Origin of the sequence: Streptomyces sp. NPDC059787 (assembly GCF_042732315.1) — a bacterium.
GTDB lineage: Bacteria > Actinomycetota > Actinomycetes > Streptomycetales > Streptomycetaceae > Streptomyces > Streptomyces atrovirens.
The window spans coordinates 1-57,671 of sequence record NZ_JBHWHX010000020.1 but is presented as its reverse complement, the minus strand read 5'-3'; the positions used below and the strand labels follow the sequence as shown (position 1 = coordinate 57,671).

General features: G+C 72.0%; 46 protein-coding genes and 1 pseudogene (1 of these 47 running past the window's edge). 29 read left to right on the top strand and 18 right to left on the bottom strand.

Annotated features, from left to right (window positions below):
- The 4 genes from ACFV5H_RS20365 to ACFV5H_RS20350 all read left to right on the top strand — a co-directional run.
- Nucleotides 1-313 carry the 3' portion of a discoidin domain-containing protein gene (locus tag ACFV5H_RS20365; RefSeq protein ID WP_385196407.1) on the top strand. 1,883 nt of this gene lie to the left of the window's left edge, so 313 of the gene's 2,196 nt are visible here — the last part of the coding sequence; its start codon lies off the left edge, out of view; it ends in the stop codon at nt 311-313.
- A gap of 138 nt (nt 314-451) precedes the next feature.
- Nucleotides 452-2,617: a discoidin domain-containing protein gene (locus ACFV5H_RS20360; RefSeq protein ID WP_385196405.1), complete on the top strand. Its 2,166-nt coding sequence runs from the start codon at nt 452-454 to the stop codon at nt 2,615-2,617.
- A 72-nt stretch (nt 2,618-2,689) separates the two neighbouring features.
- Nucleotides 2,690-3,772, top strand: a complete 1,083-nt coding sequence (locus tag ACFV5H_RS20355; protein ID WP_385196402.1) for a DUF1996 domain-containing protein — start codon at nt 2,690-2,692, stop codon at nt 3,770-3,772.
- A gap of 179 nt (nt 3,773-3,951) precedes the next feature.
- Nucleotides 3,952-6,384: a glycoside hydrolase family 3 C-terminal domain-containing protein gene (locus ACFV5H_RS20350; RefSeq protein WP_385196399.1), complete on the top strand. Its 2,433-nt coding sequence runs from the start codon at nt 3,952-3,954 to the stop codon at nt 6,382-6,384.
- Between the two features lie 48 nt (nt 6,385-6,432).
- Here ACFV5H_RS20350 and ACFV5H_RS20345 read toward each other — a convergent pair.
- Nucleotides 6,433-6,883: pseudogene (locus ACFV5H_RS20345) on the bottom strand (sugar kinase); the annotation flags it as partial.
- Nucleotides 6,884-7,064: 181 nt separating this feature from the next.
- On the opposite strand from ACFV5H_RS20345, the gene ACFV5H_RS20340 reads away from it, so the two are divergent.
- From ACFV5H_RS20340 to ACFV5H_RS20325, 4 genes are read left to right on the top strand one after another with little or no spacing between them, the layout of a single operon-like run.
- On the top strand, nt 7,065-8,381 hold the full coding sequence (locus ACFV5H_RS20340; protein ID WP_385196397.1) for an extracellular solute-binding protein: 1,317 nt from the start codon (nt 7,065-7,067) through the stop codon (nt 8,379-8,381).
- A gap of 14 nt (nt 8,382-8,395) precedes the next feature.
- Complete coding sequence (locus tag ACFV5H_RS20335) at nt 8,396-9,391, top strand: carbohydrate ABC transporter permease (RefSeq protein WP_385196395.1); 996 nt, start codon at nt 8,396-8,398, stop codon at nt 9,389-9,391.
- A 28-nt stretch (nt 9,392-9,419) separates the two neighbouring features.
- Nucleotides 9,420-10,259: a carbohydrate ABC transporter permease gene (locus ACFV5H_RS20330; protein WP_385196546.1), complete on the top strand. Its 840-nt coding sequence runs from the start codon at nt 9,420-9,422 to the stop codon at nt 10,257-10,259.
- Nucleotides 10,260-10,309: 50 nt separating this feature from the next.
- Nucleotides 10,310-11,665, top strand: coding sequence for a GH1 family beta-glucosidase (locus tag ACFV5H_RS20325; protein WP_385196393.1), 1,356 nt, complete (start codon nt 10,310-10,312; stop codon nt 11,663-11,665).
- Between the two features lie 7 nt (nt 11,666-11,672).
- Here the strand turns inward: ACFV5H_RS20325 and ACFV5H_RS20320 are convergent, their stop codons facing one another.
- The 3 genes from ACFV5H_RS20320 to ACFV5H_RS20310 all read right to left on the bottom strand — a co-directional run bounded on the left by ACFV5H_RS20320 (nt 11,673) and on the right by ACFV5H_RS20310 (nt 15,362).
- Nucleotides 11,673-12,692, bottom strand: coding sequence for a LacI family DNA-binding transcriptional regulator (locus ACFV5H_RS20320; RefSeq protein WP_385059613.1), 1,020 nt, complete (start codon nt 12,690-12,692; stop codon nt 11,673-11,675).
- An 82-nt stretch (nt 12,693-12,774) separates the two neighbouring features.
- Nucleotides 12,775-13,593 (bottom strand): IclR family transcriptional regulator, encoded by an 819-nt coding sequence (locus tag ACFV5H_RS20315; RefSeq protein ID WP_385059616.1) that lies wholly within the window; start codon nt 13,591-13,593, stop codon nt 12,775-12,777.
- A 149-nt stretch (nt 13,594-13,742) separates the two neighbouring features.
- On the bottom strand, nt 13,743-15,362 hold the full coding sequence (locus ACFV5H_RS20310; protein ID WP_385196390.1) for a bifunctional 3-(3-hydroxy-phenyl)propionate/3-hydroxycinnamic acid hydroxylase: 1,620 nt from the start codon (nt 15,360-15,362) through the stop codon (nt 13,743-13,745).
- Between the two features lie 106 nt (nt 15,363-15,468).
- Here ACFV5H_RS20310 and ACFV5H_RS20305 point away from each other — a divergent pair, with 106 nt between their 5' ends.
- From ACFV5H_RS20305 to ACFV5H_RS20280, 6 genes are all read left to right on the top strand, one after another.
- A complete protein-coding gene (locus tag ACFV5H_RS20305; RefSeq protein WP_385196388.1) occupies nt 15,469-16,428 on the top strand; it encodes an amidohydrolase family protein in 960 nt (319 codons plus the stop codon).
- Between the two features lie 31 nt (nt 16,429-16,459).
- Complete coding sequence (locus tag ACFV5H_RS20300; RefSeq protein WP_385059599.1) at nt 16,460-17,920, top strand: aldehyde dehydrogenase family protein; 1,461 nt, start codon at nt 16,460-16,462, stop codon at nt 17,918-17,920.
- A 317-nt stretch (nt 17,921-18,237) separates the two neighbouring features.
- A complete protein-coding gene (locus tag ACFV5H_RS20295) occupies nt 18,238-19,146 on the top strand; it encodes an alpha/beta fold hydrolase (RefSeq protein ID WP_385059624.1) in 909 nt (302 codons plus the stop codon).
- Entirely contained in the window at nt 19,146-20,780 is a 1,635-nt protein-coding gene (locus tag ACFV5H_RS20290) for an FAD-dependent monooxygenase (RefSeq protein WP_385196385.1), read from the top strand. The genes ACFV5H_RS20295 and ACFV5H_RS20290 overlap by 1 nt, the downstream gene beginning before the upstream one ends.
- A gap of 334 nt (nt 20,781-21,114) precedes the next feature.
- Nucleotides 21,115-22,212: an amidohydrolase family protein gene (locus ACFV5H_RS20285; RefSeq protein WP_385196382.1), complete on the top strand. Its 1,098-nt coding sequence runs from the start codon at nt 21,115-21,117 to the stop codon at nt 22,210-22,212.
- A gap of 164 nt (nt 22,213-22,376) precedes the next feature.
- The gene (locus ACFV5H_RS20280; protein ID WP_385059642.1) at nt 22,377-23,051 is read left to right on the top strand and encodes a GntR family transcriptional regulator; all 675 of its coding nucleotides are present in this window, start codon (nt 22,377-22,379) and stop codon (nt 23,049-23,051) included.
- Between the two features lie 84 nt (nt 23,052-23,135).
- Here the strand turns inward: ACFV5H_RS20280 and ACFV5H_RS20275 are convergent, their stop codons facing one another.
- Nucleotides 23,136-24,425, bottom strand: a complete 1,290-nt coding sequence (locus ACFV5H_RS20275; protein ID WP_385196380.1) for an MFS transporter — start codon at nt 24,423-24,425, stop codon at nt 23,136-23,138.
- A 656-nt stretch (nt 24,426-25,081) separates the two neighbouring features.
- On the opposite strand from ACFV5H_RS20275, the gene ACFV5H_RS20270 reads away from it, so the two are divergent.
- Complete coding sequence (locus tag ACFV5H_RS20270) at nt 25,082-25,657, top strand: NADPH-dependent FMN reductase (protein ID WP_385059575.1); 576 nt, start codon at nt 25,082-25,084, stop codon at nt 25,655-25,657.
- Between the two features lie 3 nt (nt 25,658-25,660).
- Here the strand turns inward: ACFV5H_RS20270 and ACFV5H_RS20265 are convergent, their stop codons facing one another.
- Nucleotides 25,661-28,027 carry a SpoIIE family protein phosphatase gene (locus tag ACFV5H_RS20265; protein ID WP_385196377.1) on the bottom strand — a complete coding sequence of 789 codons (2,367 nt, stop codon included), beginning with the start codon at nt 28,025-28,027 and terminating at the stop codon, nt 25,661-25,663.
- 391 nt (nt 28,028-28,418) lie between these two features.
- Here ACFV5H_RS20265 and ACFV5H_RS20260 point away from each other — a divergent pair, with 391 nt between their 5' ends.
- A complete protein-coding gene (locus ACFV5H_RS20260; protein WP_385196374.1) occupies nt 28,419-29,609 on the top strand; it encodes an amidohydrolase family protein in 1,191 nt (396 codons plus the stop codon).
- Between the two features lie 203 nt (nt 29,610-29,812).
- Nucleotides 29,813-30,817 carry an ABC transporter substrate-binding protein gene (locus ACFV5H_RS20255; RefSeq protein ID WP_385196371.1) on the top strand — a complete coding sequence of 335 codons (1,005 nt, stop codon included), beginning with the start codon at nt 29,813-29,815 and terminating at the stop codon, nt 30,815-30,817.
- A gap of 53 nt (nt 30,818-30,870) precedes the next feature.
- Here ACFV5H_RS20255 and ACFV5H_RS20250 read toward each other — a convergent pair whose 3' ends face one another.
- Nucleotides 30,871-33,198: a pyruvate dehydrogenase gene (locus ACFV5H_RS20250; RefSeq protein ID WP_385196368.1), complete on the bottom strand. Its 2,328-nt coding sequence runs from the start codon at nt 33,196-33,198 to the stop codon at nt 30,871-30,873.
- Nucleotides 33,199-33,472: 274 nt separating this feature from the next.
- On the opposite strand from ACFV5H_RS20250, the gene ACFV5H_RS20245 reads away from it, so the two are divergent.
- From ACFV5H_RS20245 to ACFV5H_RS20230, 4 genes are all read left to right on the top strand, one after another.
- Entirely contained in the window at nt 33,473-33,952 is a 480-nt protein-coding gene (locus ACFV5H_RS20245) for an Lrp/AsnC family transcriptional regulator (RefSeq protein ID WP_385059528.1), read from the top strand.
- Between the two features lie 332 nt (nt 33,953-34,284).
- The gene (locus ACFV5H_RS20240; RefSeq protein WP_385196365.1) at nt 34,285-35,133 is read left to right on the top strand and encodes a fumarylacetoacetate hydrolase family protein; all 849 of its coding nucleotides are present in this window, start codon (nt 34,285-34,287) and stop codon (nt 35,131-35,133) included.
- A gap of 145 nt (nt 35,134-35,278) precedes the next feature.
- The gene (locus ACFV5H_RS20235; protein WP_385059700.1) at nt 35,279-35,851 is read left to right on the top strand and encodes a VOC family protein; all 573 of its coding nucleotides are present in this window, start codon (nt 35,279-35,281) and stop codon (nt 35,849-35,851) included.
- 238 nt (nt 35,852-36,089) lie between these two features.
- Nucleotides 36,090-36,455, top strand: coding sequence for a hypothetical protein (locus ACFV5H_RS20230; protein WP_385196363.1), 366 nt, complete (start codon nt 36,090-36,092; stop codon nt 36,453-36,455).
- Nucleotides 36,456-36,888: 433 nt separating this feature from the next.
- Here the strand turns inward: ACFV5H_RS20230 and ACFV5H_RS20225 are convergent, their stop codons facing one another.
- The 5 genes from ACFV5H_RS20225 to ACFV5H_RS20205 form a co-directional block, all read right to left on the bottom strand.
- Nucleotides 36,889-37,539 (bottom strand): CoA transferase subunit B, encoded by a 651-nt coding sequence (locus ACFV5H_RS20225; protein WP_385196360.1) that lies wholly within the window; start codon nt 37,537-37,539, stop codon nt 36,889-36,891.
- Complete coding sequence (locus ACFV5H_RS20220) at nt 37,539-38,321, bottom strand: CoA transferase subunit A (protein WP_385196358.1); 783 nt, start codon at nt 38,319-38,321, stop codon at nt 37,539-37,541. The genes ACFV5H_RS20225 and ACFV5H_RS20220 overlap by 1 nt, the downstream gene beginning before the upstream one ends.
- A gap of 210 nt (nt 38,322-38,531) precedes the next feature.
- Nucleotides 38,532-40,166 carry a bifunctional 3-(3-hydroxy-phenyl)propionate/3-hydroxycinnamic acid hydroxylase gene (locus ACFV5H_RS20215; protein WP_385196355.1) on the bottom strand — a complete coding sequence of 545 codons (1,635 nt, stop codon included), beginning with the start codon at nt 40,164-40,166 and terminating at the stop codon, nt 38,532-38,534.
- Nucleotides 40,167-40,170: 4 nt separating this feature from the next.
- Entirely contained in the window at nt 40,171-41,097 is a 927-nt protein-coding gene (locus ACFV5H_RS20210) for a VOC family protein (RefSeq protein ID WP_385196353.1), read from the bottom strand.
- Nucleotides 41,098-41,137: 40 nt separating this feature from the next.
- Nucleotides 41,138-41,980, bottom strand: a complete 843-nt coding sequence (locus ACFV5H_RS20205; RefSeq protein ID WP_385196350.1) for a fumarylacetoacetate hydrolase family protein — start codon at nt 41,978-41,980, stop codon at nt 41,138-41,140.
- Between the two features lie 196 nt (nt 41,981-42,176).
- On the opposite strand from ACFV5H_RS20205, the gene ACFV5H_RS20200 reads away from it, so the two are divergent.
- The gene (locus tag ACFV5H_RS20200; RefSeq protein WP_385059556.1) at nt 42,177-43,070 is read left to right on the top strand and encodes a FadR/GntR family transcriptional regulator; all 894 of its coding nucleotides are present in this window, start codon (nt 42,177-42,179) and stop codon (nt 43,068-43,070) included.
- Between the two features lie 48 nt (nt 43,071-43,118).
- On the opposite strand, the gene ACFV5H_RS20195 is transcribed toward ACFV5H_RS20200, so the two are convergent.
- Genes ACFV5H_RS20195 through ACFV5H_RS20185 form a run of 3 tightly spaced genes read right to left on the bottom strand, consistent with a single transcriptional unit; the run spans nt 43,119 to nt 46,197 of the window.
- A complete protein-coding gene (locus ACFV5H_RS20195) occupies nt 43,119-43,700 on the bottom strand; it encodes a nuclear transport factor 2 family protein (protein WP_385059553.1) in 582 nt (193 codons plus the stop codon).
- 33 nt (nt 43,701-43,733) lie between these two features.
- Nucleotides 43,734-45,179 (bottom strand): amidohydrolase family protein, encoded by a 1,446-nt coding sequence (locus ACFV5H_RS20190; protein ID WP_385196347.1) that lies wholly within the window; start codon nt 45,177-45,179, stop codon nt 43,734-43,736.
- A gap of 58 nt (nt 45,180-45,237) precedes the next feature.
- Complete coding sequence (locus ACFV5H_RS20185; protein ID WP_385196345.1) at nt 45,238-46,197, bottom strand: amidohydrolase family protein; 960 nt, start codon at nt 46,195-46,197, stop codon at nt 45,238-45,240.
- A gap of 76 nt (nt 46,198-46,273) precedes the next feature.
- On the opposite strand from ACFV5H_RS20185, the gene ACFV5H_RS20180 reads away from it, so the two are divergent.
- Complete coding sequence (locus ACFV5H_RS20180; protein WP_385196342.1) at nt 46,274-47,110, top strand: IclR family transcriptional regulator; 837 nt, start codon at nt 46,274-46,276, stop codon at nt 47,108-47,110.
- A gap of 97 nt (nt 47,111-47,207) precedes the next feature.
- Here ACFV5H_RS20180 and ACFV5H_RS20175 read toward each other — a convergent pair whose 3' ends face one another.
- Entirely contained in the window at nt 47,208-47,780 is a 573-nt protein-coding gene (locus tag ACFV5H_RS20175) for a flavin reductase family protein (RefSeq protein WP_385196339.1), read from the bottom strand.
- Between the two features lie 308 nt (nt 47,781-48,088).
- Between ACFV5H_RS20175 and ACFV5H_RS20170 the strand changes: the two genes are divergently transcribed.
- Entirely contained in the window at nt 48,089-49,297 is a 1,209-nt protein-coding gene (locus tag ACFV5H_RS20170) for an acyl-CoA dehydrogenase family protein (RefSeq protein WP_385059563.1), read from the top strand.
- An 8-nt stretch (nt 49,298-49,305) separates the two neighbouring features.
- On the opposite strand, the gene ACFV5H_RS20165 is transcribed toward ACFV5H_RS20170, so the two are convergent.
- Nucleotides 49,306-50,673 carry a PucR family transcriptional regulator gene (locus ACFV5H_RS20165; protein WP_385196336.1) on the bottom strand — a complete coding sequence of 456 codons (1,368 nt, stop codon included), beginning with the start codon at nt 50,671-50,673 and terminating at the stop codon, nt 49,306-49,308.
- Between the two features lie 177 nt (nt 50,674-50,850).
- Nucleotides 50,851-51,531, bottom strand: a complete 681-nt coding sequence (locus ACFV5H_RS20160; RefSeq protein WP_385196333.1) for a GntR family transcriptional regulator — start codon at nt 51,529-51,531, stop codon at nt 50,851-50,853.
- A 117-nt stretch (nt 51,532-51,648) separates the two neighbouring features.
- Between ACFV5H_RS20160 and ACFV5H_RS20155 the strand changes: the two genes are divergently transcribed.
- From ACFV5H_RS20155 to ACFV5H_RS20135, 5 genes are all read left to right on the top strand, one after another.
- Nucleotides 51,649-52,512, top strand: a complete 864-nt coding sequence (locus ACFV5H_RS20155) for a fumarylacetoacetate hydrolase family protein (RefSeq protein WP_385196330.1) — start codon at nt 51,649-51,651, stop codon at nt 52,510-52,512.
- 81 nt (nt 52,513-52,593) lie between these two features.
- The gene (locus ACFV5H_RS20150; protein WP_385196327.1) at nt 52,594-53,550 is read left to right on the top strand and encodes a VOC family protein; all 957 of its coding nucleotides are present in this window, start codon (nt 52,594-52,596) and stop codon (nt 53,548-53,550) included.
- Between the two features lie 11 nt (nt 53,551-53,561).
- Entirely contained in the window at nt 53,562-55,184 is a 1,623-nt protein-coding gene (locus tag ACFV5H_RS20145) for a bifunctional 3-(3-hydroxy-phenyl)propionate/3-hydroxycinnamic acid hydroxylase (RefSeq protein ID WP_385196325.1), read from the top strand.
- A complete protein-coding gene (locus ACFV5H_RS20140; RefSeq protein WP_385196322.1) occupies nt 55,181-57,199 on the top strand; it encodes an acetoacetate--CoA ligase in 2,019 nt (672 codons plus the stop codon). The genes ACFV5H_RS20145 and ACFV5H_RS20140 overlap by 4 nt, the downstream gene beginning before the upstream one ends.
- A gap of 228 nt (nt 57,200-57,427) precedes the next feature.
- Nucleotides 57,428-57,671, top strand: a 244-nt coding sequence (locus ACFV5H_RS20135) for an acyl-CoA dehydrogenase family protein (RefSeq protein ID WP_385196320.1), incomplete at its 3' end; no start/stop codon positions are given.

Sequence of the window (57,671 nt, the reverse complement as noted above, 5' to 3'; positions counted from 1 at the left end):
GTACGACGCCCCGAACCAGGCCGCCATCCAGAACGGCGACAGCAAGGGTTACGCCGCCTACCGGGTCGACGACTCGGTGGACACCCATGAGGCATGGGGCCTGGGCAGCTACTGCAACTACAACGTCGACCCGAACATCCGCCAGGACCGCGGCTTCAAAGCCCCGGTCAAGCCGGGGGTGAAGTTCCACAGCCTCCTCGTGGTCTCCCTCGGCGGCATGGGCCACTACAACCACGTCATCAACGACACCGGCGCCTCCACGGTGCCCGCCGGCACCTCGACCGTGCCGTCCACCGTCGTGTCCTACCCCTGATCGAACCGCCCGTCGGTCACGGCTCCCCTCCGGGCCGGATGACATCCCCGCACCCCGGCCCGGAGGGGCCACCACGCCACCACGCGGTGCTCCCGCAGCCCCGTCCCGTCGGCTCTCCCCAACCCGTTTGGAGCAGATGTGTCCGCAGTCCTCTCCTACCGCAGACCACCCGGCCGCCGCGCCGTGCCTCTGCTCGCGCTCGGCGCACTGGTGGCGTCGTCGCTCGTCCTCGCCGCTCCGCCCGCCCAGGCCGCGGAGACCCTGCTCTCCCAGGGCAGGCCCGCCACCGCCTCGTCCCAGGAAGGCGACGGATACGCCCCCTCCGCGGCCGTCGACGGCAACCTCACCGGTACCCGTTGGGCCAGCCGGTGGAGCGACCCGCAGTGGTTCCAGGTCGACCTCGGACAGCGGTCCGACCTCAGCCGTGTCGTGCTCACCTGGGAGGGCGCGTACGGCAAGAGCTACCAGATCCAGGCGTCCGACAACGGCACGGACTGGCGGACCCTGAAGACCGTGACCGGCGGTGACGGCGGCACGGACGAGGTCGCCGTCACCGGCTCCGGCCGCTACGTCCGCATGCTGGGCACCGAGCGCTCCGGCGGCTACGGCTACTCCCTCTGGGAGTTCCAGGTGTACGGGACCGCGGACGGCACGCCGCCCGCCCAAGGAACGGTCAAGGTCACCGGTTCACAGGGGAACTGGCAACTGACCGTCGGCGGGCAGCCGTACACCGTCAAGGGTCTGACCTGGGGCCCCGCCATCGCGGACGCCCCGAAGTACATGTCCGACGTGAAGTCCATGGGCGTCAACACCATCCGCACCTGGGGCACCGACGGCGGCACCGAGCCGCTGCTGGACAGCGCCGCCGCGCACGGCATCAAGGTCGTCAACGGCTTCTGGCTGCAGCCCGGCGGCGGTCCCGGCTCCGGAGGCTGCGTCAACTACGTCACCGACACCACGTACAAGAACACCATGCTCACCGAGTTCGCCAGGTGGGTCGAGGCGTACAAGAGCCACCCCGCGACCCTCATGTGGAACGTCGGCAACGAATCGGTCCTCGGCCTGCAGAACTGCTACAGCGGAACGGAGCTGGAGGCGCAGCGCAACGCCTACACCGGCTTCGTCAACGACGTCGCCAAGAAGATCCACGGCATCGACCCCGATCACCCCGTCACCTCCACCGACGCCTGGACGGGCGCCTGGCCCTACTACAAGCGCAACGCGCCCGACCTCGACCTGTACTCGATGAACTCCTACGGCGACATCTGCGGCGTCCAGGAGGACTGGGAGGAGGGCGGCTACACCAAGCCGTACATCATCACCGAGGGCGGGCCGGCCGGTGAGTGGGAGGTGCCGGACGACGCCAACGGCGTCCCCGACGAGCCGACCGACGTGCGGAAGGCCGAGGGCTACACCGAGGCCTGGGACTGCGTCACCGGCCACCGGGGCGTCGCCCTCGGCGCCACCCTCTTCCACTACGGCGTCGAGCACGACTTCGGCGGCATCTGGTTCAACCTCGTGCCCGACGGGCTGAAGAGGCTGTCCTACTACGCCGTCAAGAAGGCGTACAGCGGATCGACCGCCGGCGACAACACCCCGCCGGTCATCACGAACATGGCCGTCAGCCCCGCCTCGTCGGCCCCGGCGGGCGGCGAGTTCACGATCCGCGCCGACGTGCGTGATCCCGATGGCGATCCGGTCACCTACAAGATCTTCCTCAGCGGCAACTACGCCAACGGCGACAAGCGGCTGGTCGAGGCCAAGTGGCGGTCCACCGGCAACGGCACCTTCGCCGTGACCGCCCCGGAGAAGCTCGGCGTGTGGAAGGTGTACATCCAGGCCGAGGACGGCCGCGGCAACGCCGGCATCGAGACGAAGTCGGTCAAGGTCGTCGCCCCGCCGGTCACCGGCACGAACGTGGCGCTGAACAAGCCCACCACCGCGTCCTCCTTCCAGCAGTCGTACGGCGACTGCCCGTGCGAGCCCGCCAAGGCGACGGACGGCCGGAGCGACACGCGCTGGGCCAGCGACTGGAGCGACCCGCAGTGGATCCAGGTCGACCTCGGCGCCGCCACCGCCATCCGCAAGCTCCAGCTCGTGTGGGACCCCGCCTACGCCAAGTCCTACGACGTACAGGTCTCGGACAACGGCACCACCTGGCGCACGGTCCACACCACGACCGCCGGCAACGGCGACATCGACACCATCGACGTCGCGGCGACCGCGCGGCACGTACGACTGCACCTGACGGCGCGTGGCACCGGCTGGGGCTACTCGCTGCACGAGTTCGGCATCTACGGCTGACGACGGCGCAGGGCGCCCGGCGGCGCCCTACGCACCACCCCCACCAGGCACCTCAGCGGGCAAGGAGGCCCCATGAGACCGCGTTCGAAACTCCCCGCGCTGCTGCTCGGCAGCGCACTGATCGCAAGCGTGCTCGGCGTCGGCACCGTCGCCACGGCGGCCGGTCCCGGCGGCGCCCCGGCGGCCGCCTCGGCCGGCGCTCACACCGGGCACACGATGGCGGTGTCGACCCAGGCGTCCGGCGACGACCCCGACGGCGACGGGTACATACCGGCCGTACCCCCGGTCACCGGCGTCGTCCCGTCCACGGCCACCCCGCCCCCGGCCTACCACCACGAGTTCCAGGCCGGCTGCTCCGTGACCCACACCGCGCCGGACGACCCGATCGTCTACCCGGGCCAGTTCGGCAAGTCCCACGACCACACGTTCATGGGCAACACCTCCACCGACGCCGCCAGCACCACCGGCTCGCTCTACGGAGGCACCACCACCTGCAAGGCGCCCGCGGACGCCTCCGCCTACTGGATGCCCTCGCTGTACAAGGGCGACCAGAAGATCCTGCCCGTCGGCCCGCAGGTCATCTACTACAAGGCAGGCGTGACCGACTACCGGAGCGTGCGGCCCTTCCCCAAGGGCCTGCGGTTCGTCGTCGGCAACCCCATGCAGACCGAACAGCAGTTCCGCGCCCACAAGGGCTTCGTCGAGGGCTGGGAGTGCGGTGACAGCTTCTTCAACACCGACATCCCGGCGAGCTGCCCGAGCCGGCCCGACGTCCAGCTCAACCTGCGCATGCAGGCCCCCAGCTGCTGGAACGGCCTGCACCTCGACACCCCCGACCACCAGAGCCACATGGCCTACCCGGTCGTCAAGCCCGGCACCAACGACAACATGTGCCCGGCCTCCCACCCGGTCGCCCTGCCGATGATCGAGTTCAAGATGGCGTGGCCGGTCAACGGTGACATGAGCCAGGTCCGCCTGGCCAGCGGCCGCGGCTACTCCTTCCACTACGACTTCTTCAACGCGTGGGAGGAACGAACCCTCAAGGCCCTGGTCGACCACTGCATCAACGGCGGCCTGCAGTGCGACACCCGGGGCTTCGACCTGTACCGCCCCGAACGCGGCACCGTGCTGAACGCCGACCACCGGCTGCCCTGACCCGGCCGGTCCCCACGGGCCCGACGGTACCCGCGCGGCACGGGTGCCGTCGGGCTCCTTCCGCTGCCCGCGCGCCTGACGTCCACCGCCGTCCGGAGGGGCTTGACGGGGAGGAGGAGCTCGTCAAATGCTCGGGAGAGCGCTCTCCCGACAGTGGAGAGGCGGAAAGTGGGGCGGGAATGGACGACGAGGCACTCGACCGGCACATCGGCGGGCTGAGTCTCGAGCAGAAGGTGCGCCTGCTCACCGGCGCGACGACCTGGCGCACCGTCGGTGAGCCCGGGATCGGGCTGCGGGAGATGGTGACCTCGGACGGGCCCGCCGGGGTGCGCGGCGAGGCATGGGACGAGCGGCGCACCTCGGTCCTGCTGCCCTCCGCCTCCGCCCTGGGGGCGATGTGGGACGAGGAACTGGTGGAGCGGCTCGGGGGTCTGCTCGCCACCGAGGCCGCCCGCAAGGGCGTCGACGTGGTGCTGGCCCCCACGCTCAACCTCCACCGGAGCCCGCTGGGCGGCCGGCACTTCGAGTGCTTCTCCGAGGACCCGGAACTGACCGGCCGTACCGGGGCCGCGCTGATCCGGGGCGTCCAGGCCCTCGGGGTGGCGGCCACCGCCAAGCACTACGTCGGCAACGACTCCGAGACCGACCGGCTGACCGTCGACGTCCGGGCGTCCGAACGCACTCTGCGGGAGGTGTACCTCGCGCCCTTCGAGGCGGCCGTCGAGGCCGGGGTGTGGCTGGTCATGGCGGGCTACAACGCCGTCGGCGGTACGACCATGACGGCCAGCCCGCTCCTGGCCGAGCCCCTCAAGGGCGAATGGGGGTTCGACGGGGTCGCCGTCTCCGACTGGGCGGCCGTGCGCACCACCGAGGAGACCGGTCGCGCCGCCCTCGACCTGGCGATGCCGGGTCCGGACAGTCCCTGGGGCGCGTCGCTGGTGCGGGCGGTGAAGGACGGCCTGGTCGACGAGGAGGCGGTCGACGAGAAGGTACGACGGCTGCTCCGGCTCGCCGGCCGCGTGGGCGCGCTGGAACCGCGTCGCCCGCGCCGGGTGGCGGCGGGGGCGTCCCGCGGCACCCGGGCTCTGCTGCGCCGCGCCGTCAGTGCCGGCTCGGTCCTGCTGCGCAACAGCGCCGTCCTGCCGCTCGACCCCGCCGGGCTGTCCACCGTCGCGGTCGTCGGCGTCCACGCCGCGTCCCCGCGCGTCCAGGGCGGCGGCAGCGCGGGCGTCTTCTGCTCCGACGTGGTCACCCCGCTGGCCGGCGTCCGGGCCCGGCTGCGGGGAAGGGCCCGGGTGGTGTACGAGCCCGGCCCCGCACCGGGGTCCCCGCCCGTCCCCCTCGGCACCGACCGGTGCAGCGACCCGCGGTCGGGCGCCCCCGGCGTGCTCCTGCGGGTGCTGGACGCGGCGGGGCGGGAGCTGTACGCGCAGCACCGGCTCTCGGGCCGGCAGCTGGAGCCGGACCTGCCCCCGGGCGCGCACACGGTGGAGATCGACGCGGTGCTGCATCCCCGTCGGTCGGGAGAGTGGACGTTCGGTGTCGGGGGCTTCGGACGCATGACGCTCACCGTCGACGACCGCACGCTCCTGGACGGGGAGTTTCCCGGTGACACGGACGACCCGGCCGTCGTCCACGTCACCCCGCCCGTGCACACCGCGCGGACGGTACTGGCCACCAAGCGGCCCGTACGCGTGGTGGCACGGCGCGAACTGGTGCCCGGCCGCGGACGCGCCACCGTCGTCGCCGCGGCGCCCCCGGAACCGGACCCGGCTATCGCGCTGGAGGACGCGGTGCGGGCGGCACGGGACGCCGATGCCGCGATCGTGGTGGTCGGCACCACCGAGCACAGCGAGACCGAAGGGTACGACCGCGCCGGACTGTCGCTCGGGGGGCACCAGGACGAGCTGGTCCACGCGGTGGCCGCCGCGAATCCGCGCACGGTCGTGGTCGTCAACAGCGGCGGCCCGGTCGAGCTGCCCTGGCACCGGGAAGCGGGTGCCGTGCTGCTCGCCTGGTTCCCGGGACAGGAGGCCGGGGCGGGGCTGGCCGACGTCCTGTTCGGCCTCGCCGAGCCCGGCGGCCGGCTCCCCACCACCTGGGCGGCGTCCCTGGCGGACGCACCCGTCACCCGCACCCGGCCGGTCGACGGCCGGCTCGACTACGCCGAGGGCCTGCACATCGGCCACCGGGCGTGGCTGCGAGCCGGACGCGAGCCCGCCTACTGGTTCGGCCACGGACTCGGTTACACGACGTGGGAGTACGCGGCCGTGGAGGTGCCCGCGCACGTCGCGGCGGGCGAGCCGTTCACCGTCCGGGTGACGGTGCGCAACACCGGCGCCCGCGCCGGGCGCGAGGTCGTCCAGGTCTACCTGGCCCGCCCCGATTCGGCGGTGGAGCGCCCGGTGCGCTGGTTCGCCGGATACGCGACTGTCCGGGCGGAAGCGGGCCGAACGGCGGGTGCCGAGGTGGTGGTGGGCCCACGCGCCTTGCGGCACTGGTCGGAGGAGGACCACGGCTGGGCCACGGAGCCCGGCCCCTACCGGCTCATGGTGGGCAGATCGGCGGGAGACACACGGTGGGAGGGGAAGGTCACGGTCGGCGGCCCCTGACGGGCGGGGCGGTCCGGGCACCGTGTGCGCCGGGGCCGCGGCGCCGGGCCGGGGCCCGCGCACCCGCACCGTCGGGTGCCCCCGCTCCACGGCCCGGCCCGGTCCCCTGTCGTCGCCGACGGCGCAGGCGCCGGCACCGGAGCCGAAGAGCACCACCGCCGCGTTCCGCGCGCCCCGGCCGGTGCCGAACCACCTCTCCGCCCGCCCGGGCGTCTTGGCGCCGCTGTCGATGCGGTACGGCACGCTCTCGGGCAGGAGCCGGGACTCGCGCAGCAGCCGCTCCAGGGGACGGCGTCCCAGCCGATGGCCCGGCCGGGCGCGACGGCGCCGTCCCCGGCGGTCCCGGCGACGACGCCCGGAACCCCGATCCCGAACTCGGCCCGGTGGCGGGCCCCGGGGAGAACCGGCTGAGCGGCCCGTCGAAATACAACCGTTGCAATACCGCGGTGCGGTTCTCCCGCCGCAGGTCACGCGCCGTACGGCCGCCGCGCACCGTCACCCTGTCCCCTCGCCCTGAAGTCTTCACCGCGATTTACCTGTGGCCGAGCCCTTGACGCGCCCTTCACTCGAAGCTTAACTCACATCCTAAATTAAGCCGTGGAGGCTTCAGGGAACGCGGGGCGCCACCCCGTCCCGCCTCCGCCGGCGATCCCGTCACTTCCCGGAAGGCCTCTGGAGTCATGCGCAGAATCAGAGCCGCAGCCGTCGGCGCCGTCACCCTCTCGTTCGCCCTCACCGTGGCGGCCTGCGGCGGGGGGTCGTCCGGCACGGAAGGCTCCAACGAACAGCCGAGGACCCTCACCTACTGGGCCTCCAACCAGGGCGCGAACCTGGAGGTGGACAAGAAGGTCCTCCAGCCGGAACTCGACAAGTTCGAGAAGGAGACCGGGATCAAGGTGAAGCTGGAGGTGGTGCCCTGGGGGGACCTCCTCAACCGCATCCTCACCGCCACCACCTCCGGTCAGGGCCCGGACGTCCTCAACATCGGCAACACCTGGAGCGCCTCACTCCAGGCCGGCGGTGCCCTGCTGCCCTGGGACGCGAAGAACTTCGAGGCGATCGGCGGCAGGGACCGCTTCGTGGAGTCCGCGCTCGGCTCCACCGGCGTCCAGGGCCAGGACCCGGCCTCCGTGCCGCTGTACTCCATGGCCTACGCGCTCTACTACAACAAGAAGATGTTCGCCGACGCCGGCATCGAGAAGCCGCCGGCGACCTGGGAGGAGTTGGCCGAGACCGGCAAGAGGCTCTCCGAGGACGGCAAGTGGGGACTCGGCGCCGAGGGCTCCAACCTGTCGAACAACATCCACCAGGTCTTCGTCCTCGCCCAGCAGCACGGCGCGGACTTCTTCACCCCCGACGGCAAGGCCGACTTCACCTCCGACGGCGCCGTGGCGGCGGTCAAGCAGTACGTCGACCTGATGGCCAAGGAAAAGATCATCGCGCCGGGCAACGCCGAGTACGCGCAGAACCAGTCCCTGAGCGACTTCGCCAAGGACAAAACGGCCATGGTGCTGTGGCAGACCGCGTCGGCCACCTTCGCGTCGCAGGGCATGAACGAGGACGAGTGGGGCGTCGCGCCCGCCCCCGTGCAGTCCGGCGAGCCCGGTCCGGGCAAGGCCACCAACTCCATGGTCGCCGGCATCAACATGGCCGTCTTCAGGAACACCAAGAACATCGACGGCGCCAAGAAGTTCGTGAAGTTCATGACCGGCGACGAGGAGCAGGTCATCCTGAACAAGGCCTACGGCTCCATCCCGCCGGTCAAGACCGCCCAGCAGGACCCGGCCTTCAACTCCCCCGCCCTCGCCGTGCTCCGGGACACCCTCGCCACCAGCGCCACCGCACTGCCGCAGGTCCCCGAGGAGTCGCAGTTCGAGACCGTCGTCGGCACCGCCGTCAAGGAACTCTTCGCCGACGCCGCCGCCGGCCGTGCGGTGACCACCGATTCAGTGCGGGCCAAGCTCGAGAAGGCCCAGCAGCAGATGCCCGAGAAGTGAGCCCGGACACCGCCATGACCACCACCGCTGCCCTGAGCACAGGCGAGCGGACGGCACGGAAGAACGACCCCGGAGCGGCGCCGCGCAGACGCCGCCCCGGGCGGCTGCGCCGCATCGGACTGCCGTACCTGCTGCTGTTCCCCGCACTGCTGCTCGAACTACTGGTCCACCTGGTGCCGATGGTGATCGGCATCGTCGTCAGCTTCAAGGAGCTGACCCAGTTCTACGTCCGTGACTGGGGCGCCGCGCCCTGGGCCGGCCTCGACAACTACTCCCTGGCAGTCGACTTCGACGCCCCCGTCGGCGAGGCGCTGCTGAAGTCCTTCCTCACCACCTGCCTGTTCACCGTCCTCTCGGTCGGCCTGTGCTGGCTGCTCGGAGCGGCCGCGGCGATCTTCATGCAGGAGACCTTCCGCGGCCGGGGCGTCCTGCGCACGCTCTTCCTGGTGCCGTACGCACTGCCCGTCTACGCCGCCGTCATCACCTGGGCGTTCATGTTCCAGCGGGACAACGGCCTGGTGAACCACGTGCTGCACGACCAGCTCGGCCTCACCGACAGCCCTCCGTTCTGGCTGATCGGCGACAACAGCTTCATCGCCCTGCTCGTCGTCTCGGTGTGGAAGGGCTGGCCCTTCGCCTTCCTCATCATCATGGCCGGGCTCCAGAACATCCCGAGGGACATCTACGAGGCCGCCGCCCTCGACGGCGCGGGCGTCTGGCAGCAGATCCGCCGCATCACCCTGCCCTCGCTGCGCCCCGTCAACCAGGTCCTGGTCCTGGTGCTGTTCCTGTGGACGTTCAACGACTTCAACACCCCCTTCGTCCTCTTCGGCAAAGCGGCGCCGGAAGCCGCGGACCTGATCTCCATCCACATCTACCAGTCCTCGTTCCAGACCTGGAACTTCGGGACGGGCTCCGCCATGTCGGTCCTGCTCCTGCTGTTCCTGCTCGTGGTGACGGGCATCTACCTCTGGCTCACCTCCCGCGGAAGGAAGGCCGCCGATGTCTAGCCCAGCCGTCCGCCGGCCCCGCTCCCCGATGGCCGCCCCGCGGTCCTTCCTGTGGAGCCGCCGGATCTTCCTCACCCTCCTCACCGTCTTCGTGCTGCTGCCGGTGTACGTGATGATCTCCAGCTCACTGAAGCCGCTGGAGGACGTGTCGGGGAAGTTCGCGTGGATCCCCTCGGGTCTCACCGTCCGTCCGTACTTCGACATCTGGGAAACGGTCCCGCTGGCCGACTACTTCATGAACTCGCTGATCGTGGCCGGCGCGGCGACCGTCTGCTCCGTCACCGTCGCCGTGTTCGCCGCCTACGCGGTCAGCCGCTACTCCTTCCGCGGCAAGCGCGTCTTCACGGTGACGGTGCTGTCGACGCAGATGTTCCCGGGCATCCTGTTCCTGCTGCCGCTGTTCCTCATCTACGTCAACATCGGCAACACCACCGGCATCGCCCTGTTCGGCTCCCGCGTGGGCCTGATCCTCACCTACCTCACCTTCTCGCTGCCCTTCTCCATCTGGATGCTGATCGGCTACTTCGACTCGGTGCCCAGAGACCTCGACGAGGCCGCCAAGGTGGACGGCTGCGGACCGCTCGGAGCCCTCTTCAGGGTCATCGTGCCCGCCGCGGTCCCCGGCATCGTCGCCGTCGCCGTCTACGCGTTCATGACCGCCTGGGGCGAGGTGCTCTTCGCGTCCGTCATGACCAACGACACCACCCGCACCCTCGCCGTCGGCCTCCAGGGCTACTCCACCCAGAACGACGTGTACTGGAACCAGATCATGGCCGCCTCACTCGTCGTCAGTCTGCCCGTCGTCGCCGGCTTCCTGCTCCTCCAGCGCTACCTCGTCACCGGCCTCACCGCCGGCGCCGTCAAGTAGCCGCCGGGGCACCACCGCCGCCCCGCCCGACCATCCCAGAGAGGCTCTCCGTGTCCGAATCGCTCGACCTCGCCGCCTTCCCCGCCGACTTCGCCTGGGGCACGGCCACCTCCGCCTACCAGATCGAGGGAGCCGTCACCGAGGACGGCCGGGCGCCGTCGATCTGGGACACCTTCTCCCACACCCCGGGCAAGGTCGCGGGCGACGACCACGGCGACGTGGCCTGCGACCACTACCACCGGTGGCCCGAGGACATCGCCCTGATGAAGCGGCTCGGCACCGACGCCTACCGCATGTCCGTCGCCTGGCCCCGTGTGGTGCCCGCCGGTGACGGACCGGTCAACGCGGCCGGCCTCGACTTCTACGACCGGCTCGTCGACGCCCTCCTCGAGGCCGGCATCACCCCCAACATCACCCTCTACCACTGGGACCTTCCCCAGGCCCTCCAGGACCGCGGCGGCTGGACCGTGCGCGACACCGCCGAACACCTCGCCGAGTACGCCTCCGTCGTCGCCGCCCGGCTCGGCGACCGCGTCACCCGATGGGCCACCCTCAACGAGCCCCTCTGCTCCGGCTGGATCGGCCACCTGGAGGGCCGTATGGCACCCGGCCTGACCGACCTGACCGCCGCCGTGCACGCCTCGTACCACCTGCTGCTCGCCCACGGCCTCGCCACCCGGGCGATCCGCGCGGCGGCCCCCGGCGCACAGGTCGGCCTGGTCACCAACCACTCCACCGTCGAGGCCGCCTCGACCCGCCCGGAGGACATCGCGGCGGCCACCCGCATGGACGGCCACACCAACCGCTGGTGGCTCGACCCCGTCCACGGCCGCGGCTTCCCCGCCGACATGCGCGAACTGTACGGCGTGGAACTGCCGGAGCGCCCAGGCGACCTGGACACGATCGCAGCGCCCCTGGACTGGCACGGCCTCAACTACTACTTCCCGGCGACCGTCACCGACGACCCCGAGGGCCCCGTCCCGTACGCCCGTGAGGTCCGGCTGCCCGAGGTACCGCGCACCGGCATGGACTGGCAGATCGACGCCGGCGGCCTGGAGGCCCTGCTGCTGCGCCTGACCGACGACTACGGGGTCCGCGAGCTGTACGTCACCGAGAACGGCTCCGCCTTCCCGGACACCGTCTCGCCCGACGGCGCCGTCCACGACCCCGACCGGGCCCGCTACCTGGAGCAGCACGTGAGCGCCTGCGCCCGGGCGGTCCGCAAGGGAGTACCGCTGGCCGGCTACTACGCCTGGTCCCTCCTCGACAACTTCGAGTGGGCCTACGGCTACGACAAGCGCTTCGGCCTCGTCCACGTCGACTACGCGACCCAGGCCCGGACCGTCAAGACAAGTGGTCAGCGCTACGCGGACATCATCCGCGCCCACCGGCAGTCGCACGCCTGACCTCGGGTCAGGCGGACTCGCGTACGACCAGTTCCGGTTCGAAGACGAGGGTGCGCGGCTCGGTAAGGGTGCCCTGGACCTGCTCGTCCAGCATCCTGGCCATGGCCGCCGCCATCTCCTCCACCGGCTGGCGCACGGTGGTCAGCGGCGGCCGGCACGTCACGGCGATGCTCGAGTCGTCGAACCCGACGACGGCGACGTCCTCCGGTATGCGCCTGCCCAGTTCCCGCAGGACCTGGCAGGCGCCCTGGGCCATCAGGTCGTTGGCCGCGAACACGCCGTCCAGCGCGGGGTGGTCCCGCAGCAGCGCGGCCATGGCTGTCGCCCCGCTGTCCAGCGTGAAGACGCCCTCGGCCACGGGAGGGCTGTCGTGCCCGGCGCGGGCCAGGGCGTCGCGGAATCCGGCGAGGCGCTCCCGGCCGGCCCTGAGATCCGGCGGAGCGCCGATCGCCGCGATACGGCGGCAGCCGCGGGCCAGGAGACGCTCTCCGGCCAGGCGTCCCCCCGCGTAGTGGTCCAGGTCGACGCAACCGACCGGTGCCGTCCGGGCGGGACGTGCGAACAGCACCGTGGGGACGCGGGCGGAGAGGAGCATGTCCGGCAGAGGGTCGTCCGGTTGCACGGAGACCACCAAAGCGCCGTCCGCACTGCCCTGCCGTACGTAGTCGACCACCTGTTTCCTGGCCGCCTCCGACTCGGCGAACAGCAGCACCGGTTGCATCGCGCGTGCCCGGAGATACCCCACGACGCCGTTGACGACACGGCCGAAGAACGGGTCGGCGAACACGCGGCCGGCGAAGGCGTCGCCCGCACCGGAGACGATGAGGGCCACCGTTCCGGTGCGTCGGGTGACCAGCGTCCTCGCTGCGCGGTTCGGCGTGTAGCCCGTCCGTTCGATCGCGCTGCGGACCAGGTCCTGGATGCTGGGATCGACGTTGCGCACGCCGTTCACGACCCGCGACACGGTGGCGCGGGAGACCCCCGCCTCCCTCGCGACATCCTCCAGCGTCGGGGCCTGCCTGTTCATGGGGGGAACTCTAACGCCGGGCACTCCCACGGGCACAGGGCGGCAGGGAGCCTTCGAAACGGGGCACCGCGCACCACGGGGTTCACGTGTCGTCTCCGTGCGTCGTGTGACCCAGTTCCTCGGACATGGCCCTGGCCGAGCGCAGCAGTTCCGCGGAGAGACCGGCGAGAGCCTTCTCGGTGATGCCGCGTGCCGGCATGACGAGGGTGACGACCAGCGGGAGCGAGTCACCGGCCGTGAACACCGGGGCCGCGACCGAGGTGACCCCGGGGATCACACCGCCGGAGGTCGTGGCCACGCCGTCGCGCAGGACCTCGGCTCGGATCTCGTCGACACGCTCCCGCGTCGGAGGGTCCAGCGTCGCCGACTCGAGCTGGACGCGCAGCACGGGTTCGGTGAGCTGTTCGGGCAGATGGGCCAGGAAGGCACCGCCCATCGCGCTGTTCAGCAGCGGCATCGTGGCACCGATGCGGACCGTGATGGGGAGGGCATGAGCCCCGTACTCCCAGCGCACGACCACAGGTCCGTGATCGCCCCACACGGCCAGGTTGACCGCGTGGGAGGTCCGGTCCCGCAGTCCGGGCAGGTGTTCGCTCACCAGCGCCACCTCGTCCATTCTGCGCAGCGACTCGACACCGAGCCGCCGCATGGCGGGTCCCATGTCGTAGCGTCCGGAACTGCGGGACTGGGCGACGAGACCGACTCGGGCGAGACTGACGAGGTAGCGGTGTGCCTTGCTCGGCTGCATGCCGCTGGCCGCGGCTATCTGCGTCAGGCTCATCGGGCCGCGCCCCTCTTCGAGGGCCTGCAGCACCGTCATCGCCAGTTCGACGGACTGGATGCCCTGTCGCGCCGGTGAGGCGTCGTTGTTCTCGGGCTCGGGGGGACGCTGGGCTGTCACAGAGGCGATCATAGTGACCGGCTCGTCCGGCCACCGGGGTCCACGCGAAGGGCTCGATCCGTGCTCCGGCCACATGACGACCGCCCGGGGACGGGCGAGTCCGTGGTGAGCCCCGCGCGTGGACACCGTCCGCGAGGACGGTCAGGGCGTCAGGCGTCCACCCGCACGTCCGGTGAGGCGATGCCGCCGTGCACCGTCCTCAGCAGCTCACCGGCGAGACCGACCGCCGCGTCGGGACCGCTCGCGGTGCCGAACACGTAGAAGTCGGGGCGGACCGCGACGGCCGAGCAGCCCAGTTCGGTGAACCAGTCGCGGTAGGTGCCGTCGGTGTCGTGGACGACGGCCGCCTTCGGGTGTGCGGCGGCCCGGTCGCCCGGAACGACGACCCGGACGCCCGCCCGGGCCAGGTCGTCGAGCAGGCGGGAGGTCTCCAGGGCGCTCCGCAGGCCCTCGTCGACGAGCAGGTGGAAGCCGCCGCCCACGATCCGGTCCAGGCGGTCGCGGCGCGTACCGTCGTCCACCACGCCCTGTACCGACAGCTGTCCCCGGCCGGCGTCCGAGGTCCGTGCGAGCAGGCCGTCGTGGAGGCTCGGGAAGCGCATGGCCTCGGGTGTGCCGGATTCCGCGCGGCGGGCCAGCAGGGCCCGGTCGCGCTCGGCGGCACGCTCCGGGTCCCGCAGGGTCTGGAGGCGGCCGAGTTCGATGCCCTTCTCGGTCACCGCGCGCACATGCGGCTCACGCTCGGTCTGATAGGTGTCGAGGATGTCGTCCGGGGCGGTTCCGCGCAGGACGAGGTCCAGCTTGAACGCGAGGTTCTGCGCGTCGCGGAAGCCCGAGCACATGCCCTGCCCGAGGAACGGGGGCATCTGGTGCGCCGCGTCTCCCGCGAGCAGGACGCGGCCCCGGCGCCAGTGGTCCGCGATGAGGGACCGGAAAGTGTACGTGGCGACCCGGATGAGGTCGGCGTCGTCCGGGGTGAGATGGGACGCCACACGCTTCCACACCCGCTGCGGATCCCGTTCGGTCCCGAAGTCGTCCACCGAGTCGAGCATGAAGCTGAACCGGTGGTGCGCGGGACCGAGCGAGATGATCGAAGTGGGACTCAGCGGGTCGCCGAGCTGCAACGCGAGCGGGACCCGCGTCGGGCGGCGGAAGCGGAAGTCGCACACCATCCACGGCTCGGAGAAGCCGTAGTCGTCCAGCCCGACACCGAGCGCCGACCGCACGAAGCTGTTGCCTCCGTCGCAGCCCAGGACATAGCGCGCGCCGACCGTCCGGCGCCCTTCGGGTCCCTCCACGGTGAGCGTGACGTCGTCCGGAGTCTGTTCCAGCGCGACCACGGTGGTGGAGTGCCGTACGTCCACCTGGGGCGTCGACCGGCACACGGCGTCCAGCGCCTCTTCGAGGTCCGGCTGGTACATCATGTTCCATTCCGCCCAGCCGCTGCGTCCGGTTTCGGCGAACCGCTGCTCCCTCAGCAGGTCTCCGCGGCCGTTGCGCCACTCGTAGGTGCGCTGGACGAGCACCTTGGGCAGCAGCTCCTCCGCCACGCCAAGGCGTGCGAGCGTGCGCATGGTCTCGTCGTCGAAGCTGGCCGCCCGCGGCAGGTTGTACAGGCCCGCGTACCGCTCGAGCACCAGGACCCGGTGCCCCGCCTGTCCCAGCAGGCCGGCGACGACCATGCCCACCGGTCCGTAGCCCACCACGGCCACATCCACCGTGGTTCCGTCCGGGACCGGGCCGCCGGCGGCGTCCTCCGTACCCGTCATCGGGCACCTCCATTTTCTCGGGCTTTCCGAAGGGTTGACACCGACGGAACGTACGTTTCACTATCGGTGAAGTCAATGCACATAAGTGAAACAGGTAGAGGTTGCGATGCGGACCATCGGTCTTGAGGAACACTTCGTCACACCGGAGCTGGTGGGTCACGGCGCCTCGGCGGCCGCGATCCTCCAGCCGGAGAAGTGGCGGGAGGCGTCCCGGCGACTGCTCGACATCACCGGCGAGCGGCTGGCCGAGATGGACGCGGTGGGGCTGGACATGCAGGTGCTGTCCCTCAACTCCCCCGGCATCCAGGCCGAGACGGACGCCGCCGCCGCGGTCGCCCAGGCGACGGCCGTGAACGACCTGCTCGCCGGCGTGGTGGCGGACCACCCCGACCGCTTCGCCGGTTTCGCCGCCCTGCCGCTGCAGGACCCGAAGGCGGCCGCCGGGGAGCTGGAGCGCGCCGTCTCCGAGCTGGGCATGCGCGGCGCCCTGGTGAACGCGCACACCCAGGGCCGCTACCTCGACGACCCAGAGCTGCGCGTCGTGTGGGAGCGCGCCGCGGGCCTGGACGTCCCGCTCTACCTGCACCCCGCCAACGGCGTCGGCGTCCCGCACGTCATCGAGGGGCACCCGGAGCTGATCGGACCGATGTGGAGCTGGGGAACGGACACCGCCACCCACTTCCTGCGGTGCGTGTTCGGCGGCGTCTTCGACGACTTCCCCGACGCCAAGCTGCTGCTGGGCCACATGGGCGAGGGCCTGCCCTACGCGCTGTGGCGGATGGACTCCCGCTGGGACTACCACAACCACCACGGCGTCGAGCTGGCCCGGGGCAACCCGTCGGAGTACGTCCGCCACAACCTGTACATCACGACCAGCGGCGTCTGCTCGGCCCCTCCGCTGCTGTGCGCACTGCTCGCCCTGGGCTCGGACCACATCCTCTTCGGCACCGACTACCCCTTCGAGGAGATGGCGGCGGCCACCGAGTTCCTGAGGACGGCCCCGATCAGCGAGGCCGACCGGGCGAAGATCGCCCACGGCAACGCCGAGCGGCTGCTCGGTCTCTGATCCCCTCTCTCCCAAGCAAGGAGTCGCCGGCATGACCCGAGAGAACACGGCACGACACTGGATCGACGGTGAGTGGGTCGGTTCCGCCCGGACCTGCGACAGTGTCGACCCGGCCACGGGCGAAGTGATCGGTACGTACGCGGATGCCGACGCCGGGGTGGGGCGGAGTGCCGTCGACGCGGCGGTCCGCGCCTTCAAGGAGGGCACGTGGCGGCTGGACCCGATGGCGCGGTCCACCGCTCTGAGCCACCTGGCCGACGCGTACGCGGAACGCATGGACGAGGTGATCGGCACTCTGTGCCTGGAGAACGGCAAGCTCCGGCACGAGGCGGGCTTCGAGTCGCACTTCATCCTGCGCGCGCTGCGTTTCGCGGCAGGGCTGGCCGTGCAGCCGCACGGCCGGGTCACCGACACCCAGCCGGGCCGTCAGGCCATGTCGATCCGGCAGCCTGTCGGCGTCGCCGGGATCGTGGTGCCGTGGAACTCCCCCGCCTACCTCTGCATCCGCGCGCTGGCCCCGGCCCTCGCGGCGGGCTGCACGACCGTGGTGAAGATGCCGGGGCAGGCGGCACAGACAGCCGCGCTCATGAGCGAGATCCTCGCCTCCGTCCCCGAGCTGCCGAAGGGAGTGGTGAACGTCGTCGTCGAGTCCGGCTCCGATGTCGCGCGCCTGCTGGTCGAGTCCCCCCGGGTGCCCGCCATCAGCTTCACCGGCAGCACCGCCACCGGGCGGCTCATCGCCCAGGAGGCGGCCGGCCGATTCAAGCGGGTGGGACTCGAGCTGGGCGGCAAGACTCCTCACCTGGTCTTCGCCGACGCCGACATGGAGGCCGCGCTCGCCACCGCCGTCGCGTCGTGCACCGTCTTCGCCGGACAGTTCTGCATGACGGGCAGCAGGGTCCTCGTCCAGCGGGAGATCGCCGACGGGTTCACCGCCGCCCTGGCCCAGCGCCTGGAGAGCGTACGTCCCGGCCCGGCCGCGGATCCGGCCAGCCAGATCGGCCCCCTGATCGACAAGGCGTCCGTCGCCCGGGTCGACGCCGCCGTGGAGGCGGCGATCGCGGCCGGCGCCAAGCCGATCGTCCGCGGCGGCCCGAGCACCCGCCCCGAGCTGGCGGGCGGCGCCTTCTACCACCCCACGCTCCTCGCGGTCTCCGACTCCTCGCTCCCGATCGTCCAGGAGGAGACCTTCGGCCCGGTGCAGACCGTCCAGGTCTTCGACACCGAGGAGGAGGCCGTCGCTCTGGCCAACGACACCGAGTACGGCCTGAGCGCCTGCGTCTGGTCGCGGGACGCGGACCGGCCGGTGCGCGTGGCGCGCGAGCTGGACGCGGGTCTCATCTCCATCAACAGCTGGGCGAACCTGACCATCGAGTTCGAGGAGGGCGGCTACAAGTCCAGCGGCGTGGGCCGGCTCGGGGGCCTGGCGTCCGTGGAGGACTTCCTGGAGTACAAGCAGATCACCCAGGACTACGCGCCGCGGCACCACTGACGGACGCCCCGGCGAGAACGGGACCGCGTCAGCGCGGTCTCCCGGGGGCCGGCCCGCCGGGGCGCCGACATCGTCGGTCCCGCGGGCCGCGCCGTTCCGGACGGTCCGGCGTCATTGCCCGCGCGGACCGCCCAAGGCCCTTGCTGTTATCACATATAACGCCTAGGCTCGCAGAACCCGGTGGCACCCGGATCGGGGCTTCGGTCCCACGGATTCCGGGGCAGCCGACTCCCCCGCGAGCCGCGCGTCGTCGTTCACCGTGTAGTTCCCCTCCTCCGTGCGGCACGCCGGAACCCACCCCTGGCAGGAGGCCACAGATGGCCAAGGAGCACGACCTTCTGACCTTCGAGGTCGACGGACACAAGATCACGGCGCTCACCGCCGGTCCCGCCGAACCGTCCGGCAAACCCCTGATCGCCGCTCTCCACGGCGGTACGTACACGGCGCGGTACTTCGACGTCGCGGGCGCGCCCGAGGGGTCGTTCCTCGATGTCGCCACCGCCCACGGCCACCCGGTGGTGGCCTTCGACCGCCCCGGCTACGGCGGCAGCACCCCGCTGGAGCCGGACGCCAACACGTTCACCCGGCACGCGGAGCTGCTCACCGGCGCCCTGACGCAGGCGATCACGCGCCACGCGGCCGACCGCGTCCTCCTCGTCGGGCACTCGATCGGCGGCATGATCGCCCTGATGATGGCCGCCTCAGCTCCCGGCCTCCCCCTGATCGGTGTCTCGGCGACCGGGATGGGGGCCGTCATCCCGAGCGGCGGAGCGGCCGAGGCCCTCGGTTCCCTTCCTCCGGACGAGACCGTGGACCTGCCGTACGAGGAGCGGGACAAGGTGATGTTCGGACCGGCGCACACCTACAGGGCCGAGGGGATGCGCCAGGCGCACGACTCCTACGCGCCCGTACCGGTGAGGGAGTTGGTCCAGGCTCCGGCGTGGCCGAAGGAGCATCTGCCCACCGTCGCCCCACGGGTCCGCGTCCCCGTGCACAACGCGCTCGCCGAGTTCGACGCCCTGTGGAGCAGCAGCCCGCAGGACGTGGCCCGGTTCGCCGCGATGTTCACCGCGGCCCCCTTCGTCGACGCGAGTGTCGCCCGCGGCACGGGCCACTGCATCGATCACCACACGCTCGGCCACGCGCTGCACCTGCGGCAGCTCGCGTTCGCCGAGGAGTGTGCGCACTGGGCCGCGACGCGGCAGAGAGCCGAGAACGGGAACTGATGTCCTCCGCAGACAACGAGCGCCTCCCGCGGCACGTGCAGGTCCTCATCGCCGGTGGCGGGCCGGTCGGCCTGGCGGCCGCCGTCGAGCTGGGCCGGCGCGGGGTCGACTGCCTGGTCGTCGAGCCGCGCGCCACCGTCTCCAGGGCGCGCCCCCGCTGCAAGACGCTCAACGTGCGCACGATGGAGCATCTGCGCCGCTGGGGTCTGGCCGAGCGGCTGCGGGCGCGCGCGCCGCTGTCCGTGTCCTGGTCCCAGGACGTCGTGTTCTGCACCTCGCTGACCGGCAGGGAGCTGTCCCGTTTCTCCGGCGTCCTGGGGCTCGCGCCGGAGGGTGACCGCTTCCCGGAAACCGGCCAGCAGGCACCGCAGTACGTCCTGGAGGAGGTGCTCCGCGAGGCGGTCGAGGAACTCGCCACGTGCCGGCTCGTCCTCGGCTCGAAGGTCGTCGGCGTGAGCCAGGACGACGACCTGGTGTCCGTGACCGTCGAGGAGGGCGCCGGGAACCCGGGCGTCGTCACCGCCGACTACGTGATCGGCTGCGACGGCCCGCGCAGCGTCGTTCGGGACCGGATCGGCTCCCGCTACCTGGGCGGGGAGGCCTTGCGCCCGAACTTCGGCATGGTCTTCGAGAGCCCCGGCCTGTGGGACCACGTGCGGCACGGGCCGGCCGTGCAGTACTGGGTCGTCAACCCGGCCGCCCCGGCGCTGGTCGGGCCGCTGGACCGGACGAACACCTGGTGGGCGATCGCCTTCGGTGTCGACCGGGCGACCGGGGAGCGCGAGGCACGGCACATCATCGACGCCGTGGCGGGCAGGCCGGTGCGGGCCGAGGTGCTGTCCACCGACCCGTGGACCGCCCGGATGCAGATCGTCGACCGCATGCGCCACGGCAGGGTCTTCCTCGCCGGTGACGCGGCGCACCTCAACCCGCCGTTCGGCGGCCACGGGCTCAACACCGGCATCGGCGACGCCGTCGACCTGGGCTGGAAACTCGCGGCCGTGCTCGCCGGCTGGGGCGGGACGGACGTCCTCGACAGTTACGAGAAGGAGCGCCGCCCCGTCCAGGAACGCGTCATCCACGAGGCGACCGCCAACATGCGCGTGCTCTCCACCGAGTTGCTCGCCGACGACCTCGACGCGGAGGACCGGGCGGGTGCCGAGGCCCGTCGGGCCGCGGGCGCGCGTATCCAGGAGACCAAGAAGGCGGAGTTCCACTCCCTCGACCTGGTCCTCGGACTCCGTATCGCCGCCTCACCGATCGTCCCCGCGGACCGGGACGGACGGGAGGGCGCCGGGTGGACGGGTGCCCGGCTGCCCCACGTGTTCCTCGAGGACGGCCGTTCCCTGTACGACGTGCTCGGTGACCATCTGACCCTGCTCGTCCTCGGACGCGGTGCGCCGGTGACGGCCGTCGAGGAGGCCGCACGCCTGCGGGACGTGCCGCTCACCGTGGTGCGCCTGCCGGAGTCCGTGTCCGCCGGCTACGCCGAGGTGCTGGGCGCCCGCCTCGCCCTGGTCCGCCCGGACCAGGTGGTCGGCTGGCTGGGGGACGAGGCCCCCGAGGACGCCCTCGCCCTCGTCGACACGCTGAGAGGCTGTGCGCGCCGGGGCGGGACCCCGGCACCTCACTGATCCTGACCGTCTCCGGACCACCTCTCCGGAGCCGGCCTCCGGCACGTCGACGCGGGTACCCCGCCGCCCCGTCGTCCGGCGCCCGCGCGCGCCGACCACCAGACCCCGCCCCGGCCGCGTCCTGTCCGAGGTACCTGCCTCGCGGCCGGGGCGGACCAGTGTCCGCCGCCCGGTTCTTCCCCCCGCTTCGCCCGAGCGCGGCGCACCCGCACGAAGACGACCGCACGCCCTCCGGCCGCCCCACACCCCCGCCGGTGCGGGACGGGGCACCTCCTTCCCCGCACCAGGAACACCTCTGCCGAGGAACCCCCTCTCCCGAAAGGAAGCAGCACACATGAGCGCCAACCGATGGACGAGACGACAGGTCCTGAACACCACGGCGGGTACGGCCGCGGTCGCCGGCACGTCCGCACTGATGACGCCCGGCGTCTCCGAGGCGCACGGCGGCAGGCCCGACCCGCACGGCCGGCTGCGGATCATCGCCATCGAGGAAGCCATCGTCCTGCCGGGTCTCATCACCCAGGGCACGGCACTGAACGGCGCGATCCCCTTCAAGCCCGAGGTCACCGCCGAGTGGTTCAAGCGGCTTCCGGACGTCACCGAGTACCGGCTCGCCGACATGGACGCGAACGGCGTCACCATGCAGGTGCTCTCCCTCACCCCGCCCGGGGTGCAGACGCAGCCCGACGCGGCCATCGCCGTACGCGACGCGCAGGTCGCCAACGACGCGCTGGCCGGCGTCGTCGACGCGCACCCCACCCGGTTCGGCGGGCTCGCCGCGCTGCCCCTCCAGGATCCGCAGGCGGCCGTGCGGGAGGCCCGGCGCGCCATGCACGACCTCAAGATGGCCGGGTTCCTGGTCAACGGCCACACCAACGGCCACTACCTGGACGAGCCGCAGTTCCGGCCCGTGTGGGCCGCGCTGGAGGAACTGGGCGCCGCGATCTACCTGCACCCGACGCCGGCCCCGACCGGTGAGTGGGGTCTGCTGAAGGGCCGTCCCGAGCTGGTCGGTCCCCTCTACAGCTGGGCGGCGGAGACCGGTGGGCACGCCCTGCGGGTCATCCTCGGCGGCGTCTTCGACGACTTCCCGGGCGCCAGGCTCATCGTGGGCCACATGGGCGAGTTCCTGCCGTACCAGATCCCCCGCCTCGACGTGCAGATCGAGAACATCAACACCAAGGTGCCGCTGAAGAAGAAGCCCTCCGAGTACCTCACGCAGAACATCGCCATCACCACCTCGGGCGTGATGGACGACAATATGCTCCAGGCCGCCATCAAGGCGGTGGGCATCGACAACGTGCTCTTCGCCATCGACTACCCCTTCGAGAAGAGCGAGCAGGCCGTCGGGTTCCTGCGCAGGGCGAGCCTGTCGGCCGGTCACCGCCGGAAGATCGCCAGCGGCAATGCCGAGCGCATCCTGAAGCTCTGACCGCCCTGCTGACCCCGCGCCCCGCACCCGTGCCCGTCACGGTGCGGGGCGTTGTCGGCGACGGACGGAACCCCCGGTGCGCCCTTGTCATGCACGCAGCTCCCATACCGGGGCGTAGTTATAGTTGATATCCACCACCGGACGGCCGAAGCGAGGGACACACCGTGGCGACACCCCGAGGGGCTCTCCAGCCCATCACGTCACGGTCCGTGGTGGAGCAGGCCACCGAGGAACTGCGGCGCGCGATCCTCGCCGGCGACCTGGCCCCCGGTGCGGAGTACTCGCTGCGCGAGCTGGCCGGCATGCTCGACATCAGTTTCATCCCCATCCGTGAGGCACTGCGCAGTCTGGAGAGCGAGGGCCTGGTCATCATGCGGCCCGGCCGCAGCGCCGTCATCACCCCGCTCGACCTCGACGACCTGCACGGCATCTACCGCCTCCGGCGCGCCCTGGAACCGGAGATCGCCCGGCGTTCGTGCGGTCTCCTGACGGACGAGGAGCTGGACCTGCTGGAATCCCGGGCCATCGACTTCGGCTCCCGGGAACACGGCATGGCCGACATCTACGACGACCATCACGCCTTCCACCTCGCCCTCCTGGCGCCGGCCGCGACCGCCTGGGACATCCGGGTCCTCACCACGCTCTGGCGGGCAGGGGAACGCTACATCCGCATCGGCTTCGGCCGGCTCGACCCCGATCCCACCGAACACGAGCGGCGCGGCAAGGCCCACACGGACCTCGTGGCGGCCTTCCGCACCCGCGACCCCGACGCGGTCGCCGTCGCCGTCGAGCAGCACCTCGCCCGCAACGAGAAGATCGCCTTCTCCGCCCTGTCCTGAACGCGGCCGCCCCCGGCGGTGTCCGAACCGGTCTGCCGGTCGCACACCGCCGGGGGCTTTTCCGTGCCTGTAACGGGCTCCGGGTCACTGGGCGAGGGGCGCGTCCGCCTCGGCGGGGGCACCGGCCGGCGCGGCGGCGGACGTACGGCGGCCCGACCGCAGCAGTCCGATCAGGAGCGCGCCGAGGAGCGCGGGGACGACGAAGGCGTAGAAGCCGGCCTTGGACGAGCTGATCAGCACGGTGACGGCGGCCACGTAGCTGGGGCCGACGATGGCGCCGACGCGGCCGACGCCGAGGCTGAAGCCCAGCGCGGTGCCGCGCAGCCGCGCCGGGTGGGCGTGGGCGACGTAGATGTTGACGAGCGCCTGGGTGCCGAGCGCACCGAAGCCGGCGACGGCGGAGGCGGCCAGGAGCAGGGGGCGGGGCTGCGGCGTGCTCAGGGACATCATGGCGACGGCGGCGAGGAGGAAGCTGACGATCGTGGAGACCTTCAGCAGCCCGCGGTCGGCGACCAGGGCGGCGCCGAGGGTGCCGATGACGGCACCGACGTTGAAGGCGATGGAGAACTCCAGCGAGGAGCTGAGGTCGTACCCGTTGTCGACCATCAGCGTGGGCAGCCAGGTGCTGGCGCCGTAGACGATGACGAGCCCGGAGAACGTGGCCGCCCAGAACAGCAGGGTGGAACGGCGGTACTGCGGCCCGAGCAGGCGGCGGAGCCGGTTGCCGGACTCCTCCGTCCCGGCGGCCGGGGCGGTCTCGGCCTTGGCCTCGGCCGGGTGGTCCTGGACCACGGCGGGGACCAGGCGCCACACCACGGGGATCAGGATCAGGGGGATGACGCCGAAGAGGAAGAGGGTACGGAAGTCCCACTCGGGCAGCAGGGTGCGGCCGACGACGCCGGTGACGATGCCGCCGATGGCCAGTCCCGTCGTGGCGGTGCCCACCTGGAGGGAGTGCCGGGCGGGGTCGGCGGCCTCGCTGACGTACGCGGTGACGAGGGGGATCAGGGCGCCGATGCCCATGCCGGTGAGGAAGCGGGTCGCGCCGAACAGGGCGAGGTTGCCGGCCACGGCGCTCAGCAGCATGGCCAGAGAGAGCCAGGCCAGGCTGATGGTCATGGGCAGGCGGCGGCCGTAGAGGTCACCTGCCCAGCCGGCGGCGATGGAGCCCAGGGGCATGCCGAGCGCGGTGAGACTGCCCAGCAGTCCCAGCGTCGACTTGGTGACGTCCCAGTCGGGATGGTGGAGCAGGGAGGGGCCGACCGCCCCCAGGATGAAGAGGTCGTACCCCTCGATGCACAGGATGACGAGCCCGAGGACCACCGCGGGACCGGGGCGGGCCCCGGTCGTGGGTGTGCCGGGGGTGGAATTCATGTCCGTACTCCTCATGAGGGACTGCACGAGCGGGAAGGCCACGGCGGACCGAAGAGGTCGTGGGCGCGCGATCGGGCCGATCGCGGGATGGCCCGACGACTCCCGGTCCCGCCCGGCGGAGGTGACCGACGGGCGGGGCCCGGGTGGGGGCGGTCGTCGGTGGAGAAGGAAGCGCCCCTGCCGGGGGGCACGAGGTGCCACGGCGGGGAGCGTGCCCAAGAGAGCGCGCCCGGTGGCACCGGCAGCGTGTGGCACACGGTGTGTCGCGTCGCGAGACGCGTCGCCGGGCGTCACGGACGGCATGTCCGACAGCGCATGCGCAGCGGGCGGGCAGGGTGCCCTTCCCCGCCACGGTCGCACCGCGGGGAACTGGCAGTGATGCTGGGGCTCGCAACGGGCGCATGTCAATGCCTGTGCCGTGCCGGCATCGGCGGACCGCCGCGAGGAGGGTTCCCGGATCCGACGCGGTCGTGGACGGACCGCAGCCCTCCTGCGCAGGAAGAACACCGAAGGCCCCGTGCCCTCTTGACGCTCCGCCCCACACCGTCGCATGATCAGAGTAATCATCATGATGATTCAGGGGCGAGCGGGATTCCCTCCGACTCCGTCGCGCTCACCCCAAGGACGTCATCGGACGAAGACCAAGAGGAGTGACCGTGACAAAGCTCGAGATCATCGTGGCCAGCACGCGCCCCGGCCGTGTCGGCCCAGTGATCGGAAGCTGGGTGGAGACCATCGCCGTCGAACACGGCGGCTTCCACGAGGTGGAGGTGGTCGATCTGGCCGAGGTGAACCTGCCGTTCATGAACGAGCCGCTTCACCCGCGTCTCGGCCGGTACACCCACCGGCACACCCTCGACTGGAGCGCCAAGGTCAGCGAGGCGGACGCCTTCGTGTTCGTCATGCCGGAGTACAACTACGGCTACAACGCGGAACTCAAGAACGCCATCGACTACTTGCACAACGAGTGGAAGTACAAGCCCGTCGGCCTGGTCAGCTACGGGGGCGTCTCCGCGGGCACCCGGGCAGCTCAGATGATCAAGCAGGTGGTCACGACCCTCAAGATGACCCCCCTCTTCGAAGCCGTCTCGATTCCCTTCGTCCACGAATTCGTCAAGGACGGTGAACTCACGCCGAATCAGGTCATGACCTCTTCGGCGAAGGCGATGCTCGACGAGCTCACCCGGGTGACCGCCGCGCTCCGCCCCTTGCGCGAGGCCGACGTTCGGTAGCCCTCAGGCGGACAGCTCCTGCTCGACCCAGATGGTCTTGCCGCTCGGCCCGTACCTGCTTCCCCAGCGGCGGCTGAGCTGGGCCACCAGGAACAGGCCCCGGCCTCCTTCGTCGGTGGTGCGGGCGCGGCGCAGGCGGGGCTGCGTGTTGCTGGGGTCGGTGACTTCGCAGAAGAGCACCTCGCCGCGGATCAGGCGCACACCCACCGGCCCGCCCGCGTACCGTACGGCGTTGGTGACGAGTTCACTGACGATCAGTTCGGTCACGAAGGCGTTGCCCTCACATCCCCATTCGGCGAGCTTGCCGGTCGCCGCCTCCCTGGCCGAGGCCACCGCCGCAGGGTCGGCCGGGAACTCCCAGGAAGCGACATCGGCCGCGTCGAGCGCGGAAGTACGGGCGAGCAGGAGAGCCGCGTCGTCGCGCGGCGGGGGCCCCTCGACGTCCGTCATGAGGGTCCGGGCCAGCGCGGGAAGGTCACCTCCGGAACTCTGGAGTCGCGCCAGCCGGTCCGTGAGGTCACGCGTGGCGTCGTCGATGTCGGTGCCGTACCGCTGGAGCAGGCCGTCCGTGTACAGGGCGAGGAGACTGCCCGGCGGCACGTCGACGGTCCTGGCCTCGAACGGCAGACCGCCCACGCCGAGCGGCGGCCCCGGGTGGACGGCGACCGACCGGGCGGGTCCGCCCGGCACCGCCATGATCAGCGGAGGGTGGCCTGCCGCTGCGACCGTACAGCGGCGGGTGACCGGATCGTGCACGGCCACCAGACAGGTGGCGCCGACCGCGTCGCGGTTCGCGGGATCCGTCTCGTCCGCCAGCCGGGTCACCAAGTCGTCGAGACGCGTGAGCAGTTCGTCGGGCGCCAGTTCCAGATCCGCCAGTGTCTGCACGGCGGTACGCAGTCGTCCCATCGTGGCGGTGGCGTGGAGACCGCGGCCGGTCACGTCCCCGACGACGAGGGCGGTCCGGAGGGACGGGAGTTCGATCGCGTCGAACCAGTCCCCGGCGATCTCGGCGCCGCCCGCCGCCGGCACGTAGGCGCCCGTGGTCTCCATGACCCGGGTGGACGTGGTCGCCTGGGGCAGCAGACGTCTCTGGAGGGTGACGGCGGCGCGGTGTTCCCGGGTGTAGCGACGGCAGTTGTCCACGCTGAGAGCCGCGTGCGCGGCGACCTCGGTCAGCAGGGCCGCGTCCTCGTCGTCGAAGGGGTCGGGCCGGTCCGCGCGCCAGACAGCCACGTCGCCCAGCACCAGGCCGCGCGCGAAGAGCGGGGCGACGGCCATGGAGTGACCGTCTTCGGGTGCCGCGAGCCGTACGCGAGCCGGATCGGCCAGGCCCCGTTCCAGGGCGGCCCTGTCGACCACGATCGTGCGGCCTTCCTGGAGGTTCCGCACCATCGGCAGGTCCGGGAGGGGCGGAACGGCACCGCCGGGCTGGAGGAGTTCCCCCGGCCATGAGCCGTCCGCGGAACACACCGCCGCCCTGCGCAGGTGGAGGTCCCCTCCGCCGAAGGTCTTCGGCGGCTCGTCCCCCGTGAGGACGGCGTCGGCGAGATCGACCCACGCGTAGTCGGCGAAGTCGAGAACCAGCATGTCGACGATCTCCTGCGCCGTCCTCCTGACGTCGAGCGTGCCCCCGATCTCAGCCGACGCCCGATGGCGCAGCTCGCGCCGGCGAGCCGCTCGCCAGTGTTCCGTGGCATCGGTGAGCAGGACCGCGACGCCCGTGGGCCGGCCGTTCCCGTCTTCCGTCCGTACGGCCGACACGGACCAGGACCAGTCCCCGTACGTCGGCTGTGCCGACCTCACCCGCTGGTCGCGCCCGGCGAAGGCCTCACCGGATTCCAGGACACCGCGCAAGGCCGCTTCCGCGACGGCGGCATCGGACGGGCGCATCACGTCGGAGAGCCGGCTCCCCACGGGAAGCGGCGGCCCGGGGAACCTGCCGTACACGATGTTGGTCCGCACGACGGCCAGCTCCGTGTCCCGCAGGACGAACCCGATCCGGTCCTGGGAGAGCAGCGCCCGTGACAGGGCCTCCGCCCGCTCGGTCTCGGACGCCCGGTCGGCGGTGACGGCGAGGATCAGCATCTGCGTGCTCTCCCGCAGCCGCTCGACGCGGTAACAAACGGTGACGGGCCGCCCGGAGCGGCGCAGCAGCGTGACCGTGCCGCTGTCCGGCACGGTGCCCGCGGCAGCGGGGCCGGGCCCGGCCAGCAATCGCAGGACGGAACGGCCCAGTACGTCCGAAGCAGGCCGCTCGAGGAGGTCTTCCGCAGCACGGGACCACCCGGTCACGACACCGCGACGATCGACCAATGCGGCCGCCGCATCGGCCAGTGGACCGCCGCTGTCCGCGTTGCTCACCCTCATGGCGTCGGCACCGCCTCTCCTACCGGGCCGGTGATCCCATCATGTCCCGACGGCGGATCCCACGCCTTCCAGCGGCTGCTTCCCGTCGGCGTCTGACGGCCGGTCACCGGGGGAAGCCGGAGGGTTGCTGTTATCACATATAGCGGCTACGGTCGGTCCGTCCCGATGCCACCCGGGCGACCCGGCCGAGGCTGCCGGGACCGCACCCGACAGCGCTGCTGCCGGACTGTCCGCCCGTGTCGCGAAACCGGCTCCGCGCGGCCGACAGTCGCGGGCCCCGCCCCACCGTGGACCGGCCGACACCCTCGCCACCCCCGCCCCCGCCCCCGCCCCCGCCCCCGGGCATGGACGCTCTCCGCCTTCCGCACCCACCCGACAGAAAGGCACAACGATGTGCATCAGCCACCGGAACCGACGTGACTTCCTCAAGACGGCCGCGGCAGCCGGCATCGCCGTCGCCGGTACGCAGGCGCTGGCGGTGCCCGGCACCGCCCACGCCCGGGAACACACCGCCGGCTTCGGCGACAAGGTCGCGTTGACCGATGTCCGGGTCTTCGACGGCAGTGGACTGACCGCACCGCGCACCGTGGTCATCGAGAACGGGCGGATCGGTGTCAGCGCCTTCGGCGCGCGCAGCATCGACGGCGAGGGTGCCGTCCTGCTTCCCGGGCTGATCGACGCCCACATCCACCTGCGAGACGTGAGCACCCTGCGGCAGCTGGCCGGTTCCGGCGTGACGACCGGCCTGGACATGGCCTGCTTCCCGCCCTCGGTCGCCGACTCGCTGCGCGGGCTGCCCGGCCTGACCGACATCCGCAGCGCGGGCACTCCGGCGGTGGCGCCCGGAAGCCCCCAGAGCCACCTGCCGACCTTCCCGGCGGACGCGGTCCTGACCGGGCCGGACCAGGCCTCCCGGTTCGTACGCGCCCGGATCGCCGAAGGGTCCGACTACATCAAGGTCATCATCGATGAACCGGGCCCGGCACCGGAGACCGTCAAGGCCGTGACGACGGCGGCGCACTCATTCGGCAAGCTCGTCATGGCCCACGCGACCACCACGGCCGGCGTGGAGCGGGCGCTGGACGCGGGCGTCGACATGATCCACCACGTACCTCTCGGCAGCCCCCTGCCCACCGGGGTGGCGGAACGGTACACCGCCACCGGCACCGTCGCCGTGCCCACCCTGACCATGATGGAGGGCTTCGCCGGTCTCGGCATACCCGGCATGGACTACGCGGCCGCCGAGGGCAGCGTCGCCGCGCTGCGCCGGGCCGGCGCCCGGATCCTGGCGGGCACGGACGCCAACAGCACTCCGGGGATCCCGGTGCAGCCGCCGTTCGGTACCAGCCTCCACCACGAACTGGAGCTGCTGGTCCGCTCGGGCCTCACCGCCCGGGAGGCGCTGCGGGCCGCGACCGACCTGCCCGCCCGGTCCTTCGGGCTGCGGGACCGCGGTGTCATCCGCCCCGGATACCGCGCCGACCTCCTCCTGGTCGACGGCGACCCGCTCGCCGACATCACCGCCACCCGCGCCGTCCGGCGCGTCTGGGTCGGCGGTGTGGAGCACTCCCCCACCCCCTGACCGGGCTCCCCGTACCACCGCGACCGGCGTGCGTCTCCCGGCCGGACAGCCGGCCGGGAGACGGTGACCGGGGCGCGGCGCAGCACAGGACACCCAGGGGGCGGCCGTGGAAGGCCGAGCCGGCACACCGTCGCCGCCGGGCACAGCAAGGGTCACCGAGCGCCTGCGGGCGCTCCCCGTTCCTCCACCGAAGAAGTGGCGCCATGACTTTCCCAGCTCCGACCGAATCCGTGCGCCGGCCGAGAGGGGTTCCCGCCCTGCTCGCGGCCCTCGGACTGACGATGACCGCGGCCGTCGGCTGCTCGGCATCCACAGGGACCGAGGAGGTGGACGACAGCACCGTACGGGTGGTGCTCGTCGACGCGGCACCGCCGAGCCTGCCCCTGCTCGCGGAGAAGAACGGCGACTTCACCGCCCAGGGCCTCGACGTGTCGATCTCCTCGCTGCCGAGTACGCACATCACGTCCTTCGCCTCCTCTCTCGGCGGGGAGTACGACATCGCCTGGGGTACCCCCGCCGACGTCATCGCGGCGGCCTCGCAGGGTCAGGACATCACGGTGATCGCCGGAGCGTACGTCGACAGCGACGAGCGCCCGCAGGCCCAGATGTACGCCGCCGAGTCGGGCACGGTCGACTCGGCGACGGACCTCAGCGGCAAGCGGCTGGCGGTGCCGTCCCTGTCCGGCACTCTTTTCCTGGCGGTGCTGACATCGCTGAACAGGGCGGGCGTGGACATCGACGGCGTCCGGCTGGTCGAGGTGCCCTTCTCCGACATGCTCCGCACACTCGACGCCGGCCGGGTCGACGCCATCGCGACGGTCCAGCCGTACATGAACGCGGTCGAGGCCGCCGGGCACCGTCCGCTCGGCGACCCCTTCCTGTCGGTCGACTCCCCCGCCGTCGCCGGAATGTGGATCGCGGACCGCGCATGGGCGGAGAAGAACCCCGGAACGATCTCCTCCTTCGTCGCGGCCCTCGACTCCGCCGACTGGTGGGCCTCGTCCCACGAGCGGGAGGCACGGGCCTTCCTGTCGTCCGCGCTGGGGACACCGCGCCAGGTGGCGGCGACGGCTCCGCTGCCCGACTGGGACAGCTCGATCTCGCCGGAGGCACTGACGCCGTGGATAGAGGCCGTCGCCTCCTCGGGACAGGTCCACGGCACCTTGCCGAAGGCCGAGGAACTCGTGTCGGTGTCCGAGGAGGACTGACCGCGTGCCGTACGGGGGGGCCGCCGCCGAACCGTCGGCCCCCGTACGGCGGTTCACTCGGTGAGGTCGAGTGCGGCGCCGACGATGCTGTCGGCGTCGATCCCGTGGTGGCGGTAGACCTCGTCCAGGGAGCCGGACTGCCCGAAGCGGGTGACGCCCAGCCGGCTGATCGGCACCCCGTGGATGTTGGCCAGGAAGGCCAGTGTGTGCGGGTGGCCGTCCAGGACGGTGACCATCGGGGTGGCCCGTTCCGCGGGGAAGACCTGGTCCAGGATCCAGTCGGGCGCCTCGCCGTGCCCGACGCGGGCGTCGAGGGCCTTGTAGAGCAGTCCCGGGCTGGTCACGCACACGACGTCGGCCGGGATGCCGAGGTGCTGGAGGCGGTCCGCCGCGGCCAGGGCCTCGGTCATCATGGCGCCCATGGCCGCGATGGTGACCTTCGCCCCGTCCTGCCGGCGCAGCGGATACGCACCGGCCACGACCTGGCGGCGGCGGCGTTCCCGGGCCGCCGGGTCGGTGGGGACCCGGGCGAGGGTCTGGTCGACGGGGCGGGTGGACAGCCTCAGGTAGGCGGAGCCGCCGTCCGGTCTGCCGAGGCGGGACAGGGCGGCCAGCAGCGTCCACTCGGTGTCGAGGGCGAACGCGGGCTCCCAGGTCGTGCAGCCGGGCTGCTCGATACCGAGGGACGGCGTGGTGATGGACTGGTGGGCGCCACCCTCGGGCGCCAGGGTGACGCCGGACGGGGTGCCGACCAGGATCGACTGACCGCCGGCGTAGATGCCGTAGGACCAGGGTTCCAGGGCGCGGTTCACGAAGGGGTCGTACATCACGCCGACGGGCAGCAGCGGCTCGCCCCAGCGGCTCCAGGTCGCGCCCAGCTCCCCGAGGAGGCCGACCAGGTTGGTCTCGGCGATGCCCAGTTCGATGTGCTGTCCGGTCGGCCGCTCCCGCCAGTGCAGGATGGTCTCCGCGTCGTCGGCGAACCAGTCCACGCGCTCGGTGGGCGACCAGACGCCGACCTTGTTGACCCAGCCGCCCAGGTTGGTCGAGGAGCTGACGTCGGGGCTGACCGTGACCACCCGTCGGGCCGCCTCGGGTGCGCTGCGGGTCAGGTCGAGCAGCGTACGGCCGAGGGCCGCCTGGGTGGTCGCGACGCCCGTAGGGGTGCGGCCGATGTCGGTGGGGACCGCCGGGGGCGCCGTCCCGGTGATGACGTCCCGGCGCAGCCGCGCCCCGGTCTCGGCGCACAGACGGGCCGCCGCCGAGTCCGCGGGGAAGCCCTCCCAGGGGTCGTCAAGGTCGGCGCCCACCTCTCCGGCCAGCTGCCGCATCTGGTCCTCCGTCAGCAGGGAGGAGTGGTTCTGCGGGTGGCCCTGGGTGGGCAGACCGTGGCCCTTGACGGTGTACGCGAAGATCACCGTGGGCCGGTGGTCGTCCACCTCGGACAGCGCGGCGTCGAGGGCGGACAGGTCGTGGCCGCCCAGGTTGCGGACCGCCTCCATCAGGGTCGCATCGTCCGTCTCCGCCAGCAGCCCGGTGATCGCCGGGGCTTCCGGTCCGGTGCCGGGCAGCCGGTCACGCAGCTCGTCGGCCGAGCAGCGCAGCAGGCGCTGGTACTCGGGGTTGGACATGTCGTCGAGGCGGACGCGCAGAGCGTGTCCGCCGGGGCGCGCGAACAGCTTCTCCAGGAGGGTGCCGTACTTGAGGGTGAGCACCTGCCATCCGGCCGCGGCGAACATGCCGTGCAGGCGGCCGGCGGCGATGTTCGGCACGACGCGGTCCAGGGACTGCCGGTTCAGGTCGACGATCCAGACCAGTTCGCCGAGTTCGGCGACCTGGGGGTCCATCAGGGCCTCCCACACCGCGCCCTCGTCCAGCTCGGCGTCACCGACCAGCGCGTACTGACGGCCCTTGAAGCCCTCGTCGGCGCTCTTGTCGGCGTAACGGCGGGCCAGGGCGCCCCAGATCGTAGCCGTGGCCCCGATGCCGACCGACCCGGTGGAGTAGTCGACGGTGTCGGGGTCCTTGGACCGGCTCGGGTAGCTCTGGAGGCCACCGAAGGCGCGCAGCGTGGGCAGATAGGAGGCGTCCAGTTCACCGAGCAGGTGGTTGACGGCGTGCAGGACCGGCGAGGCGTGCGGCTTGACCGAGACCCGGTCCTCGGGGCGCAGATGACGGAACCACAGGGTCGTCATGATCGACACCATCGAGGCGCACGAGGCCTGGTGACCGCCGACCTTGAGGCCCGACGGGTTGGGGCGCACCCGGTTGGCGTGGTGCACGATCGCACTGGACAGCCACAGCACGCGGTCCTCGATCTCGTGCAGCACGTCGAGGGCGGCGGCCGGGGCCCGCCGGGGGGCGGCTGGTGCGGTGGTCATGACGGAACGGTCTCCTCGCGCTCGGCACACCCGGCGCGCGGACCCGCGGCCGGCTGTGACTTGGGACGAACCACGGCGGCGTGAAGAGCGCGCCGGGGGGGCGCCCCGGCGCACATCGGGCCGGCTCACGACCGGATCACGGTCGGCGGCGTGCTGCCAGGGGCGGATCCTGCGGACGAGGAGACCACCCGTTCAGGACGGTGCACAAGAACCCGCGAGGAAATGACGCAGAATGCCCAATCACCCGCCCTCTCAACCCCGGAAGGTGCGCACCGTGCCCAACTCCGAGCGGATCCACCCCACCGACGCACGCCTGCTCCTGGCGCTCGCCGCCCATCCCCGGGCCACCACGGTGGCACTCGCAGAGGCGAGCGGGCTGAGCCGCAACACCGTCCAGGCACGCCTGACGGCGCTGGACCGCACCGGCGCCGTGGGTTCCTTCGAGCGCCGCGTCGACCCCGCGGCGCTCGGTTATCCACTCGGCGCGTTCGTGACCACCCAGGTCGCCCAACGCAGGCTGGACGAGGTCGCGCACGCGCTCGCGGCGATTCCCGAGGTCCTCGAGGTGTACGGGCTGACCGGCGACACCGACCTGCTGGTCCATGTGGTCGCGACCGGCGCCGAGGACCTGTACCGCGTGGCCGGCCGCATCCTCGGCATCCCCGGGGTGGAGCGCACCAGTACGGCACTCGTCATGCGCCGGCTGGTCCCCTACCGGCTCGCCCCGCTGCTGCACCGAGCCGCCGCCGGCTGATCACGGGCCACCGGACGGCCCGGCCGCCGCGGATCCGGGGCCCCGGCACGGACGCCCGAACCCGCCGGCCACTCGACCGGAAATCCGTCGACCCCGACTCCTTGCTGTTATCACATATAGCGTCTTACTGTATGACCAGCACCCGGCCGATGGCCCCGTCCCGTGGACGTCCACAGCTCCGACGGCTGCACCGACGCCACCCCAGCCGACGGATCCGACAGGATTCCGCGGCCACCTTGCCCGCTGTCCGCCCTCAGGGGTACGGCAAGACACTGCCCGGCCCGGACGACCGGCCGGGGGCCACCCCCTCCCAGGAACACAGGAGCAGTTCCGTGCGTATCGCCAACCTCTCCGGCCGTCTGGTCCTCGTCGTCGACGGTCTCGCCGTCGACGTCGAGGAGGCCAGCGGTGGCCGCTTCACCGCGGACCCGCAGGCCGTATACGAGCGGTGGAAGGAATTCCGTCAGTGGGCCGCGCAGACCCGTATGCCCGAAGGAATCCCCTTCGATCCCGCCGCTCTGGGCGCTCCCGCGCCCGCCCCGCGGCAGATCGTCGCCGCCGGCCTGAACTACCGCGACCACGCGGCCGAGTCCGGGTTCGCCCTGCCCGAGACGATGCCGCCGGTCTTCACCAAGTTCGCCACCAGCATCACCGGCCCCGTCACCGAGGTCACCCTGCCGCCCGGCGGCCACACCGACTGGGAGATCGAACTCGTCGCCGTCATCGGCACCCGCGCCCACCGGGTCCCCGCGAAGTCGGCCTGGGACCATGTCGCCGGACTGACCGTGGGCCAGGACATCTCCGAGCGCATCACGCAACTGGAGGGTCCCGCACCGCAGTTCAGCCTCGGCAAGTCCTTCCCGGGCTTCGCCCCCATCGGGCCGTGGCTGGTCACCCCGGACGTGTTCGACGACCCCGACGACCTGGGGCTGCGCTGCACCGTGAACGGCGAGGAGGTCCAGAAGAGCCGCACCGGCGACCTGATCTTCTCCGTACCCGAGCTGATCGCCCGTCTGTCCTCGGTGATCCCCCTGCTGCCCGGCGACGTCGTCTTCACCGGAACCCCGGCCGGTGTCGGTCTGGGCCGTGACCCGCAGCGCTGGCTCGCCCCCGGTGACGAGTTGGTCAGCGCCATCGAGGGCATCGGCGAACTGCGCCAGACCTTCGTCGCACGGACCTGACCCCTGACGGCCACGCTCCCGCGAGGCCGTCCGCACATCCCGCACGCGACCCGAACCCGGCGTGCGGGCGCACCACCGGCCTGCCGACCGGCCGGTGACAGCCCATCGCGGGTGGACGCCCGCAGACCCGATCGAGGAGGACCGAATGTCCGCCACACCGAAGTTCGCCCACGTCGTGTTCCAGACCAGCAACCCCGACGGCATGCGGGACTGGTACTGCGCCGTTCTCGACGGACACGTGGTGTTCCAGAACGAAGGCCTGTGCTTCATCACCTATGACGAGGAGCACCACCGCGTCGCCCTGCTCACGCCGCCGGTCGCCCTGGACCGCAGGACACCCACGACGGCCGCGGCCCACCACGTGGCGTACACCTTCGACCACCTCGACGACCTCCTCGCCCGCTACGAGCTGCTGCGCGACAAGGGCATCGCCCCGGCGGTGTGCATCGCCCACGGCGTCACCACGTCCCTGTACTACCAGGACCCGGACGGCAGCTTCGTCGAGATGCAGATCGACGTCTTCGCCGACCCCGACGAGGCGACCGCCTACATGAGGGGACCGGAGTACAGCGCCGACGCCGTCGGCCCCGCCTTCGACCCCGAGGCCATGCTCGTCGCCCGCCGTTCCGGAGCTGCCGTCGAGGACCTGATCCACCGGTCCTGGGCCCTGAAGGCCGGCCTGCCCGACCCGATGCTCGTCCTCACCGGGGCCGTCTGAGCACCGAGCGGGGCCCGTACACACCACCGGGGGTGCCGGGACGTCACCGGCACCCCGTCGGCGCGCCGCCGCCCGGCGGTCCGAGGCCGGTCGCCCCGCCCGGCCGCGCGCCCGTATCCACCGTCTGGAGGACCCCCTGAGCGCGTCCAGTGACCACGCCGACTGTTTCATGTGCGGCCTGGAACAGAACGAAGACTCCGCCGTCGTTTTCCGTGACCCCCTGTGGTCGGGGGAAGTGGTGCCCGGCTACGACGTACCCGGCTGGTTCGTCCTGCGGGCCCGTCGGCACGCCGAGCGCATCACCGGGCTCGACGAGGCCGAGCTGGCCTCGTTCGCCCGCCGCACACGTGACCTGGTCGCGGCGGTGACCGAGGTGACCGGCGCGCCCGCGACGTATCTGATGGTCTTCGGGGAGAACCATCCGCACTTCCACGTGCTCGTCACGGCTCGTGGTGAACACGTTCCCGCGGACCGGCGCAACGGGAACATCCTCCGGCTCCGGACCGAGCACGCCGACCCGGAGGCCGCCGCCCGTCTGGTGCCGGCGGTGCGCCGCGCCTACAAGCGCCTTGCCGGCGAGGGCGCGTACCCGCAGTCGGCCTGAGCACCGAAGAGCGAGCGGGTCCCGACCGTCAGAGGGCCGGGACCTGTTCCGTGCCCGCGCACCGGATGGGACGCAGGACGTGGGTGCCCGGAGCCCCTCGCCGCCGCCGTGCCCTCCACGGTGCGCGCGGTTCCGTCAGCCCTCGTCCGTCGAAGACGCGGACGTGCGGCAGGACCGTCCCGGCCGGGCCGAGGACGACGGGTCCGGTTCGGGTCACCGGGGAGCTTCCGTACGTGTACGAGTGCGGACCGGGTGGTGTGTCCGTCCGGCGACGGCCGATGGTGAGGCGGCGGCTCATGGCCGCCCCGGCCGCGAGGCAGGGCAGCCTCGGACAGGTCGCGGCCGGGGCGGGGCCCGGGCGGTTCCGAAGACGCGCCGGCCGGTTCCGCCGGCCCGGTTGCTGTCCGGGATCACGGGCCGGCGGAAGTCGGGCTCATCCCGGCAGGGCGTCCTGGGGAACGTGCACCGGTGCCGCGGTGGCGGTGGCTACCTGCTCCGGGGTGACGCCGGGGGCCGTCTCCACCAGGACGATTCCGCCGTCGGTGACGTCGAGGACGGCGAGGTCGGTGATGATCCGGTGGACACAGGCGCGCCCGGTCAGCGGGAGGGTGCACGCGGGAACGATCTTCGGGCTGCCGTCCTTCGCGGTGTGTTCCATGAGGACGATGACGCGGCGGGCGCCGTGGACGAGGTCCATGGCACCGCCCATGCCCTTGACCATCCTGCCGGGGATCATCCAGTTGGCGAGGTCGCCGTTGGCGGAGACCTGCATGGCGCCGAGCACGGCGGTGTCGATGTGACCGCCGCGGATCATGCCGAAGGACAGCGCGGAGTCGAAGAACGCGGCGCCGGGCAGGACGGTGACGGTCTCCTTGCCGGCGTTGATCAGGTCCGGGTCGACGGCGTCGTCGGAGGGGTAGGGGCCGGTGCCCAGGATGCCGTTCTCCGACTGGAGCACCACGTGCACGCCCTCCGGCACATGGCCGGGGATGAGGGTGGGCAGTCCGATGCCGAGGTTGACGTAGTCGCCGTCGTTGAGTTCGGCTGCCGCGCGGGCGGCCATCTCGTTGCGGGTCCAGGCCATCAGGCGGCCACCGTTCCTCGTGCCGCAGGCGCGGAGATCGTGCGCCGTTCGATCTGCTTGTCGGCCGCCTCTCGCGGGGTCAGGGCGACGACGCGCTGGACGAACACACCAGGCAGGTGGATCTCGTCCGGACCCAGCACGCCCGGCTCGACCAGTTCCTCGACCTCGGCGACGGTCACGCGGCCCGCCATGGCGGCCAGGGGGTTGAGGTTGCGGGCGGACTTGTCGAAGACGAGGTTGCCGTGCCGGTCCCCGCGCGCCGCCCGCACCAGTGCGAAGTCGCAGGTGATGGCCTCCTCCAGCACGTACTCGCCGTCGCCGAAGGTGCGGGTCTCCTTCGCCGGGGAGGCGATGGCGACGGAGCCGTCGGCGTGATGGCGCCAAGGGATGCCGCCGTCGGCGAGCGGGGTGCCGACACCGGCGGGGGTGTAGAAGGCGGGGATGCCGCAGCCGCCTGCGCGCAGGCGTTCGGCGAGGGTGCCCTGGGGAACGAGTTCGACCTCCAGCTCGCCGGACAGGTACTGACGGGCGAACTCCTTGTTCTCGCCGACGTAGGAGCCGGTGACGCGGGCGATGCGGCCGGCGCCGAGCAGGATGCCCAGACCGTGGTCGTCGGTCCCGCAGTTGTTGGATACCACCCGCAGCGAGCCCGCGCCCTGTACGTACAGGGCCTGGATGAGGGTGCTCGGTATGCCGCACAGACCGAAGCCGCCGACGGCGAGTGAGGTGCCTTCACCGATGTCGGCCACGGCGTCGGCCGCGGAGAGGGATGTCTTGTCCATGAACGTCCTTCGGAAATCTCGCAGGGGGCGGGCACTTCGCAGGGTGACGCCGATCGGCGTCCGGGCCGTGCGGCAGCGGCGGCAGGGCCCGGACGCCGGGCGGTGCGCCCGGCTCGTGGCGGACCGGGTTCGGCGGCGGACGGACTGTGCGGTGGTCCGTCCGCCGCGGTCGGGAGGCGCGTTCGTGCCCCTGGTGCGGAACGCGGGTGCCTACTGTTCGGCGACGGCCGTCAGCGGCCCGGGCGCCGGGGTGCGGTCGGCGGTGGCGGCGGGCCGCCGCAGCTGCTCGCGCAGCTGGCCGACCAGTTCCCGCAGGCCCGGTCCGTCGATGGCGGCGCCGAACAGGTAGAAGTCGGGCCGGACCACGGCGGCGACGTGTCCGTGCTCGCGCATGTGGGGCAGGTAGCCGCCGGGCGCGTCGAGGTAGCCGTCCGGCGGGGCGTTGTCCTCGTACAGCGGGACGAGGGTGGCGCCGATGCCGGCGAGGAAGTCGCGGTCCGTGGCGTCGAGCGACTCCCACGGGTCCGTGCCGTCGGTCAGGACCGTGAAGCCGCCGCCGGTGAGGTCGTCCAACAGGGCGGTGCGGCCCTGATGGGTGACCTCGTACTGCGGGGTGAGGTGACCGGTGTCCGGGGCCCGACCGCCGTCGGGACCACGCTGGAGGACGCCGTCGCCCAGGACGGGGGGCGGGGTGGGCGGCAGCGCGTGCCGCGGGTCCGCACCGGTGGCGATCATGCGGGCGTCCCTGGACTTCGCCTCCTCGGGGTCGAGGACGCAGATCACCTGCCCCAGGGCCAGGGACATGCCGATGGCGTGCTGGACGTGCTCGCTGCGTTCGGAGGTGTAGGTGTCCAGCAGCGCGGGGTCGGCCCTGCCGTCGAGGACGAGGTCCAGTTTCCAGGCCAGGTTGACGGCGTCGCGCAGTCCGGAGCACATGCCCTGTCCGGCGAACGGCGGCATCTGGTGGGCGGCGTCACCGGCGAGGACGAGCCGGCCCTCGCGCCAGCGGTCCACCCAGCGGGCCTGGAAGGTGTAGACGACGTGCCGCTCGATCGTGGTGTTCTCCGGCGTACGGCCCCACGGCTCCAGCAGGCGCCAGGCCGTCTCCAGGGTGCTCAGCTCCTCGACGCTCTCGTGCGGCAGCCGCAGGAACTCCCAGCGGCGCCGGCCGGGGCCGCCGGAGACGATCGTCGTGGGCCGTTCCGGGTCGCACAGCTGCCAGTTCATCGGGGACCACTCGGCCTGCTCGTGCGGCCGGGTGTCGACGATCAGCCAGTCGTGGAAGAAGCCGAGGTCGGTGACGGAGGTGGCCATGCCGGAGCGGACGAAGCTGTTCGCCCCGTCGGCACCGATGACGTAGCGGGCCCGGACCTCACCGGCACCGTCGGTGCCGTTTGTGGTCAACCGGACTGTCTCGTCGCCGAGTTGCAGATCGGTGACCTCACAGCCACGGCGCACGGTGACCGTCGGCCGGCTCTCGGCGGCCTTGGCGAGGACGGCCTCCAGCCGCGGCTGGCAGAAGAAGCTGGCGGTGGGCCAGCCCGAGGGGCCGTCGCCGGACCAGTCGATGCGCACCAGCGGCTCGCCGGCGGCGTTGCGCCACTCGTAGTGGTCGGGCACCGGGTCGGTGACCGCGCGTACCTCCTCCGCCACGCCGGCGGCCTGGAAGATGCGGCCGATCTCGTGGTCGAAGTGCACGGCGCGGGGCAGGTCGTAGGGGCTGGGCCAGCGCTCCAGCGCGATGACGTCGTGGCCGGCCCGTCCCAGCAGCAGGGACAGCATCTGGCCGACGGGTCCGAAGCCGACGATCGCGACGTCGTACACCTTCGAAGAGCTTCTGCTCACGGCTCTACCTCGGCTCACTGTGCGTACCGGTCATCAGGGCGGCGAGATCCTCGGGAGCGAGGAAGGAGGGCGGGGGCGGGGGTCCCCAGTCGAACAGCCCCTTGGCGCCCTCCAGGACCTCCGGCGTCCAGAGCTGGTCGTCGACGATGCAGTCCATGTCGGAGTAGTACTCGCTGAAGTTGCCGGCCGGGTCCTTGAGGTACCAGAAGAAGTTCGAGCCCGCGTGGTGCCGTCCGAGGCCCCAGATGTGCCGCTCGGGGTGGTCCTGGAGCATCGCGGCCGCGCCGCGGCCGACCTCGTCGATGTCGTCGACCTGCCAGGAGGAGTGGTGCAGGAAGGCGACCGGCGCGGCCAGGACCAGGATGTTGTGATGGTCGGTGGAGCAGCGCAGGAACGCCCCGTGTCCCTTGATGTAGTCGGAGGCCTTGAAACCGAGGCCGTCGCGGAAGAACGCGGTCGTGGTGTCGAAGTCGGTGGTGCCGACGACGGCGTGGCCGAGCTTGCGCGGACGGACGCGGTCGGTGCGCAGGACTCCGGCCGCGCGGGCACCGGTGCGGTCGGGGCGGCCGGGACCGTTGTAGACGGTGGCCGCGACCGGGTCCTGGACCAGGCGGGGGGTGACCTCCAGGACGGCGCGTACGGCGGTGGCCTCGTCGTAAGCGGTGAGCGTCCCGGCGTCGACGACGGCCTCGGTGCCGAGCCGCTTCAGCCGGGAGGCGGCCGCCGCCAGATCATCAGGTGTGTCGACGCCGACGCGTACCTCCACCAGGCGGCGGGCCGGGGTCTGGACGATGCGGAGCTGACGTCCGCCGTCCCGGGTGGTGAACCAGCCGTCGCCGTCGGGGGTGAGACCGAAGTCGGTGTAGTAGGCGGCGGTCTCGGCGACATCGGGGACCCCCATGGTGATGGAGGTCAGACGGTGCAGTGCCATGAAGGACTCCCTTGTCCGTCGGGGCCGTCTGAGCCCGGGCTCAGGCGACGAAGGTCTGGCGCAGCTCGCCGATGCCCTCGACGGTGCTGACGAGTTCGTCACCGGCGGCGAGGAAGCGCTGTGGGTCACGGCCGAGGCCGACGCCGGCCGGGGTGCCGGTGAAGACGACGTCCCCGGGCAGCAGGGGCAGCACGGCGGACAGCCCTGCGATCAGCGCCGGCACGGAGAGGATCAGATCGCGGGTGCGGCCCTTCTGGACCTCCTCGCCGTTGATCGCGCAGCGCAGTTCGAGGTCGTCGGGGTTCTCGAACTCGTCCGGCGTGACCAGCCAAGGACCGATGGGGGCGAAGCCGGGGTAGGACTTGCCCAGGCTGAACTGCGGTGCGGGGCCGGCCAGTTGCACCACGCGCTCGGAGATGTCCTGTCCGACGGCCAGACCGGCGACGTGGCTCCAGGCGTCGGCCTCGGACACGCCTTCGGCGCGACGGCCGATGACGGCGACCAGCTCGACCTCCCAGTCGGTGTGGCCGTCCGCCGGCAGCTTCACCTCGGTGACCGGGCCGCTGATGCTGGTGACGAACTTGGTGAACACCGGCGGCAGCCCCTCGGGCGCCGCGAATCCGGACTCCGAGGCGTGATCACGGTAGTTGAGACCGATCGCAAGGGTCTGCCTCGGGGCCGGGGCCGGGGAACCCAGGTCGGCCGGCTCGAACCTCGAACCCGCGGACAGGTCGGCGACGGCGGCCCAGGCACGGAACTCCTCCCACCGCTCGTAGACGGCCTGCGGATCCGCGGCGAAGCGGCCACCACTGGCCTTTTCGACGTCTACAGCACGACCGTCGACAATGAGGGCCAGACGGCCGGAGAGGTTGGCTATGCGCATGATGTGTCTCCCGGACTGGGGAAGGAGGCGGAACGCCCGAAGCCGCGTCGGCGTGGGCGGCCGCTCGACTACCGAAGGACGCGCAGATGGGACCCGCCGGCGACAACGGACCCTTGCTCCCCCATCGGTAATTCAGCATGATGATTACCCTGATGTTGCGCTCCGGTGAACCGCAGCGTCAAGGGATCTCGGCAAAATGAACATGATGAATATGACGACTCGAGGAGACGATGTGGGTTCCACCCCCGACCACGCTGCACGGCGCGGCGCCCCGGACACGGCTCCGTCCGGCGGCCACAGTGGCGCCGACCTGCGCCGCGGCGGGCCGGCGGCCGGGGGGCCGCCTTCGGCTCGGCGCGGCCGGGGACCGGACGTACCACCTCGGCAGACACCGTCGGGACGTGCCGAGCACGCCGCGGACAGGGTCGCGGAGCTGATCGAGAGCGTGCCGCCCGGCTCCCGGCTGGGCACCAAGGAGGAACTTCGGACACTGTGCGAAGTGTCCGTGGGAACGTTCAACGAGGCGCTGCGGCTCCTTCAGGCACGGGGCCTGGTCACCGTCAAGCCCGGCCCGGGCGGCGGACTGTTCAGTGCCGAACAGTCCCCGATGGTCCGCCTCGGCAACTCCGTCCTGGCCCTGGACGCGAAGGCGAACGACGTCGCCGACGCCGTGCGCATCCGCGACGCCCTCGACCCGCTGCTGATCGAGGACGCCCTCTGGCACGCCTCGCCGGCCGATGTCGCGGGACTGCGCCGTCACATCACCGCCATGGAACACGCCGTGGACGCGGCGGATCCGGTCGCCTTCGTGCACGCCAACTGGCGCCTGCACGCCGCCATCGCCGCGATCAGCCCGAACGCGCTGCTCAGCTCGCTGTACACCCATCTGCTCGATCTGATCGAGAGCCACACGCTGTCCGTGCTGCCCACGAGCGACCAGCCCCTGAACGAGTACATCGCGCACCGGCACGTACTGCACCGCGACCTGGTCGACGCCCTGGACCGGCGCGACCGCGACGAGGCGCTGCGGCTGATCCACGAGCACAACACCAGTCTTCAGCCCGCCGAGGACTCCGCCGCACACCGTTGAGGCTGCCGGTACGGCCACTGACCGGCCGCTGTCCCCGGCCGGGCGGGCTCAGCCCCGTAGCCACCTCAGTGTCTCGGCGTAGAAGGCCGCCGTGCGCTCGGGCCGGTCGTCGCCGAGCAGGTCGGTGGCCACGTCGTAGCCGCGCCGGGCCAGGTGCCAGGCGAGGACCGCGTACGGCGCGCGGTGGCGGGCGAGGTCCTCGGGGGGAAGGGTGATGTGCCCGCCCGGGAGCGCGGGGTGGAGGGTGTCGCGCTCGTAGACGCAGTCCAGTGCGACGATGCCCCAGCGGCCGTCGCGTCGTTCGAGGCGGTGGACGATGCGGGTGCAGGAGACGAGGTCGGCGGTGACGCCGTCGACGTCGGTCCGTACCTCGATGGCGGCGGGTGTCTCGACGAAGGCGCGGTCGCCCACGATCCGGACGGCGGGCGGGGACAGGCGGTGGACGCTCGCGTCCCCGCGCCCGGACATGGCCTCGGAGGCGTCCACGAAACCCGGCCCGTCCCCCCGGTACCAACTGAGGGTCACGGTGGAGTCGGGCCAGTAGCAGGCCCGCATCTGGTCCCACCAGCCCCGGTCACGGCCCTGGCGTTCCAGCAGCACGGTCTGGGTGACGACGTCGATGTCCGTCATGGATGTTCCTCCTGTCATGTCGCGGGTCCGGGATCAGTGAGCGCCGGGCTTGGCCGCGACGCGTTCCAGGACCGCGTCGAGGTCGGCGCGGGACCACCAGGAGCCGTCGCGCATCACCCCCGCGATCAGGTGCAGGGCGGTGTGGTCCCGCAGCGGGTCCTGGTCCAGGAGCACCAGGTCGGCGGGCATGCCGGGGACGACCCGGCCGAAAGAGCCCTCCTCGCCCAGGAACCTGGCCGGCTCGGTCGTCGCCATCCGCAGAATGGTCAGCGGGTCCAGTCCGGCCTCGGCGAGGTGGTCGAACTCGTCGTGGAGACCGAAGCCGGGGATGATGCCCGCGGCCCCGCACGCGTCGGAACCCGCGACCATCGGGACTCCGGCGTCGGCGAAGGTCCTGGTCATCCGCAACTGCGCGGCCCAGTGGCCGCGCAGGGCTTCGCGGGTGGCGTCGGGAAGCCTGGAGAACTTCCTCGCCGACTTGTCCCACGCACGCAACTCCTCGGGGGCCATGTAACGGCGTCGGGGGTCCGCGGTGTGTTCCCGGGAGTCGCCGAACTGCTGCGTGTGGACCCGGATCAGGGTCGGGCACTGCCAGGTGGTGTGCTCGACGAAGAGGGCGGCCAGTTCCTCCGCCTTCCCCTGGTCGTAGGAGCCGTCGGCGAGCTCATAGGCGTGGGCCTCCGCTTCGGAGGTGCTCGTCGCGGGGTTCACCGCCATGCCTTTGACCAGCTTCATCGCCAGCCTGTCGGCACCGGGGAACTTCACCTTGGGGATCGGCGGGAGCCTGCGGGCGGCGTTGGTGGCCCGAACCTCGGCCTCGCGGGAGGATGCCGCGGCGAACACGGTGACACCCGGACCGAGGTGCTCGATCGACCACACCCCACCGCGCGCGGCCTCCCGGGGATCGAGATCGGCCGGCAGGTGACCGCCCAGCAGGATGCCGAGCCGGTTCGCCTCCTCGAGGGCGGCCATGAACGTGGTGCGGGTGGTGGCACCGGCCTTGATGAAGTCGGCACCGTCCCGGTGCTGTTCCCGGACGGCCCGCACCGCTCCCTCGACCGTGCTCGCGTTCAGCGGGGTCAGCAGGTCGCCGGCGGTCGCCTTGAGCGCCGGTGCGCCGGTCGGCCGGGGCAGCCTGCCCTCGCGCCGGGACTTCAGCAGCTCCCTGCTGCCCGACATCTGGCGGAAGCCGACGACACCGCATGCGAGCATCAGCGCATAGGTGCCGTCGACGTCCTCAGGAGTGTTCAAGGCGTGCATGTGCATGTCCATGAACGCCGGAACGACGAACCGGCCCCGCCCCTCCACCACGTGCGCGTCGGCCACCGGCGCACCGGTCGTCGCCACCGACGTGATCCGGCCGCCCTCGACGGCCACGTCCCGACCCGGGGTGCGGCTCCCGTCCAGCGGGTCGACGACGGTGACGTCCCTCACCACCACACGCCCGTTGATCGCGGACGGCTCAACGTACCTGCTCATGTCGCTCCTTGTTGTGATCGCTGCGGCCCGGTCGCCCGTTCCTCCGGCTGTCGGGCGGTCATGCCGCGTTCGTGGTGAACAGACGGCGTGCGTTGCGGGTGGTGAGGTCCCGCCAGGTGTCGGTGGCGGACGGCTGTACGGCCGAGTCGACGGATTCGATCTGGGCGAGGGCCGCGTCGGCGGGTGTCCAGCAGTAGTCACTGCCGTACAGGAGACGTTCCGTGCCGAACGCCGCGTCGAGCGCCGGGATCTGGCGCGGGAAGGGCGTTCCGGCCATGTCGTACCAGAGGCGGCCCAGCTGTTCCACGGCGTTCGGTGCTTCCCCGGGGTCGCCACCCAGCAGGGCGCGGAACAGTTCCATGCGGTCGGCGACCAGCGGCAGCACTCCCCCGCCGTGGGTCAGGACCCAGCGGATACCCGGATGGCGGGTGAGGACGCCGCGGAAGAGCAGGTCGCTCGCGGCGCGGGCGGTGTCGAAGAGGAACTCCAGCATCGGCCGCGGCCGGTGCAGGGAGAGGTCGTCGGCGTGGGGCGGTGAGGTGGGGTGGACGAAGACGACGGCGCCGCGGCGGTCGAGATCCTCCCACAGCGGTTCGAGCCGGGGGTCGCCGAGGTAGAGGCCGTGGTGGTTGGTCTCCACCGCCACTCCGTCCGCGCCGAGCTCGTCGAGCGCGTGGGCGGCCTCGGCGAGCGAGCCCTCGACGTCGGGCAGCGGCAGGGAGGCGAAGTGCCCGAACCGCTGCGGATGCCCGGTGCGGACCCGGGCGCCGAACGCGTTGACCTCACGCGCGAGGGCGCGGGCCGCGCCGTCGTCCCCGAAGTGCACACCCGGCGAGGAGACCGACAGGTAGGACTTCTCGATCCCCGAGCGCTCCATCAGGTCGAGATGCTGTTCGACGCTCCACGTGGGCCAGCCGGGCATTCCGTCGGGGTGCTCGATGCCGGCGGACCGGGCCGCGGCGACGTAACCGTCGGTGACGAAGTGGGCGTGGACGTCGATGAGTCCGGTCGAGGTCATGCGGGGCTCCTGGGTTGCGGTTCCGTACGGGTGCCACCGTAGGAAGGGAGGCCGTACATTGGCATGAGTGATTCCGATGAATGAAACGCCAGGTTCCGAAGGTGATGTCCGGCCGAGGCGCGGAGGCCGGCCCGCCGAGGGGCAACCGGTCATCGACCGGGCGTTCGCCCTGCTCGACGCCTTTGACAGTGATCACCGTGCGCTGTCCCTCGCCGACCTCGCGCAGCGCAGCGGCATCCCCCGCAGCAGCGCGCTGCGGCTGGCCCGGTCGCTCGTGCACGTGGGCGCCCTGGAACGTCTCGACGACGGCCGCTTCGTCGTGGGGCTGCGGTTGCTGGAGACCGCTTCCCTGGCGCCCCGCGGTCACGGGCTGCGGTCCGTGGCCATGCCGTTCATGGAGGACCTCTTCCACGTCACCCGCCAGCACGTGCTGCTCGCCGTGCGCGACCAGGGGGAGGCACTGCTCGTCGAGCGGCTCTCGGCGCTCGACGCCAGTCCCGTGCGCTACCGCGTGGGCGGCCGTCTTCCCCTGACCTCCACCGGCGTGGGACTGGTACTGCTCGCCTTCGCGCCACCGGCCGTGCAGGATCAGGCCATCGCCGCCTACGAGCCCGGGGACGGGGACGACGACATCCGTACCCCGGCCGACCTGCGCCGTGCGCTCGCGGAGGTGCGGCGCGGTGGCCACGCCCTCGGCCACCAGAGCCACCCCTGGCGGCTGAGCACCGTGGCCGCGCCGGTGCGGGACGGCGACGAGGTGGTGGCGGCGCTGTCGGTCGTGGCGCCCAGCCCCGGTTTCCCGGACGCGGGCTACGGCCCTGCCGTGCGGGCGACGGCCCGTGCGGTATCCCGCCGGCTCTCGCAGGACGGCCACCGTGCGGTCCCTCTCGGCGGTGGGAACACGCGACCATGAGGGTGCGGGCGGACACTGCCGCCCCGTGGGCCGGGCCGTCCGTCACGGACGTCACCGTCGTGACGGACGGCCGGTGGACCGCCGTGCGGACGGCACATCAGACGTTCCACCAGTCGAAGGCGCGGGTGGGCGCGTGTACGCCGCACGCCCGGTCCAGGCGGACCAGTTGGCCGCGGTGGAAGATCAAGGGCTTGTGGCGCCCGCCCGCCGCGGCCAGACGCCGCACCCGGCCCACGACCGCCACGTGGTCACCGGCGGGAAAGCTGTCCTCGACGTCGCACTCGATCCAGGCCGCCGCCCCGCCGAGGCGCGGTGCCGCGTCGGCCGTCAGGTCCCATTCGCCGGTGGCGAACCGGTCCGCCGTCCGGCCGGCGAAGGCCGCGCACACCTGCTGCTGGTTCTCGGTCAGCACGTTCACGCAGAAGTGACCGGACCCGACGATCGCCGCGGCGCTGGCCGAGTTCCGGCCGCAGTAGAACACCACCAGGGGCGGTTCGAGGGAGACGGAGGTGAAGCTGCCCACGGTGACACCCACGGGACCCTGCGGTGTCGCGGCGGTCACCACGCACACCGAGGTCGGCACATGGCCGAGCACCCGGCGGAACACCGCGGGGTCGGCAGTGGTGACGGGCAGGTCTGCCGCCGCGGGGGCGGAAGCGGATACGGACACAGCAACCTCCAGGGAATCGGGAGCCGGACCATGCCGCCTGTGGTCGCACGCGGCGTCGGCGGCGCGGGTCCTCCCAGTGAAGCCACGGTTGCCGCCTCATGACATTGGGCCGGGCGACCAAGCCGGGCGGACGGCCCTGGGCGCCGGGCACAAACCGCGGACGAACTGGTCCGACGGCCCAATCGGCGCGACGAACTCTGCGGTCCCGGACACAGGACAGGGACGCGGACCCGGCGTGGAATCCCGGTAGCGGCGCCTCGCCACCTGAGGTGCGCCGCCGCCTGAGCCGCACAACCCGGGAGGATCCCATGACCACGACCGCAGCCGCCCCGCAGACGACTGCCCCGTCCGCCGCAGCACTGAAGGAGAGCGCGGCAGCGCTGGTACCCCTGCTGCGGGAGAACGCCGCCCGCACCGAAGCGGACCGGATGGTGGCGGAGGAGAACATCGCGGCGCTGACCGAGGCCGGTCTGTTCCGCCTGACCGTGCCGCGGCGCCTCGGCGGCCACGAGACGGACTTCCGGACGTTCCTGGAGATCACCTCCGAGCTGGCGCGCGGGTGCGGGTCGACGGCCTGGGTGACGACCCTGGTCAACGTGTGCAACTGGATGGTCGGCCTCTACCCCGAGCGGGCCCAGCGGGAGGTCTGGGGCGAGGACCCCGACGCGCGGGTGTGCGGGGTGCTGGCTCCCAGCGCCACCACGCGGGCGGTCGAGGGCGGGCTGGTCGTCACCGGCCGGTGGGGCTTCGCCTCGGGCAGCCTGCACTCCCAGTGGGCCTCGCTCGGCATTCCCGTCGTGGACGGCTCCGGACAGCAGATCGACCAGGGCGCCGCTCTCGTCCCGATGCACGAGCTGACGGTCGAGGACACCTGGTACGTGGCCGGCATGCGGGGCACGGGCAGCAACACCCTCGTCGCCGACGAGGTCTTCGTGCCCGCGCACCGCGTCCTGTCGGTGACCCAGGGGGTGCAGGGGGCGTACCCGACCGAGCACAAGGACGAGGCTCTGTACCGGTCCGCTCTGGTTCCGGTGCTGGCACTGGTCCTCGCCGGGCCCCAGGTGGGTCTGGCCCAGGCGGGCATGGACGTGGTCACGGCCTCCCTCGCCAAGGGCCGGGGCATCTCGTACACCTTCTACGAGAAGGCCAGTGAGTCCCCCTCGACGCAGATCCAGCTGGCCGAGGCGGCCCAGCTGATCGACACCGCCAGGCTGCACCTGATGCGGGCCGCCGACGACATCGACAGCTGGGCGGCGCGGGGCGAGTACATGCCGTTCGAGACGCGGGCGCGGGTGCGGATGGACACCGGGTACGTCGCCCGCCGCTCCCGTGAGGCCCTGGATCTGCTGCTGAGCGTCCAGGGCGCCGGCAGCTTCGCCGAGGCCAACCCGCTGCAGCGGATCTGGCGGGACCAGGAGACGGGCAGCCGGCACGCGGTGATCAACCCGGCCATCGCCGGCGAGCTGTACGGGCGGGCGCTCCTGGGCATCCAGGAGCAGGTCACCCCCCTGATCTGAGCGGACCGTCAGGAGCGAGGGCCGTCGTGCGAACCGTTCCCCGCCGGCCGGAGCACCGCGGACCCCAGCGTGTGCGCGGCCTCCAGCGCCGTCATGACCTCGGGCAGCCGGGCCGCCGGATCGTGGCCGAGCAGTTCCTGAGCGCGCTTGACCCGGTAGGTGACGGTGTTGCGTGCCACGTGCAGCTGGGCCGCGGCGACCGTCAGGCTGCGCTCGTTGCGCAGGTACAGGCGCAAGGTCCGGCGCAGCTGGTCCACGGGCCGGCTGTCCACCGCCAGCGCGCCCAGCTGGTCGTCCACGAAGCGGCGCAGGGCGGGCAGGTCGGTGGAGATCAGGGCCGCCAGTTCGACGTCCGGGTAGTCGACGACGGGGCCCGCGTCGTGCGGGTTGAGCCGCACGACCCGGGCGGCGTGCAGCGCGTCCTGGTGCGACTGGCGGAACCCCGCCAGCCCGGTGCGCACCGGGCCGCAGGCGAAGCGGACGCCCTCGGCGGGCCGGAACTCTCCGGGCGCCGGGGCGGCGCCGGGCGCGGTCTGTGGGTCGCCCCACGCCCACACGGTGGTCCGGCCGGTGGGCAGGACCAGTGTCGAGGCGCAGCCGCGCAGGTGCAGCAGTTCGGCCGCCGCCCGCTGGAGATCCCCGGTGACGTCACCGGCCTGGTTGTCGCACCAGGCGACGACGGCCAGGTGGCGTCCTTCCAGGCGGTAGCCGAGAAGTTCGCTCGCGGCCTCCTGCCGTACCGGTCGCCCGTCGAGGATCGTGTGGACGGTCTCCTCGCGGGCGGCGGCGCCGCTGGTGAGCCACCGGTCGTGCTCGGCGAGGTACTCCGCGGTCATCCGGGAGGCGAACCCGTCGGTGAAGCCGAACAGCAGCTCGGAGATGCGGCGGAACTGCTCCGCGCGTTCGGACGGCGGAACCAGCTCCTGACATGCGGTCATCAGGGCGTCGGTCAAGGCCGCGTGGGCGACCCGGATGCCGCGCAGCACCTTGTCCAGGCCGAGGCGCCGCCGGGCGAACTCACGGTCTCCCATGAGGGACTCCTCGGGCATCGCCCGGTCGGAGGCGGGGTCGGCGAGCAGGAGCAGCGTGTGCAGTGCCGCGGCCTCGGTGCCCATCCGCAGGGTCTCGAAGGGTCCCGGTCCGCCGCCCAGTTCCGGGACCTCGCGGGTGATGACGCGGGCCAGCTCGTGACCGACGGCGACCGCCCAGGCGACAGGCCGCGGGCCGAGTCGTTCGGTCGCCTCGGCGAGGCCCTGCGGAGAGCTGGCCGGCGCGGGCGGCGCGTCCGTCCGGTCGGGAGCGGTCCGGTCGTCCGCGTGACCGGGGGTGAGCCGGTGGACCCAGCTGGAGGAACCGTGTTCCTGGTGAGCCGTCATGACGCCGTCCTTGCCGTCGTGAGAGCAGCGTGCGCTGCGTTGCCGCGCCGATCGACCGCGGGCCGGTGCCGCGTCGCACGGTGCCACCGTATGCCGTACCGCACGACCGGGCCCGCCGCCGGTCACGGCCGCCCTGAGCGCCGCGGCCGGTGCCGGGTACGGGATGCCCCGGCCGGGCTACACCACCGCGGCGGGATCCTTCCCGATCACCGTGCGCAGGGCCTCGGAGGTGCGGTCGATGTGCCGGGCGAGCAGGTCGGCCGCACCGTCGGCGTCCCTGCGCAGCACGGCGTCGACGAGCTGCTGGTGTTCGCCCGCCACGTCGCGGTCGACGTCGTGGCCCACGGGCCGGGACCAGCGCCGGTACAGCGTGGCCGCGTCCCGCAGGCTGAGGGCCGCGGCCAGCAGCCGGGTGTTGCCGCACGCCTCCAGCAGGGTCTGGTGGAAGCGCTCGTGCACGGTGAACCATTCGCTGTCCAGGGTGCCGTCGGGCCGCACTGCGCCGAGGCCGGCCAGGTGGTGGTGGGCCGCGACCACGGCCGCCTCCCACTTGATGTCCCCGCGTTCGATCGCCCGGCGCAGCACCAGGGTCTCGAGTGCGATCCGGGCCTCGGTGAGGTCGTTCAGATCGTCCAGGGACACGGTGACCACGCTGAAGCCCTGCTGCGGCGCGGCGTGGACGAGTCCCTGCTCGGACAGGCGGGTGAGGGCCTCGCGCACCACCGACTGGCTGACCGAGAAGCGCTGCGCCAGCTCCACCAGACGCAGACGCTGTCCGGGCCGCAGTACGCCCTGAAAGATGTCCTCGCGGATCCGCGCGTGGACGATGCCGCCTCTAGTCGCCTTCTCACCAGCCATGACCGAGCACCGTAACAGAGAAACGACACTCTCAAAAAATATCGTTAATCTATTGCCTTATCGAGAATGCAGGGCAAGACTTCGACGACAGACATCCCGCACGGCACGGAGGGCCTCATGCGCCTGGCAGACATCGACGGACGACTGGTGATCAAGGGCCCTGAGGGCTACATCGACGCCACGGAGGCCAGCCGCGGCCGCTTCGGCCCGGACGCGCAGTCGGCGTTGACCGACTGGGAGGCGTTCTCCTCTTGGGCCGGGCAGTTCCTGGCGTCACCGGAGGCCGCCAAGGCCCCTGTGGTCGGCACGGACAGCCGCACGGTGTGGGGACCTCCGGTCCCCCGGCCCGCCCAGATCTTCGCGGTCGGCCTGAACTACCGTGACCACATCGCCGAGTCGAAACTGGACGTACCGACCGAACCGGCCGTTTTCACCAAGTTCCGCACCTCCCTGACCGGCCACGAGGCGGCTGTCACCCTGCCCGACGGCCTGGTCGACTGGGAGGCCGAGCTCGTCGCCGTCATCGGCCGGCACTGCCACCACGCGACCCGTGAGACGGCGTGGTCCTACGTGGCCGGGCTGACCGTGGGGCAGGACCTCTCCGAACGCCGCCTGCAACTGACCGGGCCCGCACCGCAGTTCTCCCTCGGCAAGTCCCACCCGGGTTTCGCCCCGATCGGCCCGGAACTCGTCACCACCGACGAGTTCGCCGACCCGGACGACCTGGAACTGGGCTGCCGGCTCGAAGGCGGCGAGGTCCTGCAGAAGAGCCGCACCTCCGCGATGGTCTTCGACGTCCCCGAACTCGTCGCCCGCCTGTCGGCCGTGTGCCCCCTGCTCCCCGGCGACCTGATCTTCACCGGCACCCCGGCCGGTGTCGGCGGCGCCCGCACCCCGCAGAAGTTCCTCGCCCCCGGAGACGTCCTGGTCACCTGGATCGAGGGCATCGGCACCCTGCGCAACCCGATGCTCGCCCCCTGACCCGCCCGCGAGGCCGTGCGCCGACCGGCGACCCCGATGTCCGCGCCACGCCGTCTCGCCGATCCGAAAGAGCCGCGAACCATGTCACTGCACCGACTGACCCAGATCGTCATGGGTGTGCCGAACGTCGAGCGGACGGCCGCCTACTACGCCGACTTCGGCCTCACCCCTGCGTCCGACACCTCCGGCATTCCTGCGGAGGCACCCCGCACGTTCTCGACCGTCGACGGCGGCGAGCAGCTGCGCATCGCGCACTCCCCACGCCGTCGACTCATCGAACTCGGCGTGGGCGCCGACGACCCCGACGACCTCGACCGGGTCGCCGCCTCCCTCGCCCGGCTGGACGTTCCCGCACACCGCACGCCCGACAGCGTGACGGCCGTCGACCCGGGCACCGAGGTCCTGGTCCGTGTGGAGCTCGCCCCGCGCCTGTCGCAGACCCCCGCTCCGGCAGGCCCGTACAACGCGCCCGGTGTCACCGCCCGGCTGCACGAGCGGGCCCCCGGCATCCTGCGCGAGGACAAGGTCCGCCCCCGCAAGCTCGGGCACGTCGTCCTCGGCTCCACCGACCAGGAGACCTCCCAGCGCTTCTTCCTGGAAGGCATCGGCCTCAAGGTCAGCGACACCGTCAAGGGCATGGCCGCCTTCATGCGCTGCTCCACCGACCACCACAACGTGCTCGTGCAGCAGGCGCCCGTCGCCTTCCTGCACCACACCTCCTGGCAGGTCGACGACATCGACGAGATCGGCCGCGGCGCCACCGCCATGCTGGAGACCGACCCCGACCGCCACACCTGGGGCCTGGGCCGCCACCACATCGGCTCGAACTTCTTCTGGTACCTCAAGGACCCGGCCGGCACCTTCTCCGAGTACTACTCCGACATCGACTGCATCGTCGACGACGCCCTGTGGAAGCCGAGCGTCTTCGAGGAGAACGCCCAGGCCCTCTACTCCTGGGGCCCGCCCCCGCCGGCCTCCTTCCTCGCCCCCGAGGACCTCGCGGCCCTGATGACCGGCGCCCACGCACCGGCGCAGTGAGGACGACCACCATGCACCAGCACACCGGCGATCCGGGCCACAGCGACGTCCTCGTCGTCGGGGCCGGCCCGGTCGGCCTGACCACGGCCCTGTACCTGGCCCGGGACGGATGGCGGGTCACCGTCCTGGAACGGTGGCCCACCCCCTACCCCCTGCCGCGCGCCGTGCACTTCGACGACGAAGTGGCCCGCCTGCTCGCCGACGCCGGACTCGGCGACCGGCTGGACGCGCTGTCGGAGCCGGCCGACACCTACGAGTGGCGCAACGCGGACGGCGCCACCCTGCTGCGCTTCGACTGGTCGGGCCCGGGACCGTCCGGCCGGCCGCGCGCCTCCATGACCTACCAGCCCGACCTGGAACGGGCCCTGGCCGAGGCGGTCGAGGCTCGCCCGGAGGTGACGGTCCTGCGCGGCCACGAAGCCGTCGGCCTCGTCCAGAACGAGCGGGACGTCGCCGTCACCACTCAGGACGTCACCGGCCGACGGCACGAGCTGACCGCCGACTGGGTCGTGGGGGCGGACGGCGCCCACAGCTTCGTACGACGCCACATGCCGACGCGGATGACGGACCTCGGGTTCTTCCACGACTGGCTCATCGTCGACGTACGCCCCCACACCCCGCGTGCCTGGAACCCCGTCAACCTCCAGATCTGCGATCCCGCGCGGCCCACGACCGTGGTGTCGGGCGGACCGGGCCGCCGGCGCTGGGAGTTCATGCGGATGCCCGGGGAGTCGGTGGAGGAGCTGAACACCGAAGCCACGGCCTGGCGGCTGCTCACCCCCTTCGAGCAGAGCCCGGACACGTGCGCGCTGGAACGGCACGCCGTCTACACCTTCCAGGCCCAGTGGGCCGACACCTGGCGCTCCGGGCGCCTGCTGCTGGCCGGCGACGCCGCCCATCCGATGCCGCCGTTCGCCGGTCAGGGCATGTGCTCCGGCATCCGGGACGCCGCCAACCTGACCTTCAAGCTCGACCTCGTCCTGCGCGGCGCCGCCGATCCGGCCCTCCTGGACACCTACGGCACCGAACGCGGCGCCCACGTCCAGCACGCCATCGGCATGTCCGTCGAACTGGGCAAGGTCATCTGCGTCACCGACGAGGGCGAGGCCGCACGCCGGGACACCTTCATGACCGGCAACGGTGCCGACCCGGAACGTGCCCTGCCGCCGCTGCCACCGCCGCTGCTGACCGACGGCCTCCTCGCCCGGAGCCGGTCCGGCGCCGGGCGACTGAGCCGGCAGGCGCGCGTCTCCCACCGGGGGCGCACCGGGCTGCTCGACGACGTGGTCGGACGCGGTTTCGTCGTCGCCTCCCCCACCGACCCGCGCACCATGCTGTCCACCCGCCAACTGACGTTCTTGGAACGGATCGGGGCACGTCCGCTGCACCTGGTCCCGCCGGGAACGCGAGTCGACGAAGAGGTGGGAGCCGTCGACGTCGACGGCTTCTACGTGCCCCACTTCGCCGAGGACGGGCTCGCGGGGGTGGTGGTCCGCCCTGACCACTACCTCTTCGGTACTGCCGCGACACAGGACGGCTTCGCCCGGCTCGTCGACGACCTCGAGGAGCAACTGGCCGCCCCTCGTGACACCGCTGTCACGGCACCCGCTCTCGCCCCGGGAAGTGCGTGGTGAGCGCGGTGCAGCGGCCCCGGGCCGCCGAACCGATCTGGCTGCCCGACCCGTCCGAGGCGGCGCGCTCGCGCATCGCCCGGTTCACCGACTTCGTCGCCCGTCGCACCGGCATCACCCACGCCGACTACCGGTCCCTGTGGACGTGGTCGGTCCAGGACCTGCCGGGCTTCTGGTCGGCCGTCGGCGAGTTCTTCGACATCAGGACCAGCGGTACATGGGAGTGCGTCCTCGACGACGCCCCGATGCCGACCACCCGCTGGTTCCCCGGCGCCCGGCTGAACTACGCCGAACACGCCCTGCGCACTGGTGACTCCAGGGACACCGCGCTGATCTCGGTCGGGGAGGACGGCACCACGACCCGCACCACCTGGGCCGAACTCCGCGCCCAGGTCGGCGCGCTGGCCGCGTGGCTGCGTCGGCAGGGGGTGCGAGCCGGTGACCGCGTGGTCGGCTACCTGCCGAACACCTCGCACACCGTGGTGGCCTTCCTGGCCACGGCCTCCCTCGGTGCCGTCTGGTCCGCCTGCGGCCAGGACTACGGCGCGGACGGCGCCGCGAGCCGTTTCGCACAGCTCGAACCGGTCGTCCTCTTCGCCGCCGACGGCTACCGGTGGAACGGACGGCAGCACGACCGCCGTGCGCAGAGCGCCGCGCTGCAAGCCGCGCTGCCGTCCGTCCGGGTCACCGTGCGGGTCCCGAACCTGGGTCTGCCCACCTCCGCGGAGGACGACACGGTGCGCTGGGAGGACGCCCTCGCCGGCCCCGCGGAGTGCGTGTTCGAGCACGTGTCCTTCGACGCGCCGCTGTGGGTGCTGTTCTCCTCCGGCACCACCGGCACGCCCAAGGGCATCGTGCACGGCCACGGCGGAGTCCTGCTCGACCACCACAAACTCCTCGGCCTGCACCTCGACCTGGGCCCCGGGGACCGCTTCCTCTGGTACACCACCACCAACTGGATGATGTGGAACATGGTCGTCTCCGGCCTGCTGGTCGGCTCGACGGTCGTGCTCTACGACGGGAGTCCCACCCACCCCGGGCCCGGGCGCCTGTGGGAACTGGCCGCCGAACACCGCGCCTCCGTCCTCGGCGTCAGCCCCGGCTACCTCCAGGCGTCCGCCAAGGCCGGCCTCGAACCCGGACGCGACCTCGACCTCGGCGCGCTGCGCGTGCTCGGATCCACCGGTGCGCCGCTGCCGGCCCAGTCCTACCACTGGGTCCACGACCACATCGGCCCCCGTGTCCAGGTCGGCTCCACCAGCGGCGGCACCGACATCGTCAGCGGCTTCGCCGGCAGCGCCCCCAACACACCCGTGTGGCCGGGGGAGATCTCCGCCCCGCTCCTGGGCGTCGCACTCCAGGCGTTCGACGCCGCCGGACGGCCCGTCACCGGCGAGGTCGGGGAGCTGGTGGTCACCCGGCCCATGCCCTCGATGCCGCTGTACTTCTGGAACGACCCCGACGGCAGCCGGTACCACCAGGCGTACTTCGGTTCCTATCCGGGTGTGTGGCGGCACGGCGACTGGATGACCCGGACCGCGCACGGCAGCGTCATCGTCTCCGGCCGCTCCGACTCCACCCTCAACCGGCATGGAGTACGGCTCGGCAGCGCCGACATCTACGCCGTCGTGGACGGACTGCCCGGTATCCGCGAGAGCCTGGTCATCGGTGCCGAACTCCCCGACGGGCGGTACTGGATGCCCCTGTTCGTCGTCCTGGAACCCGGCCACGAACTCACCGACGACCTGCGCGGTGCCCTGGCGTCCGCGATCCGCACCCACGCGTCACCACGGCACGTCCCCGACACGGTCATCCAGGTGCCCGCCCTGCCGCACACCCGTACCGGCAAGAAACTGGAGGTCCCCGTCAAACGACTGCTCCAGGGCGCCCGTGTCGACCAGGTCGCCGGCCGGGAGGCCGTCGACGACATCACGGCGCTGGAGTACTTCACCCGGTTCGCCCCCTCCCCCGCCGGTACCGGTCCGTCGGCACCCGGCGCCACCGGGCACACTCCCTGACCACCGGGCCCGCGGTACGGCAGGCGGGCGAGCCGCGCAGAACCGCACACTCTGCCGGCCGAACATCCGAGGGTGTGCCCGGCCCGCTCGTCCCTCGCTTCCGGCCCGCCCGGGCCCGGCCGGTGTGCGGCGCTCCGTTCCTCCGCACGGCAGCGCCGCACACCACCCCCATCCACACCTCGCGCCATCTCGCGCCGCGTGGACCACCCGACGAACGACCGAGGAAACATGCCGGATTTCGACCTGTACCGCCCGTCCGAGGAGCACGACATGCTCCGTGACGCCGTCCGCTCGCTGGCCGAGGCGAAGATCGCGCCGTACGCCGCCGCGGTGGACGAGGAGGCCCGCTTCCCGCGGGAGGCCCTGGACGCGCTGACCGCGAACGACCTGCACGCCGTGCACGTGCCCGAGGAGTACGGCGGCGCCGGCGCCGACGCGCTCGCCACGGTGATCGTGATCGAGGAGGTGGCCC

Bases quoted from the DNA above. Each gene is read 5' to 3' on its own strand.
- ACFV5H_RS20355 (WP_385196402.1), top strand. From the start codon at position 2,690: ATGAGACCGCGTTCGAAACTCCCCGCGCTGCTGCTCGGCAGCGCACTG.
- ACFV5H_RS20350 (WP_385196399.1), top strand. From the start codon at position 3,952: ATGGACGACGAGGCACTCGACCGGCACATCGGCGGGCTGAGTCTCGAG.
- ACFV5H_RS20340 (WP_385196397.1), top strand. From the start codon at position 7,065: ATGCGCAGAATCAGAGCCGCAGCCGTCGGCGCCGTCACCCTCTCGTTC.
- ACFV5H_RS20335 (WP_385196395.1), top strand. From the start codon at position 8,396: ATGACCACCACCGCTGCCCTGAGCACAGGCGAGCGGACGGCACGGAAG.
- ACFV5H_RS20330 (WP_385196546.1), top strand. From the start codon at position 9,420: ATGGCCGCCCCGCGGTCCTTCCTGTGGAGCCGCCGGATCTTCCTCACC.
- ACFV5H_RS20320 (WP_385059613.1), bottom strand. From the start codon at position 12,692: ATGAACAGGCAGGCCCCGACGCTGGAGGATGTCGCGAGGGAGGCGGGG.
- ACFV5H_RS20310 (WP_385196390.1), bottom strand. From the start codon at position 15,362: ATGACGGGTACGGAGGACGCCGCCGGCGGCCCGGTCCCGGACGGAACC.
- ACFV5H_RS20305 (WP_385196388.1), top strand. From the start codon at position 15,469: ATGCGGACCATCGGTCTTGAGGAACACTTCGTCACACCGGAGCTGGTG.
- ACFV5H_RS20300 (WP_385059599.1), top strand. From the start codon at position 16,460: ATGACCCGAGAGAACACGGCACGACACTGGATCGACGGTGAGTGGGTC.
- ACFV5H_RS20295 (WP_385059624.1), top strand. From the start codon at position 18,238: ATGGCCAAGGAGCACGACCTTCTGACCTTCGAGGTCGACGGACACAAG.
- ACFV5H_RS20290 (WP_385196385.1), top strand. From the start codon at position 19,146: ATGTCCTCCGCAGACAACGAGCGCCTCCCGCGGCACGTGCAGGTCCTC.
- ACFV5H_RS20285 (WP_385196382.1), top strand. From the start codon at position 21,115: ATGAGCGCCAACCGATGGACGAGACGACAGGTCCTGAACACCACGGCG.
- ACFV5H_RS20275 (WP_385196380.1), bottom strand. From the start codon at position 24,425: ATGAATTCCACCCCCGGCACACCCACGACCGGGGCCCGCCCCGGTCCC.
- ACFV5H_RS20265 (WP_385196377.1), bottom strand. From the start codon at position 28,027: ATGAGGGTGAGCAACGCGGACAGCGGCGGTCCACTGGCCGATGCGGCG.
- ACFV5H_RS20260 (WP_385196374.1), top strand. From the start codon at position 28,419: ATGTGCATCAGCCACCGGAACCGACGTGACTTCCTCAAGACGGCCGCG.
- ACFV5H_RS20255 (WP_385196371.1), top strand. From the start codon at position 29,813: ATGACTTTCCCAGCTCCGACCGAATCCGTGCGCCGGCCGAGAGGGGTT.
- ACFV5H_RS20250 (WP_385196368.1), bottom strand. From the start codon at position 33,198: ATGACCACCGCACCAGCCGCCCCCCGGCGGGCCCCGGCCGCCGCCCTC.
- ACFV5H_RS20235 (WP_385059700.1), top strand. From the start codon at position 35,279: ATGTCCGCCACACCGAAGTTCGCCCACGTCGTGTTCCAGACCAGCAAC.
- ACFV5H_RS20225 (WP_385196360.1), bottom strand. From the start codon at position 37,539: ATGGCCTGGACCCGCAACGAGATGGCCGCCCGCGCGGCAGCCGAACTC.
- ACFV5H_RS20220 (WP_385196358.1), bottom strand. From the start codon at position 38,321: ATGGACAAGACATCCCTCTCCGCGGCCGACGCCGTGGCCGACATCGGT.
- ACFV5H_RS20210 (WP_385196353.1), bottom strand. From the start codon at position 41,097: ATGGCACTGCACCGTCTGACCTCCATCACCATGGGGGTCCCCGATGTC.
- ACFV5H_RS20205 (WP_385196350.1), bottom strand. From the start codon at position 41,980: ATGCGCATAGCCAACCTCTCCGGCCGTCTGGCCCTCATTGTCGACGGT.
- ACFV5H_RS20200 (WP_385059556.1), top strand. From the start codon at position 42,177: ATGAACATGATGAATATGACGACTCGAGGAGACGATGTGGGTTCCACC.
- ACFV5H_RS20195 (WP_385059553.1), bottom strand. From the start codon at position 43,700: ATGACGGACATCGACGTCGTCACCCAGACCGTGCTGCTGGAACGCCAG.
- ACFV5H_RS20190 (WP_385196347.1), bottom strand. From the start codon at position 45,179: ATGAGCAGGTACGTTGAGCCGTCCGCGATCAACGGGCGTGTGGTGGTG.
- ACFV5H_RS20185 (WP_385196345.1), bottom strand. From the start codon at position 46,197: ATGACCTCGACCGGACTCATCGACGTCCACGCCCACTTCGTCACCGAC.
- ACFV5H_RS20180 (WP_385196342.1), top strand. From the start codon at position 46,274: ATGAATGAAACGCCAGGTTCCGAAGGTGATGTCCGGCCGAGGCGCGGA.
- ACFV5H_RS20170 (WP_385059563.1), top strand. From the start codon at position 48,089: ATGACCACGACCGCAGCCGCCCCGCAGACGACTGCCCCGTCCGCCGCA.
- ACFV5H_RS20165 (WP_385196336.1), bottom strand. From the start codon at position 50,673: ATGACGGCTCACCAGGAACACGGTTCCTCCAGCTGGGTCCACCGGCTC.
- ACFV5H_RS20160 (WP_385196333.1), bottom strand. From the start codon at position 51,531: ATGGCTGGTGAGAAGGCGACTAGAGGCGGCATCGTCCACGCGCGGATC.
- ACFV5H_RS20155 (WP_385196330.1), top strand. From the start codon at position 51,649: ATGCGCCTGGCAGACATCGACGGACGACTGGTGATCAAGGGCCCTGAG.
- ACFV5H_RS20150 (WP_385196327.1), top strand. From the start codon at position 52,594: ATGTCACTGCACCGACTGACCCAGATCGTCATGGGTGTGCCGAACGTC.
- ACFV5H_RS20145 (WP_385196325.1), top strand. From the start codon at position 53,562: ATGCACCAGCACACCGGCGATCCGGGCCACAGCGACGTCCTCGTCGTC.